The 53,233-nt window shown below is 72.7% G+C and carries 61 protein-coding genes (1 of these 61 cut by a window edge); 26 read left to right on the top strand and 35 right to left on the bottom strand.

The window, feature by feature from the left end:
• Positions 1-345: the final stretch of a PLP-dependent aspartate aminotransferase family protein gene (locus HPT28_RS13805; protein WP_219091355.1), read on the top strand. Its footprint begins 867 nt before the window's first position; the window shows 345 of its 1,212 coding nt (coding positions 868-1,212); its start codon lies off the left edge, out of view; the stop codon is at positions 343-345.
• Here HPT28_RS13805 and HPT28_RS13800 read toward each other — a convergent pair.
• The gene (locus tag HPT28_RS13800) at positions 293-1,546 is read right to left on the bottom strand and encodes a GNAT family N-acetyltransferase (protein WP_257578576.1); all 1,254 of its coding nucleotides are present in this window, start codon (positions 1,544-1,546) and stop codon (positions 293-295) included. The two genes, HPT28_RS13805 and HPT28_RS13800, sit on opposite strands and share 53 nt — an antisense overlap.
• 580 nt (positions 1,547-2,126) lie before the next feature.
• Here HPT28_RS13800 and HPT28_RS13795 point away from each other — a divergent pair.
• Positions 2,127-2,357: a chaplin gene (locus tag HPT28_RS13795; RefSeq protein WP_374226962.1), complete on the top strand. Its 231-nt coding sequence runs from the start codon at positions 2,127-2,129 to the stop codon at positions 2,355-2,357.
• A 113-nt stretch (positions 2,358-2,470) separates the two neighbouring features.
• On the opposite strand, the gene HPT28_RS13790 is transcribed toward HPT28_RS13795, so the two are convergent.
• Positions 2,471-3,220, bottom strand: a complete 750-nt coding sequence (locus tag HPT28_RS13790; RefSeq protein ID WP_219091352.1) for an SDR family oxidoreductase — start codon at positions 3,218-3,220, stop codon at positions 2,471-2,473.
• 207 nt (positions 3,221-3,427) lie between these two features.
• On the opposite strand from HPT28_RS13790, the gene HPT28_RS13785 reads away from it, so the two are divergent.
• A complete protein-coding gene (locus tag HPT28_RS13785; RefSeq protein ID WP_219091351.1) occupies positions 3,428-4,159 on the top strand; it encodes a GntR family transcriptional regulator in 732 nt (243 codons plus the stop codon).
• Positions 4,160-4,188: 29 nt separating this feature from the next.
• Here the strand turns inward: HPT28_RS13785 and HPT28_RS13780 are convergent, their stop codons facing one another.
• From HPT28_RS13780 to HPT28_RS13755, 6 genes are all read right to left on the bottom strand, one after another.
• Positions 4,189-5,337: an ROK family transcriptional regulator gene (locus tag HPT28_RS13780; protein WP_219091350.1), complete on the bottom strand. Its 1,149-nt coding sequence runs from the start codon at positions 5,335-5,337 to the stop codon at positions 4,189-4,191.
• Positions 5,338-5,433: 96 nt separating this feature from the next.
• Complete coding sequence (gene purB, locus HPT28_RS13775; protein WP_219091349.1) at positions 5,434-6,864, bottom strand: adenylosuccinate lyase; 1,431 nt, start codon at positions 6,862-6,864, stop codon at positions 5,434-5,436.
• A gap of 11 nt (positions 6,865-6,875) precedes the next feature.
• Positions 6,876-7,658 carry an SGNH/GDSL hydrolase family protein gene (locus HPT28_RS13770; RefSeq protein WP_219091348.1) on the bottom strand — a complete coding sequence of 261 codons (783 nt, stop codon included), beginning with the start codon at positions 7,656-7,658 and terminating at the stop codon, positions 6,876-6,878.
• Between the two features lie 66 nt (positions 7,659-7,724).
• Entirely contained in the window at positions 7,725-8,744 is a 1,020-nt protein-coding gene (locus HPT28_RS13765; RefSeq protein WP_219091347.1) for a hemolysin family protein, read from the bottom strand.
• Positions 8,741-10,102, bottom strand: a complete 1,362-nt coding sequence (locus HPT28_RS13760; protein WP_219091346.1) for a hemolysin family protein — start codon at positions 10,100-10,102, stop codon at positions 8,741-8,743. The genes HPT28_RS13765 and HPT28_RS13760 overlap by 4 nt, the downstream gene beginning before the upstream one ends.
• A gap of 216 nt (positions 10,103-10,318) precedes the next feature.
• The gene (locus HPT28_RS13755; protein WP_374226961.1) at positions 10,319-10,750 is read right to left on the bottom strand and encodes a GNAT family N-acetyltransferase; all 432 of its coding nucleotides are present in this window, start codon (positions 10,748-10,750) and stop codon (positions 10,319-10,321) included.
• A gap of 102 nt (positions 10,751-10,852) precedes the next feature.
• Here HPT28_RS13755 and HPT28_RS13750 point away from each other — a divergent pair, with 102 nt between their 5' ends.
• Positions 10,853-11,104 carry a toxin-antitoxin system HicB family antitoxin gene (locus tag HPT28_RS13750; protein ID WP_219091344.1) on the top strand — a complete coding sequence of 84 codons (252 nt, stop codon included), beginning with the start codon at positions 10,853-10,855 and terminating at the stop codon, positions 11,102-11,104.
• Complete coding sequence (locus tag HPT28_RS13745) at positions 11,101-11,472, top strand: fic family toxin-antitoxin system, toxin component (RefSeq protein WP_219091343.1); 372 nt, start codon at positions 11,101-11,103, stop codon at positions 11,470-11,472. The genes HPT28_RS13750 and HPT28_RS13745 overlap by 4 nt, the downstream gene beginning before the upstream one ends.
• Positions 11,473-11,528: 56 nt before the next feature.
• On the opposite strand, the gene bioD is transcribed toward HPT28_RS13745, so the two are convergent.
• The 3 genes from bioD to bioB are packed head-to-tail and all read right to left on the bottom strand — an operon-like array spanning position 11,529 to position 14,756.
• Complete coding sequence (gene bioD / locus HPT28_RS13740; RefSeq protein ID WP_219091342.1) at positions 11,529-12,239, bottom strand: dethiobiotin synthase; 711 nt, start codon at positions 12,237-12,239, stop codon at positions 11,529-11,531.
• Positions 12,236-13,549, bottom strand: coding sequence for an adenosylmethionine--8-amino-7-oxononanoate transaminase (locus HPT28_RS13735; protein WP_219091341.1), 1,314 nt, complete (start codon positions 13,547-13,549; stop codon positions 12,236-12,238). Before HPT28_RS13735 ends, bioD begins: the two co-directional genes overlap by 4 nt.
• On the bottom strand, positions 13,542-14,756 hold the full coding sequence (gene bioB, locus HPT28_RS13730; protein WP_219091340.1) for a biotin synthase BioB: 1,215 nt from the start codon (positions 14,754-14,756) through the stop codon (positions 13,542-13,544). The genes HPT28_RS13735 and bioB overlap by 8 nt, the downstream gene beginning before the upstream one ends.
• Before the next feature lie 146 nt (positions 14,757-14,902).
• Here bioB and HPT28_RS13725 point away from each other — a divergent pair, with 146 nt between their 5' ends.
• Positions 14,903-16,048 carry an 8-amino-7-oxononanoate synthase gene (locus tag HPT28_RS13725; RefSeq protein ID WP_219091339.1) on the top strand — a complete coding sequence of 382 codons (1,146 nt, stop codon included), beginning with the start codon at positions 14,903-14,905 and terminating at the stop codon, positions 16,046-16,048.
• Here HPT28_RS13725 and HPT28_RS13720 read toward each other — a convergent pair.
• Together HPT28_RS13720 and HPT28_RS13715 are read right to left on the bottom strand one after the other, a co-directional pair.
• Positions 16,003-16,551 carry a DUF6328 family protein gene (locus tag HPT28_RS13720; RefSeq protein ID WP_219091338.1) on the bottom strand — a complete coding sequence of 183 codons (549 nt, stop codon included), beginning with the start codon at positions 16,549-16,551 and terminating at the stop codon, positions 16,003-16,005. The genes HPT28_RS13725 and HPT28_RS13720 overlap by 46 nt on opposite strands.
• A gap of 249 nt (positions 16,552-16,800) precedes the next feature.
• Positions 16,801-17,832: an ABC transporter permease gene (locus tag HPT28_RS13715; RefSeq protein ID WP_257578574.1), complete on the bottom strand. Its 1,032-nt coding sequence runs from the start codon at positions 17,830-17,832 to the stop codon at positions 16,801-16,803.
• Positions 17,833-17,933: 101 nt separating this feature from the next.
• On the opposite strand from HPT28_RS13715, the gene HPT28_RS13710 reads away from it, so the two are divergent.
• Positions 17,934-18,542: a TetR/AcrR family transcriptional regulator gene (locus HPT28_RS13710; RefSeq protein ID WP_219091337.1), complete on the top strand. Its 609-nt coding sequence runs from the start codon at positions 17,934-17,936 to the stop codon at positions 18,540-18,542.
• Positions 18,543-18,580: 38 nt separating this feature from the next.
• Here the strand turns inward: HPT28_RS13710 and HPT28_RS13705 are convergent, their stop codons facing one another.
• The 4 genes from HPT28_RS13705 to HPT28_RS13690 all read right to left on the bottom strand — a co-directional run bounded on the left by HPT28_RS13705 (position 18,581) and on the right by HPT28_RS13690 (position 21,915).
• On the bottom strand, positions 18,581-18,739 hold the full coding sequence (locus tag HPT28_RS13705) for a hypothetical protein (RefSeq protein WP_219091336.1): 159 nt from the start codon (positions 18,737-18,739) through the stop codon (positions 18,581-18,583).
• 130 nt (positions 18,740-18,869) lie between these two features.
• The gene (locus HPT28_RS13700) at positions 18,870-19,832 is read right to left on the bottom strand and encodes a cytochrome c oxidase assembly protein (protein ID WP_219091335.1); all 963 of its coding nucleotides are present in this window, start codon (positions 19,830-19,832) and stop codon (positions 18,870-18,872) included.
• Positions 19,833-19,919: 87 nt separating this feature from the next.
• Positions 19,920-20,648, bottom strand: a complete 729-nt coding sequence (locus tag HPT28_RS13695; protein ID WP_219091334.1) for a type 1 glutamine amidotransferase — start codon at positions 20,646-20,648, stop codon at positions 19,920-19,922.
• A gap of 25 nt (positions 20,649-20,673) precedes the next feature.
• Entirely contained in the window at positions 20,674-21,915 is a 1,242-nt protein-coding gene (locus tag HPT28_RS13690; RefSeq protein ID WP_219091333.1) for a MurT ligase domain-containing protein, read from the bottom strand.
• A gap of 108 nt (positions 21,916-22,023) precedes the next feature.
• Here HPT28_RS13690 and def point away from each other — a divergent pair, with 108 nt between their 5' ends.
• On the top strand, positions 22,024-22,593 hold the full coding sequence (gene def / locus HPT28_RS13685; RefSeq protein ID WP_219091332.1) for a peptide deformylase: 570 nt from the start codon (positions 22,024-22,026) through the stop codon (positions 22,591-22,593).
• A 4-nt stretch (positions 22,594-22,597) separates the two neighbouring features.
• On the opposite strand, the gene HPT28_RS13680 is transcribed toward def, so the two are convergent.
• Entirely contained in the window at positions 22,598-23,245 is a 648-nt protein-coding gene (locus HPT28_RS13680; protein ID WP_219091331.1) for a TetR family transcriptional regulator, read from the bottom strand.
• A 150-nt stretch (positions 23,246-23,395) separates the two neighbouring features.
• Here HPT28_RS13680 and HPT28_RS13675 point away from each other — a divergent pair, with 150 nt between their 5' ends.
• On the top strand, positions 23,396-24,622 hold the full coding sequence (locus HPT28_RS13675) for an acyl-CoA dehydrogenase family protein (RefSeq protein WP_219091330.1): 1,227 nt from the start codon (positions 23,396-23,398) through the stop codon (positions 24,620-24,622).
• A 68-nt stretch (positions 24,623-24,690) separates the two neighbouring features.
• Here HPT28_RS13675 and HPT28_RS13670 read toward each other — a convergent pair whose 3' ends face one another.
• The 4 genes from HPT28_RS13670 to HPT28_RS13655 form a co-directional block, all read right to left on the bottom strand.
• Positions 24,691-24,951: a DUF4235 domain-containing protein gene (locus HPT28_RS13670; protein WP_308119218.1), complete on the bottom strand. Its 261-nt coding sequence runs from the start codon at positions 24,949-24,951 to the stop codon at positions 24,691-24,693.
• Positions 24,952-24,956: 5 nt separating this feature from the next.
• On the bottom strand, positions 24,957-25,241 hold the full coding sequence (locus HPT28_RS13665) for a DUF3618 domain-containing protein (protein WP_219091329.1): 285 nt from the start codon (positions 25,239-25,241) through the stop codon (positions 24,957-24,959).
• A complete protein-coding gene (locus HPT28_RS13660; RefSeq protein ID WP_219091328.1) occupies positions 25,238-25,657 on the bottom strand; it encodes a phage holin family protein in 420 nt (139 codons plus the stop codon). Before HPT28_RS13660 ends, HPT28_RS13665 begins: the two co-directional genes overlap by 4 nt.
• A 119-nt stretch (positions 25,658-25,776) precedes the next feature.
• Complete coding sequence (locus tag HPT28_RS13655) at positions 25,777-26,688, bottom strand: Rieske (2Fe-2S) protein (protein ID WP_257578582.1); 912 nt, start codon at positions 26,686-26,688, stop codon at positions 25,777-25,779.
• A gap of 128 nt (positions 26,689-26,816) precedes the next feature.
• Here HPT28_RS13655 and HPT28_RS13650 point away from each other — a divergent pair, with 128 nt between their 5' ends.
• The 5 genes from HPT28_RS13650 to HPT28_RS13630 are packed head-to-tail and all read left to right on the top strand — an operon-like array spanning position 26,817 to position 30,411.
• Entirely contained in the window at positions 26,817-27,434 is a 618-nt protein-coding gene (locus HPT28_RS13650) for a DUF4178 domain-containing protein (RefSeq protein WP_219091327.1), read from the top strand.
• Entirely contained in the window at positions 27,431-27,955 is a 525-nt protein-coding gene (locus tag HPT28_RS13645) for a DUF2617 family protein (RefSeq protein WP_219091326.1), read from the top strand. The genes HPT28_RS13650 and HPT28_RS13645 overlap by 4 nt, the downstream gene beginning before the upstream one ends.
• Positions 27,952-28,356, top strand: a complete 405-nt coding sequence (locus HPT28_RS13640) for a DUF4247 domain-containing protein (RefSeq protein ID WP_219091325.1) — start codon at positions 27,952-27,954, stop codon at positions 28,354-28,356. The genes HPT28_RS13645 and HPT28_RS13640 overlap by 4 nt, the downstream gene beginning before the upstream one ends.
• Positions 28,357-28,401: 45 nt before the next feature.
• Positions 28,402-28,839 carry a DUF350 domain-containing protein gene (locus HPT28_RS13635; protein WP_219091324.1) on the top strand — a complete coding sequence of 146 codons (438 nt, stop codon included), beginning with the start codon at positions 28,402-28,404 and terminating at the stop codon, positions 28,837-28,839.
• Positions 28,840-28,845: 6 nt separating this feature from the next.
• The gene (locus HPT28_RS13630) at positions 28,846-30,411 is read left to right on the top strand and encodes a polyamine aminopropyltransferase (protein ID WP_219091323.1); all 1,566 of its coding nucleotides are present in this window, start codon (positions 28,846-28,848) and stop codon (positions 30,409-30,411) included.
• A gap of 24 nt (positions 30,412-30,435) precedes the next feature.
• Here the strand turns inward: HPT28_RS13630 and HPT28_RS13625 are convergent, their stop codons facing one another.
• Positions 30,436-31,830, bottom strand: coding sequence for an NADP-dependent succinic semialdehyde dehydrogenase (locus tag HPT28_RS13625; protein ID WP_219091322.1), 1,395 nt, complete (start codon positions 31,828-31,830; stop codon positions 30,436-30,438).
• A 289-nt stretch (positions 31,831-32,119) separates the two neighbouring features.
• On the opposite strand from HPT28_RS13625, the gene HPT28_RS13620 reads away from it, so the two are divergent.
• Positions 32,120-32,950: an endonuclease I family protein gene (locus HPT28_RS13620; protein WP_219091321.1), complete on the top strand. Its 831-nt coding sequence runs from the start codon at positions 32,120-32,122 to the stop codon at positions 32,948-32,950.
• 81 nt (positions 32,951-33,031) lie between these two features.
• On the opposite strand, the gene HPT28_RS13615 is transcribed toward HPT28_RS13620, so the two are convergent.
• Together HPT28_RS13615 and HPT28_RS13610 are read right to left on the bottom strand one after the other, a co-directional pair.
• Positions 33,032-33,529, bottom strand: coding sequence for an NUDIX hydrolase (locus HPT28_RS13615; protein WP_219091320.1), 498 nt, complete (start codon positions 33,527-33,529; stop codon positions 33,032-33,034).
• 55 nt (positions 33,530-33,584) lie between these two features.
• Positions 33,585-34,166, bottom strand: coding sequence for a TetR/AcrR family transcriptional regulator (locus tag HPT28_RS13610; RefSeq protein ID WP_219091319.1), 582 nt, complete (start codon positions 34,164-34,166; stop codon positions 33,585-33,587).
• Positions 34,167-34,263: 97 nt separating this feature from the next.
• Between HPT28_RS13610 and HPT28_RS13605 the strand changes: the two genes are divergently transcribed.
• Positions 34,264-34,719, top strand: a complete 456-nt coding sequence (locus tag HPT28_RS13605) for a nuclear transport factor 2 family protein (protein WP_219091318.1) — start codon at positions 34,264-34,266, stop codon at positions 34,717-34,719.
• Positions 34,720-34,769: 50 nt separating this feature from the next.
• On the opposite strand, the gene HPT28_RS13600 is transcribed toward HPT28_RS13605, so the two are convergent.
• The 3 genes from HPT28_RS13600 to HPT28_RS13590 all read right to left on the bottom strand — a co-directional run bounded on the left by HPT28_RS13600 (position 34,770) and on the right by HPT28_RS13590 (position 36,532).
• The gene (locus tag HPT28_RS13600) at positions 34,770-34,967 is read right to left on the bottom strand and encodes a ferredoxin (protein WP_219091317.1); all 198 of its coding nucleotides are present in this window, start codon (positions 34,965-34,967) and stop codon (positions 34,770-34,772) included.
• A gap of 92 nt (positions 34,968-35,059) precedes the next feature.
• Positions 35,060-35,974 (bottom strand): pyridoxamine 5'-phosphate oxidase family protein, encoded by a 915-nt coding sequence (locus HPT28_RS13595; protein ID WP_219091316.1) that lies wholly within the window; start codon positions 35,972-35,974, stop codon positions 35,060-35,062.
• 102 nt (positions 35,975-36,076) lie between these two features.
• A complete protein-coding gene (locus tag HPT28_RS13590; protein ID WP_219091315.1) occupies positions 36,077-36,532 on the bottom strand; it encodes a VOC family protein in 456 nt (151 codons plus the stop codon).
• Between the two features lie 158 nt (positions 36,533-36,690).
• On the opposite strand from HPT28_RS13590, the gene HPT28_RS13585 reads away from it, so the two are divergent.
• Positions 36,691-37,266, top strand: coding sequence for a CGNR zinc finger domain-containing protein (locus HPT28_RS13585; RefSeq protein WP_219091314.1), 576 nt, complete (start codon positions 36,691-36,693; stop codon positions 37,264-37,266).
• 59 nt (positions 37,267-37,325) lie between these two features.
• Here the strand turns inward: HPT28_RS13585 and HPT28_RS13580 are convergent, their stop codons facing one another.
• The 5 genes from HPT28_RS13580 to HPT28_RS13560 all read right to left on the bottom strand — a co-directional run bounded on the left by HPT28_RS13580 (position 37,326) and on the right by HPT28_RS13560 (position 41,882).
• The gene (locus tag HPT28_RS13580) at positions 37,326-37,790 is read right to left on the bottom strand and encodes an SRPBCC family protein (RefSeq protein ID WP_257578572.1); all 465 of its coding nucleotides are present in this window, start codon (positions 37,788-37,790) and stop codon (positions 37,326-37,328) included.
• A gap of 327 nt (positions 37,791-38,117) precedes the next feature.
• Positions 38,118-39,461 carry a DUF2254 family protein gene (locus tag HPT28_RS13575; protein WP_219091312.1) on the bottom strand — a complete coding sequence of 448 codons (1,344 nt, stop codon included), beginning with the start codon at positions 39,459-39,461 and terminating at the stop codon, positions 38,118-38,120.
• 118 nt (positions 39,462-39,579) lie between these two features.
• Entirely contained in the window at positions 39,580-39,762 is a 183-nt protein-coding gene (locus tag HPT28_RS13570) for a hypothetical protein (protein ID WP_219091311.1), read from the bottom strand.
• Between the two features lie 94 nt (positions 39,763-39,856).
• Positions 39,857-40,618 carry a metallophosphoesterase gene (locus HPT28_RS13565; RefSeq protein ID WP_219091310.1) on the bottom strand — a complete coding sequence of 254 codons (762 nt, stop codon included), beginning with the start codon at positions 40,616-40,618 and terminating at the stop codon, positions 39,857-39,859.
• Between the two features lie 610 nt (positions 40,619-41,228).
• Positions 41,229-41,882, bottom strand: coding sequence for a TetR/AcrR family transcriptional regulator (locus tag HPT28_RS13560; protein ID WP_257578571.1), 654 nt, complete (start codon positions 41,880-41,882; stop codon positions 41,229-41,231).
• Between the two features lie 440 nt (positions 41,883-42,322).
• On the opposite strand from HPT28_RS13560, the gene HPT28_RS13555 reads away from it, so the two are divergent.
• The 9 genes from HPT28_RS13555 to HPT28_RS13515 all read left to right on the top strand — a co-directional run bounded on the left by HPT28_RS13555 (position 42,323) and on the right by HPT28_RS13515 (position 50,660).
• Positions 42,323-43,006 (top strand): HAD family phosphatase, encoded by a 684-nt coding sequence (locus HPT28_RS13555; RefSeq protein WP_219091309.1) that lies wholly within the window; start codon positions 42,323-42,325, stop codon positions 43,004-43,006.
• Positions 43,007-43,059: 53 nt separating this feature from the next.
• Positions 43,060-43,944, top strand: a complete 885-nt coding sequence (locus HPT28_RS13550) for an alpha/beta fold hydrolase (RefSeq protein WP_219091308.1) — start codon at positions 43,060-43,062, stop codon at positions 43,942-43,944.
• 303 nt (positions 43,945-44,247) lie between these two features.
• Positions 44,248-45,201: a fatty acid desaturase gene (locus tag HPT28_RS13545; RefSeq protein WP_219091307.1), complete on the top strand. Its 954-nt coding sequence runs from the start codon at positions 44,248-44,250 to the stop codon at positions 45,199-45,201.
• Positions 45,202-45,213: 12 nt separating this feature from the next.
• Positions 45,214-45,471: an acyl carrier protein gene (locus HPT28_RS13540; protein WP_219091306.1), complete on the top strand. Its 258-nt coding sequence runs from the start codon at positions 45,214-45,216 to the stop codon at positions 45,469-45,471.
• A gap of 5 nt (positions 45,472-45,476) precedes the next feature.
• Positions 45,477-46,376, top strand: a complete 900-nt coding sequence (locus HPT28_RS13535) for a cyclopropane-fatty-acyl-phospholipid synthase family protein (protein ID WP_219091305.1) — start codon at positions 45,477-45,479, stop codon at positions 46,374-46,376.
• A complete protein-coding gene (locus tag HPT28_RS13530; RefSeq protein ID WP_219091304.1) occupies positions 46,373-47,647 on the top strand; it encodes a cytochrome P450 in 1,275 nt (424 codons plus the stop codon). The genes HPT28_RS13535 and HPT28_RS13530 overlap by 4 nt, the downstream gene beginning before the upstream one ends.
• On the top strand, positions 47,644-48,450 hold the full coding sequence (locus tag HPT28_RS13525) for a thioesterase II family protein (protein ID WP_219091303.1): 807 nt from the start codon (positions 47,644-47,646) through the stop codon (positions 48,448-48,450). The genes HPT28_RS13530 and HPT28_RS13525 overlap by 4 nt, the downstream gene beginning before the upstream one ends.
• Positions 48,425-50,167 (top strand): fatty acyl-AMP ligase, encoded by a 1,743-nt coding sequence (locus tag HPT28_RS13520; protein ID WP_219091302.1) that lies wholly within the window; start codon positions 48,425-48,427, stop codon positions 50,165-50,167. Before HPT28_RS13525 ends, HPT28_RS13520 begins: the two co-directional genes overlap by 26 nt.
• A gap of 46 nt (positions 50,168-50,213) precedes the next feature.
• A complete protein-coding gene (locus tag HPT28_RS13515) occupies positions 50,214-50,660 on the top strand; it encodes a PaaI family thioesterase (protein ID WP_219091301.1) in 447 nt (148 codons plus the stop codon).
• 91 nt (positions 50,661-50,751) lie between these two features.
• On the opposite strand, the gene HPT28_RS13510 is transcribed toward HPT28_RS13515, so the two are convergent.
• A complete protein-coding gene (locus HPT28_RS13510; protein ID WP_219091300.1) occupies positions 50,752-52,212 on the bottom strand; it encodes a catalase in 1,461 nt (486 codons plus the stop codon).
• Between the two features lie 310 nt (positions 52,213-52,522).
• Positions 52,523-52,651, bottom strand: a complete 129-nt coding sequence (locus HPT28_RS26885) for a hypothetical protein (protein WP_257578592.1) — start codon at positions 52,649-52,651, stop codon at positions 52,523-52,525.
• Positions 52,652-53,233 lie beyond the last annotated feature (582 nt).

Here is a 53,233-nt window from a genome sequence, read left to right as displayed (position 1 = left end):
CGGCTCGCCGCCGACCCCAGGATCACCGCCGTGCACTACCCGCGGCTGGGCGGCGCCATGGTGGCTTTCGAGGTCGCCGACGATCCGCACGAGGTGATCGCCGGGGTGCGGCTGATCACGCCGGCGGTCAGCCTCGGCAGCGTGGACACCCTCATCCAGCACCCGGGGTCGATCAGCCACCGGATCGTCGACGAGAACGACCGCACGGCGGGAGGCATCAGCGAGAAGCTGCTGCGGATGTCCGTGGGGCTGGAGGATGTCGAGGACCTGTGGCGGGACCTGGACCAAGCCCTCAGCGGCCTTCGGCAGCCGGAGCGGCGGCGACCGGAGCCAGCGGCGCGCTGATCACCATGGTGCCCTCCTCGATCTGGTAGTCCAGCGGCAGTCCGAGGCCGCGCATGGTGGCGATCATTCCGGTGTTGGCGGCGCGGGTGACGGCGTAGACGTTCTCGAACCCGGCCTCCACCGCCATGTCCACCAGGCGGCCGAGCAACTCGCCGCCGATGCCGCGGTGCTGCCAGTCGTCCTCCACGAGGAGGGCCACCTCGGCCTCGTCCCCGTCCCACAGCAGGTGGCCGAGGGCGACGAGCCGGCCCGAGGCCGTCTCCGCCGTCAGGGTGCGGCCGAACCGCGGCGACAACAGGTGCGCCAGGTAGCGGTCGGCGTCGTGCACGGGGCCGTGGTAGCGCAGCGTCAGCGTGGCTTCGGAGCAGCGGTCGTGCATGGCCCGGGCGTCTTCCAGGTCGTTCGGGTCAGCACGGCGGACCGTGATCGCGTTGCCCTCCGGCAGGGTCAGCAGATCCCGGCTGCGCGGGACGCGCTGCCCCAGCCGGGTGTCCAGCTGCACCAGCGCCCGGGCCCGGGCGAACTCGGCCGGGGTGAACGGAAGCTGGGGACGCTCCACCACGATCGTGCCGCCCGAGGCGTCCGGCAGGCGCAGCACCGTGTCCTCCAGCACCCCTTCCGGGGGCACCGGGTCGCCCATGGGCCGGCCTGTCAGGGAGACGGCGGGGATCGAGCGGATCGTGCAGCGCCCCAGCAGGGACCGCAGGGCCAGGGGTAGTTCCGCGGTGTCCAGCGCCGTCCGGGTCGCGATGGACAGCACCCGCGTCGGGACGTCGACGAGCTCGTGCGCGTCCGCCCGCTCCAGCCAGGTGTCCCGGCCCCCGCCGGCCGACGCCATCGCCACCAGGCGGGCCCTCGCCAGCTCGGCCGGGGCGCGGAGCATGAACTCGTCCACCGTCGCCGACTCGCCCAGGGGGTGGGTCTGCAGGGCGAGGATGTCCACGGCGCTGTCCGCCAGCGCCGCGCACAGCGCGGCGAGGGCCCCGGGGCGCTCGTCCACCGTCGTCCGCATCCGCCACAGCACGGTGGCCGCTTCGGCACGCGAGCCCGCGGCGGGTTCGGCCGCGACGCCCGCCCCGGTATCGGGTGGCGGTGCCCCGTGCCTGCCACGGCGTGGCCACCACGCCATGCGCCGGCGGTTCCCGCGGCCCGTGGAAGCGGGCGTGGCGGGGGCGGTGGAAACGTTCGACGGTTCAGCCATGCGTACATCCTTGGGCACAGGTGTTGCCTGGTCACGAACGGTCTGTGACCGACGGGTTAAGGATGGTTCTGTCGGTTTGGAAGCCATTTCCGCCATATCAAGCCGTTCCGAGATTGACGTTCGGGTGGCCGGTCGTGCCGCCCGACGCGGGTCGGCGCGCGGGCTGCCGCGACTCCGTCTTCCCAACGTCTCGCGCGGCCCCGATGTTCCTGCGGCACCCGGACCGGGCGGCCGTGGCGGAACGCGTGGCGGTGGCGCGGCGCGAGCGGTGACGTCGGGTACCGGCGTCCGACCCGTTTCCGGATCGTAATGCTCCGTCAGCCGGTGCGGAACAGGGCCCTCGGCCAAGCCCGTGGCCGAGGACAGGCCGCCGGGGCCGCTCGGCGGAACGCCGGGCCGATCCTCCCTCCTTCGGATGAATATCGGGCCCGGCGCAGGCTCGCAACCGGGTCCCGGAACCGGCACCACCGATCCTCGGCAGTGGTTCACCGGCCCGCGTCCCCCGCCGTCACCGGCCACCGCGGCCCCCGGGGAGCCAGCCAGCCAAGCCACAGAAGAAGGAGACCCCACCATGCGACGCATGGCGAAGACCGCGGCGATGCTCGCGGCAGCCACCGCCGTCATCCTCACCGGCGCGGGCACCGCCTCGGCCGACGCGGAAGCCGAGGGCGCGGCCGTCGGCTCCCCGGGCGTGCTCTCGGGCAACGTCGTCCAGATCCCCATCCACACGCAGCTCAACATCTGCGGCAACAGCGTGAACCTCCTCGGGGCGCTGAACCCCGCGGCCGGCAACCTCTGCGTCAACGACTGACACCGTCGAGGACGCCGGGGCACCAGACCGCCGTGCACCGGCCCGGCACCGTGCTCCGATCCCACCGCGAGGCCGGGCCCCCGACACCCTCGGGGCCCGGCCTCCGCGGCGTCTCACAGACCTCCGGCGACCCGCAGGATCGCGCCCGTGGTGTAGGAGGCCTCGGGGGACAGCAGCCAGGCCACGGCTCCCGCGACCTCCTCCGGCTGGCCCGGCCGGCGCATGGGGACCCGCTCCGGCCGCCGCCACGGCCGCTCCGGGTCGCCCATCGCGGCGTGGATGTCCGTGACGATCATCCCCGGCTGGACGGCGTTCACCCGCACCCCGTCCTCGGCCTGTTCCTTGGCCAGCCCGACCGTCAGCGCGTCGAGCGCCGCCTTGCTCGCGGCGTAGTGGACGTACTCGCCCGGCCCGCCCAACGTGGCCGCGCCTGAGGAGATGTTGACGATCGCGCCGCCGGGGCCGCCGTACCGCCGCGACATCACCGACACCGCCCGCCGCGCGCAGTACAGCGCGCCCAGCACGTTGACCTCGACGACCCGGCGCATCGCCTCGGTGGAGGTCTCGGTCACCCGGCCGAGGGGGCCGGTGACGCCGGCGTTGTTCACCAGCCCCGTGACGGGCCCGAGCCGTTCGGCCACCGTGTCGAACAGGGTGTCCACCTCCGCCTCCACCGTGGTGTCCACCCGGACCGCGACGGCCCGCCCGCCCGCCTCCCGCACGGCCGCGACCGTCTGTTCGGCCGCCTCCCGCGCGTGGACGAACCCGACCCCCACGTGGTGTCCGGAGACGGCCAGCCGCCGGGCGACGGCCGCCCCGATACCCCGGCTGCCGCCGGTGACCACGGTGACCTGCTGCGTCATGCTGCTCTCCTCGCCCGTCGGCGCCCCCGCGCCGCCCGGCCAGGACGCTATCCCACCGGTTCCGGGGCACTGGGTGACACACCACCCGGGGCCGATTGGTCTTGACCAACCTGGTGCCGCGTCCTAGTGTCACCAGGCATACGCAACAAGCTTTAAAAAAGAACCGGGTGAAAAACCGGCGCAGACGCGGCGATTGGGGAGGCCAGGGTGGGGACCACACAGGTGGAAGCGGTACCGGAACCGAAGTACTGGCACCTGAGGACGGTGCTGTCCGAGGCGCTCGACTCCGAGTTCGCCGTGGGGCAGATTCTTCCCAACGAACGGGAACTGGCAGCCCGTTACGGAGTCGCCCGGGCCACGCTCCGCCAGGCCCTGGAGCAGCTGGAGCTGGAGGGGCGCCTACAGCGGCGGCGCGGTGTGGGCACCACGGTGGCACCACCCCGCATGGGTGTGGACGTCGCGCCGGGCGCCGACGCCTGGGCGGGCCGGTCCGGCGACGCGTGGCGAACGGAGGGGTGCACGCTCACCGCGCCCCCCGCCGCCGTCGCCGCGCTGCTCGGCGAGCATGGGAGCGGCCCCTGCCACACCGTGCGCCGGGTGCGCACCGAGCACGGCCAGCCCGTGGCGACGGAGATCCTGTACGTCACGCCCGCCCTCACCGGTGAGCTTCCCGAGGAGGGCGCGGAGCGAGGCGCCGCCGTCCTGGCCGCCCTCCACGGCCGACAGGTGGAGCGCTCCGAGCGTTCGGTAGAGCTGGGTTCGGCCCGGGCGGACGACGCCCGCCGCCTCGACCGGCTCCCCGGCGCCCCTGTCCTCGTCGTCACCACCCGCTACCTCGTGCGGGGCGCGACCGTCGCGGTCACCGTGGCCACCTACCGGGCCGACACCTGCCGCCTGGTCTTCGGTGACCTCCCGGGCGGCGAGCTCCTGGCGGGCTGAGGGCCGACGCCCCGCCCGCGGGCCGGTGCCTACGCGGGCCCGGCCTGCACCGAGAACAGCTGCTCCTCGACGTGGTCGAGCGCCAGCCGCAGGGCCCCGACGGGCACGGCACTCTCACCCAGCACCGACAGCTCGACCCTCGGCGGCCGCAGGCAGTAGCGTTCCAGCTCCGCCCGCAGCGGCGCGAGGACGCCGTCGAGCCCGGCCGCCCAGCCGCCGATCACCACCAGCTCCGGATCCAGCGCCAGCACCAGCGCCGCCACGTCGTGCACCAGCCGCCGGACGAACCGGTCGACGGCCCGCCGCGCCTGCTCGTCGCCGTCCCCGGCCCGCCGGAACACCCGGGCGACCGCCGCCTCGTCCAGCGGGTGCAGCGGCTCCTCGCCCGTGGACAGCAGCCGCTCCGGCGCCGCCTCCCGGCCCAGCAGGTGCAGCGCCCCGATCTCGCCCGCCGCGCCCCCGTACCCCCGGTGCAGCCGCCCGCCGATGAGCGAGCCGGCCCCGGGGCTGAGGCCGGCCAGCACCATCACGACGTCCTCGCAGCCCTCGGCGACCCCCTGCCAGCGCTCGGCGAGCACGGCCGCGTTGGCGTCGTTCTCCACCAGCACCGGGCACCGGAACGACCGCCGCAGCCGCTCGGCCAGCGGCAGACCCGTCCAGCCCGGCAGCGCGGTGCACAGCCGCACACTGCCGTCGGACCGGACGATCCCGGGCGTTCCCACACCCACCGCGCGCAGCGTCGAGCGGGCCACCTCGCTGCGGCGCAGCAGCTCCGACACGACGGAACGGACCCGCTCCAGCCGCTCGTCGGCGTCGGAGGTCTCGTGCACCGGCCGCTCCGCGCGGCCCACGATCCCGCCGGTGAGGTCGGACAGCACCGCCGACACCCGGTGCGGGCCGATCTCCACGCCCAGCAGATGCCCCGCTTCGGCCCGGAAGCGGTAACGGCGGGCCGGCCGGCCCTGCCGGCGCGCGGTCGCGACGTCCGCGGCCTCGGTGACGAGGCCGGCGGTCACCAGGCCGTCGACGACGCCCTCGACCGTGGGCCGCGACAGCCCCGTCTCGCCGACCAGTTCGGTCAGCGTCGGAGGGCCCTCGGCGCCGCGCAGCGCGCGCAGCACGACGGCGGAGTTGATCCTGCGCAGCAGCGACGGGTCTCCGCCGGTCAGCCTGGCCACAGTCGCCTCCCCGCACCGAGCGTGTGGCCCGGATGGTATCCGCCTGCGCACGTCACGACGAAGCCGCCGCGGTGCGGCAACGGACGCGGGCCGCGGTCAGAGAATGTCCCCCGGGGTGTAGGCGGCGGCCTCAGGGTGCTTGCGCGTGATGTCCTCGATCTGCGCGACGACGGCCGCGACCTGGTCCTCGGCGGCGCCGGTGAACGCCAGACGGTCGGCCATCAGCTCCTCCAGCCCCGGCCGGTCGAGGGGGATGCGCGCGTCGGCCGCGAGCCGGTCCAGGAGCTCGTTGCGCTCCCCGCCGGCCCGCAGGGCCAGGGCGGAGGCGACGGCGTGCTCCTTGATGGCCTCGTGTGCCGTCTCGCGGCCCACACCGGCGCGGACGGCGGCCATGAGCACCTTGGTCGTCGCCAGGAACGGCAGGTAGCGGTCCAGCTCCCGGGCCACGACGGCCGGGAAGGCGCCGAACTCGTCCAGGACCGTCAGGAAGGTCTCCAGCATGCCGTCGAACGCGAAGAACGCGTCCGGCAGCGCGACCCGGCGCACCACCGAGCAGGAGACGTCGCCCTCGTTCCACTGGTCGCCGGCCAGCTCTCCGGCCATCGAGGCGTAGCCGCGCAGGATCACGGCCAGCCCGTTCACCCGCTCGCACGAGCGGGTGTTCATCTTGTGCGGCATCGCCGAGGACCCGACCTGGCCCTCCTTGAAGCCCTCCGTCACCAGCTCCTGCCCGGCCATGAGCCGGATCGTCTTGGCGAGGGAGGACGGCGCCGCGGCGAGCTGCACCAGCGCGCTGACGACGTCGTAGTCCAGCGAGCGCGGGTAGACCTGACCGACCGAGGTGAAGTTCCGTCCGAAGCCCAGGTGGACAGCGATCCGCCGCTCCAGCTCCGCCAGCTTGGCCGTGTCTCCGCCGAGCAGGTCCAGCATGTCCTGGGAGGTGCCGACCGGGCCCTTCACGCCGCGCAGCGGGTACCGGCCGAGGAGGTCCTCCAGCCGCGCGTAGGCCACCAGCAGCTCGTCGGCCGCCGTCGCGAACCGCTTGCCGAGCGTCGTGGCCTGGGCGGCCACGTTGTGCGAACGGCCCGCCATCACCAGGGCGGCGTGCTCACCGGCCAGCTTGCCGAGCCGGGCCAGCAGGGCCACGGTGCGGTCGCGCACCAGCTCCAGCGAGAGCCGGATCTGGAGCTGCTCGACGTTCTCCGTCAGGTCGCGGGACGTCATGCCCTTGTGAACCTGCTCGTGCCCGGCCAGCGCGTTGAACTCCTCGATGCGCGCCTTCACGTCGTGCCGGGTGACCTGCTCCCGGCGGGCGATCGAGATGAGGTCGACGTCCTCCAGAACGCGCTCGTAGTCGGCCAGCGCGGCCTCCGGCACGTCGACGCCCAGGTCCCGCTGAGCCCGCAGCACGGCCAGCCACAGCCGGCGCTCCAGGGTCACCTTGTACTCCGGAGACCACAGGAGCGCCAACCGCGCGGACGCGTAGCGGTTGGCGAGGACGTTCGGGATGCGCGGCTTGTCAGTCACGCTCCCGCATTCTACGGGGTGTCCTCGCAGGCCAGCGGCGTGAGGTCGGGACGCTTGGGCAGCAGCCCGTCCCCGGAGGACCGGCCGGTCAGGCGCCGTCCGATCCAGGGCGCCAAGTGCTCCCGGGCGAACCGCAGATCGGCGCGGCGCCGCAGGTGCCAGGCCGGCGGTTCCGACGGAGGCAGCGGCTCGTCCCAGTCGCACTCGGCCGGGTGACCCAGCCGCTGCCAGACGGCCTCCGCCACCCGCCGGTGCCCCTCGGCCGTCAGATGCAGCCGGTCGTCGGCCCACAGCCGGGGATCACTGAGCGAGCGGGCGGCGTACAGGTCCACCACCAGCGCGCCGTGTCGTTCGGCCAGGTCGTCGATGAAGCCGAACAGCGTCTCCATCCGCGTCCGGTAGCGTTCCAGCACCGGTCCCTGCCGCCCGGGGCTGCGCATCAGCACCAGCCGCCCGCACGCGGGGGCCAGCCGCTCCACCGACTGCTCCAGCAGCCCGCACACCCGTTCCATGTCGCACGAGGGCCGCAGGACGTCGTTCAGGCCACCGACGAGTGTGACGAGGTCGGCCTCCATCGCGGCCGCCCGGGCCACCTGGTCCTCGGCGATCTGGCCGATGAGCTTGCCCCGCACGGCCAGGTTGGCGTAGCGGAAGCCGTCGGTACGCGCGGCCAGCCGGTCCGCGAGCCGGTCCGCCCACCCCCGGTAGCCCCCGCCGGGGCCGTGATCGGACATGCCCTCGGTGAACGAGTCCCCCAGGGCGACGAAGCTGCTGATCTGCGGTGCGGTCTCCATGGCCGCGTCATCGTATCCGGCCTTCCTGACCGGCCCCGGACCCGCCTCCGCCGTGGCGGGGCCGGCTCACCGGGCCGGATGGCGGCCCATCAGCTCCCGCAGCACGCCCCCGAGGGTGACCAGTCCGACGGTGCGCCCGTCGGCCTCGACGACCACCGCCAGGTGGGTGCTCCGGCCGCGCAGGGCGGCGAGCACGTCGTCCAGCGGCGTCCCGGCTCCCACGCGGGCGATGGGCCGCAGGGCCGAGCGGGGGAAGGGCGCGTCCGGCGCCGGTGCGTCCAGCGCGTCCTTCACGTGCAGGTAGCCCAGCGTGCGCCCCGCGGCGTCGAGGACCGGGAACCGCGAGTAGCCGGAGGTCGCGCTGAGCCGCTCCAGCTCCTCGGCGGTGACGCCCATCGGGGCCGAGACCACCCGCGCGCCGGGCCGCACCACCTCCGACACCGGACGCCGGCCCAGGTCGAGGGCGTCCCGCAACCGGGCTGTGGCCCGGTCGTCCAGCAGCCCGGCCGCACCGGAGTCGGTCACGATGCGTGCCAGGTCGTCGTCGGAGAACGTCGACTCCACCTCGCTGCGCGGCTCCACGCGCAGCAGCCGCAGCAGCGCGTTGGCCAGGGCGTTGATGCCGAAGATCACCGGGCGCAGCGCCCGGGTCAGGGCCACCAGCGGAGGCCCCAGCAGCAGTGCCGTGCGCTCCGGTTCGGCGAGCGCGATGTTCTTCGGCACCATCTCGCCGAACAGCATGTGCAGATAGGTGGCCAGGGTCAGCGCGACCACGAAGGAGATCGTGTGGCTCGCCCCTTCCGGAACCCCGGCGGCGTGGAAGGCCGGGGCGAGCAGATGCTCGATGGCCGGTTCGACCACGATGCCCAGCACCAGGGTCGTCAGCGTGATGCCGAGCTGGGCCGTGGCCATCAGCTGGGCCACGTGCTCGAGCCCCCACAGCACGCGCCGGGCCCGGCGGTCGCCCGCGTGCGCACGCGGCTCGATCTGGCTGCGCCGCACCGAGATGAGCGAGAACTCGCCGCCGACGAAGAAGGCGTTCGCCGTGATCATCAGCAGGCCCACGCACAGTTGCAGGAACGTCATCCGCCGGCCTGCCCCTCGCGGTCCCCGGGCTGGTCCGGTCGGCGGCGGAGCGTGCCCGAGGGCGCCCGCAGGCGTACCCGGTCCGCCCGTCGGCCGGCCGCGTCGACCACCTCGACGCGCCAGCCCGCCACCTCGATCGCGTCACCGACGGACGGAATGTGCCCGAGCTCCGTGGCGATCAGACCCGCCAGGGTCTCGAACGGCCCCTCGGGCAGCAGGAGCCCGATCGCCTCCAGCTCGTCGGCCCGCGTCGAGCCGCCGGCCTCGTAGAGGGCGCGGCCGACGGCGTCCCGGCCGGCGGGGGCGAGCTCGGGCGCGGCCTGCGGATCGTGCTCGTCCCGCACCTCGCCCACGACCTCCTCCAGGATGTCCTCCACCGTGAGGACGCCCGCCGTGCCCCCGTACTCGTCGATGACGACGGCGAGGCTGCGCCGCTCGGAGAGCCGGTCGAGCACCCGGTCGGCGGGCAGCGACTCCGGCACCAGCAGCGGCTCGCGGGCGAGCCCCGCCACCGTCCGCCCGGGCCGCTCGGCGGCGGGCACGGCCAGGACGTCCTTGATGTGGACGACCCCCACCACGGTGTCCAGGCTCTCCCGGTAGACCGGGAAGCGGGACAGCCCGGTGGCCCGGGTGGCGGTGGCCACGTCCAGGGCCGTGGCCCGCTCCTCCAGGGCGTGCACCCGTACCCGGGGCGTCATCACGTTCTCCGCCGTGAGCTCGGCCAGTCGTAGACTGCGGACGAACAGCTCGGCGGTGTCGGCCTCCAGCACGCCCTCCTCGGCCGAGTGCCGGGCCAGTGCCACCAGTTCCTGCGGGGAACGCGCGGAGGCCAGTTCCTCGGTCGGCCGCAGGCCCATGGCGTGCAGCGTGCGGTTCGCGGTGTTGTTCAGGTGCCGGATGAACGGCCGGAACGCCGCGGAGAACGCGCGCTGCGGCGGGCCGACGCGCCGGGCCATCGCCAGCGGACGCGAGATCGCCCAGTTCTTCGGCACCAGCTCGCCGACCACCATCAGGACGACGGTCGAGACGGCCGTACCCAGGGCCAGCGCGGTGGAGGACGCGGCCCGCGGGGGCAGCCCGGCGGCCTCGACGGGGCCCCGCAGCAGGGTGGCGACCGAGGGCTCCGCGAGCATGCCGATGAGCAGGCTGGTCAGCGTGATGCCGAGCTGCGCGCCGGAGAGCTGGAAGGTCAGCGACCGGACGGCGGCCAGCGCCCCGGCCGCGCCGGGCTCGCGCTCCGCCGCGGCCCGCTCCAGCAGCCCGCGCTCCACCGTCGTCAGGGAGAACTCGGCGGCCACGAAGACGCCGCAGGCGAGCGTCAGCAGCAGTGCCACCCCGAGCAGCAGGACCTCGGTCATCGCCTCGGCCCCGACGTGTGGAACCGGCCGGCCGCACGGCGGGCTCGGCACCGCGGACCCGGAGGTTCGTCCATGGCGGGACGCCGCCCCCCTTCCTCACGGTCGTGGGCTGGTGGTCCCAGCGTACGAGCCGAAGGGGGAGCGCACCTCCTCAGCGGGCGCGGCCCAGCGGGCCGGCGGCCCGGGCGCGTGCGGCCCGGTGAGCCTCAGGGCGGCTCACAGGTGTTTGACCCAGCGGCTCCACTGCTGCTCCCGCGCGTATCCCGCCGACGTCCAGGCCTGGTGGGCCGACTCGTTGCGGTCCAGCACCATCGCGTCGCCGCGCCGGCCGCCCAGCTCGGCGAAGCGCTTCTCCGCCGCGGCCAGCAGCAGTGTGGAGATGCCCTGCCGTCGGTGGGCCGGGTGGACCGCGAGCCGGTAGAGGTGACAGCGCCAGCCGTCGAAGCCCGCGATGACGGTGCCGACGAGTTCCCCGCCCCGCTCGGCCAGGAGGAGCGCCTGCGGGTCGCGCTCGATCAGCGCGGTGACCCCGGACCGGTCGTCGCTGATGCTGACGCCCTCGGCGGCCACGCCCCAGAAGGCCAGCACCGCCTCGGCGTCCGCGATCCGGGCCGTGCGGACGCGCACCTCGTCACCGTGACTGCCCATACCTCGCATCCCAGCACTCCGCCGCCGCGATGTCGAGCCCGGCCGGTGCCGTCCCGCTCCCGCGGCCTTCCCCTACTAGTGCGAAAGCGCTAGCGTGGCGGCATGGCCAAGACACAGCTCAACGTCCGGGTGGACGAGGCGACGGCCGAGACGGCGCGTCGCCAGGCGCTGCAGCGCGGGGTGAGCGTCAACCGCTACATCGAGGAACTCGTCCAGCGGGACGCCGGGGAGGTGGGCCACACCTTCGTCGACGCCGCGGCCGACTTCATGAAGCAGTACGAGGCCGTCTTCGCCGACGAGTTCCCCGAACCTCTGGATCCGGGCCGGGAGCGGGGGAGCCGGCCGCGTACGTGAGCCTGCACATCGAACTCGCGTGGCTGCTCATCGTCGCCGAGGAACAGACGCCGGGAGATCCGCGGATCACCGACTACGGCGCCCTGGTCGCCGCCGTCAGCCGGCACGGCGCCACCGTCTTCGGCCGCCCCGTCTACGCCGACGCCGCCGACCGGGCGGCGGCCCTCCTGCAGCTCCTGCTGCACGTCCCGGCCCTGGAGCGGTACAACGCCATGTACGCCAGCGCCGTCGCCTACGCCTACCTCGTCGCCAGCGGGCTGAAGGTCACGACGTCCCCCGAACAGATACGGGACCTCGCCCGCCTGGTGAAGGACGGCACGGCCGACGTCGCCGCGATCGCCGAGGAGCTGCGCGGCTGGACCCGCTGAGCCGCCGCCTCCGCTGAGCCCGCCGCCCCGGCACCGCCGCGTGCCTCCCGGCGGCCTCAGCCGTCCCCGTGCGGGAGGCTGAACCCGCCCCCACCGAGTTCCGGCGCCAGCCAGCCGGGAGCCGCGGCCCGGAACCCGGGCCCCGTGAGCGCACCCGCCCCCTGCGGCACCAGCCCCAGCAGTGGTGCCCGGGCCGATACGGGCAGATCCGCCAGGTTGCAGTACGCCGCCAGGTCCGGTACCGCCGGCCAGGAGCCGACGACCACGCCCGGGCAGGCCAGCCCACGGGCCCGCAGCGCCTCGGCCGTGAGCGCCGTCGCGTTCAGCGTGCCCAGCCCCGCCGCCGCCACCAGGAGCACCGGAGCGTCCAGGAGCCGCGCGGCGTCGGCCAGTGTCGCTCCCGCCGCGTCGAACCGGACGAGCAGCCCGCCGGCCCCCTCCACCAGCACCAGGTCGTGTTCGGCCGCCAGCTTCCCGGCCGCCTCGGCGATCTCGGGCGGGGAGAGGTACGGCAGCCCGGCCCGCCGGGCCGCCGTCTCGGGGGCCAGCGGTTCGGGGTAGCGGGCCAGCTCGACGCCCGTCACCGCGTCCCCGGCCAGTCGCCGGACCTCGGCCACGTCCCCGGGCTCCCCGGGAGCCACCCCCGTCTGCGCGGGCTTGAGCACGGCGACGCTGCGGCCCGCGCCCACCGCGCAGGCCGCCAGCGCCGCCACGGTCACCGTCTTGCCGATCTCCGTCCCGGTGCCGGACACGAACCAGACCGTCATCGGCCACTCCCCGCGGCCGCGGCGGCGCACACCGCCGCGCAGATCCGGGACACGTCCTCGTCCCCGGTCACGTACGGCGGCATCGTGTAGACCATGTCCCTGAAGGGGCGCAACCACACGCCGTGCTCCACCGCCGCCCGGGTCGCCGCCGCCATGTCGACCTCCCGGTCGAGCTGGACGACGCCGATCGCCCCCAGCACGCGGACCTCCCGCACGCCGGGCGCCCCCGCCGCGGGCGCCAGCCCCTCGCGCAGGCCCGACTCGATGCGCGCCACCTCACCGGCCCAGTCCTGGGCCAGCAGCAGCTCCACGGAGGCGTCCGCCACGGCGGCGGCCAGCGGGTTGGCCATGAACGTCGGACCGTGCGCCAGCACCGGCACCTCGCCCTCGGAGATCCCGCGGGCCACCTCGCTCGTGCACAGCGTCGCCGCCATCGTCAGATAGCCGCCGGTCAGCGCCTTGCCCACGCACAGCACGTCCGGGCTGATCCCGGCGTGGTCCGCGGCGAAGAAGGCACCGGTCCGGCCGAAGCCGGTGGCGATCTCGTCCAAGACGAGCAGGACCCCGTGCTCGTCGCAGGCCTCACGCAGCACCCTCAGGTACTCCGGGGAGTGGAAGCGCATGCCGCCCGCGCCCTGTACCACCGGCTCGACGATCACGGCGGCCAGCTCGTCCGCGTGCTCGGCGACCATCGTGCGCAGCCGCCGGACGTACCCGTCGTCCGGCTCGGCCTCGAAGCCCGGCGGCGGCGCCGGAGCGAAGACCTGCCGCGGCAGGAGCCCCGACCACAGGTGGTGCATCCCGCCGTCCGGGTCGCACACGGACATCGGTGTCCAGGTGTCGCCGTGGTATCCGCCACGCCAGGTCAGCAGCCGCTGTTTGCGCGGCCGGCCGAGCGAACGCCAGTACTGCAGGCACATCTTGACGGCCACCTCGACCGACACGGAGCCCGAGTCGGCGAGGAAGACGTGCTCCAGGCCCTCCGGCGACACGTCGACGAGCCGCTTGGCCAGCCGGACCCCGGGCTCGTGGGTGAGCCCGCCGAACATCACGTGGCTCATGCGGTCCAGCTGCGCCCGCGCCGCCTCGTTGAGCACCGGGTGGTTGTAGCCGTGGACCGCCGACCACCACGAGGACATGCCGTCCACGAGCTCGCGGTGTCCGGCGACGGGCTCCATCAGCCGCAGGCGCACCCCGGCCGCCGACTCGACGGCCAGGGGCGCCTCGCGCCCGGGCATGGGCCCGTACGGGTGCCACACGTGCTGCCGGTCCAGCGCCAGCAGCCGGCCTTGGGGGAGCGGCTCAGGCATTGGGCGGCAGGTCGGTCCCGGCCCCCCGGCGCCGCACGGCGACCAGGTCCGTGCGCGCGACCCCGGCCTCGGCCTCCTCGCCCGCCGTGACGCCCGCGGGGACGGTCTCGGCGGCCGCGGCCTCCGGCTCGGCACCGGCGTCGCCGCAGGGGGCGCAGCCGCCACCGCCGCCCGAACCGCAGCCGCCGGCCGCGAGCGCGTCGGCCCGGTGCTCGGGCAGGGTCGTGGTGTCGGCGCCCTCCACCTCGAAGCCGGCGTCCTCGATCATCTCCAGGTCCGCCTTGCCGGCCTGGCCCTCACTGGTCAGGTAGTCGCCGAGGAAGATCGAGTTCGCCAGGTGCAGCGCGAGCGGCTGCATCGACCGCAGGTGCACCTCGCGGCCCGCGGCCAGCCGCACCTCGACGTCCGGGCAGACGAAGCGGACCATGGCGAGGATGCGCAGCACCCGCTGCGGCGTCAGGTGCCACTCCTTGGCCAGCGGCGTGCCCTCGAACGGGATCAGGAAGTTGACCGGCACGGAGTCCGGGTCGAGCTCGCGCAGGGAGAAGACCACGTCCACCAGGTCGGCGTCCGTCTCGCCCATCCCCGCGATCAGCCCCGAGCACGCGGACATGCCCGCGGCCTGGGCCTGCTGGACGGTCTCGACGCGGTCGGCGTAGGTGTGGGTCGTCGTGATGTCGGCGTAGGTGGCCTCGGAGGTGTTGAGGTTGTGGTTGTAGGCGTCCGCCCCGGCCTCGCGCAGCCGGGCGGCCTGGCCGTCGGAGAGCAGCCCCAGGCAGGCGCACACCTCGACGCCCTCGTGCTGCTCCTTGATGGCCGCGATCGTCTCCGACACCCGGTCCACGTCGCGGTCGGTCGGCCCGCGGCCACTGGCCACCAGACAGACCCGCTTGGCGCCACCGGCCAGCCCCGCCTGGGCCGCCTCCGCGGCCTGGTCGGGCTTGAGCCAGGTGTACTTGAGGATCTCGGCCTTCGAGCCCAGCCGTTGCGAGCAGTACGAGCAGTCCTCCGGGCACAGGCCCGACTTGAGGTTCACCAGGTAGTTGAGCTTCACCCGCCGCCCGAACCAGTGGCGGCGTACCTTGCCCGCCGCGGCCACCACATCGAGCAGTTCGTCATCTGAGGTCGCCAGCACCGCGAGCGCTTCCTCGCGCGTCGGCAGCTCGCGCCGCAGCCCCTTGTCCACCAGCGTGTTCAGCAGGTCCATGGCGCGCATCCTCGCTCACGGACAAGCCTCGGGCCAAGGAGAGGTGACACAAGACGGGCCGATCGGGGTGTGTGGATTACCACACGACGTACCCGCGGCCCTCCCGTTAGGTTCGGGGGAACCGACGAGCGAGGAGTATCCGGCGCATGTCCGACGACCCCTTCGCGTGGCTCGAAGCGGCCCGCGAGCAGCGCAGGAGTGCCGGGCTGGTCCGCACGCTGCGACCCCGCCCCCCGGAAGGCCGGCTCCTGGACCTGGCCGGAAACGACTACCTGGGCTTCGCCCGCGACCCCCGGGTGACCACCGCCGCGGGCGAGGCGGCGCGCCGCTGGGGCGCGGGCGCCACCGGGTCCCGGCTCGTCAGCGGCTCGACCGAGCTGCACGCCGAGCTGGAGGCCGAACTCGCCGCCTTCTGCGGCTTCGAGGCCGCGCTCGTGTTCTCCTCCGGCTACGCCGCCAACCTCGCGGCCGTCACCGCCCTCGCGCCGCCCGGAGGCCTGCTCGTCTCGGACGCCGCCAACCACGCCTCCCTCATCGACGGCTGCCGACTGGCCCGCGCCGAGACCGTCGTCGCCCCGCACGCGGACCCGCAGGCCGTCGCCAAGGTGCTCGCCGACCGCACCGGGCCGGGCCTCGCCGTCACCGACGCCGTGTTCTCGGTCGACGGGGACGCCGCTCCCCTCGCCGGGCTGCACCGGGTGTGCCGGGAGGCCGGGGCCGGTCTCCTCGTCGACGACGCGCACGGGCTCGGCGTCCTGGGCGAGGGCGGCCGCGGCACGCTCGACGCCGCCGGGCTGTCCGGGGCTCCGGGGACCGTCGCGACGCTCACCCTCTCCAAGTCCCTGGGCAGCCAGGGCGGCGCCGTCCTGGGCCCGGCCGCGGTGATCGAGCATCTGACGAACGCGGCGCGCACGTTCATCTTCGACACCGGGCTCGCACCGGCTGCGGCCGGGGCGGCACTGGCCGCGCTGCGCCTCCTGCGCGCCGAACCGCGACGGGCGCGGCGCGTGCGCGAGGTCGCCCTCGCGCTGTACGAGGGGTTCACCGCGGCGGGCCTGACCGCCAGGCGGCCGGAGGCCGCCGTCGTCTCCGTGCGGGCTCCGTCGCCCCAGGCGGCACTTCAGTGGGCCGCCGACTGCCGCGCGGCCGGGCTCGCGGTGGGCTGCTTCCGGCCCCCCTCGGTGCCGGACGGCGTCTCCCGGCTGCGGCTCACCGCCCGGGCCGACCTCAGCGACGCGCAGGTCGCTCAGGCCTTGCGCTCCGTGGTGTCCTGCGCGCCCGAGGGCGCCTGAGCCGGGTCCCGGGCCAGACCGGCCCGCGTCCGCGTGTGGGCCGACCGCACGTGCCAGGGCAGCAGGAGCCACAGGCCGACGCAGGCCAGCAGCGTGGCGCTGGCCGCGGTGAGGCCCGCGGCCCGGCCGAGCACGAAGTCGACGACCAGCAGCACGGCCCCGGTGAGCGCGAGGCCGAGTACCGCGAGACCGGCCGCCGCCAGCCGGGCGGAGACGTCCACCACGCGGCGCTTGGCCCCGCGCCGGAAGAGCCGCCGGTGGACGACGGCGGGCGCGGTGAAGAGCAGGACGGTCAGGGCGGCCAGCAGCAGCGTGGTGATGTAGGTGCCGCGCTGGAAGTCGTCGAGCTCCGGGAAGCGCGGGGTGAAGGCCAGGGTGAGCAGGAAGGCGAACAGGATCTGAACCCCGGTCTGGATCACCCGCAGCTCCTGGAGGAGCTCCCCGAAGTTGCGGTCGTCACGTTCCAGCGGTGTCTCGTTGCGGGCTCCGTGGTGCACTTCCATGTTCAACGCCTGACCGCTGAGCCCGGATGTAGTCCTCCCCTCACCCCTCCCCGTCCTCCTCGGGGCGCCCGGGCAACCTCACCAGGGCCTGGGCGGCGCGCGGGGTGCTGTCGGCGTCCCGGCCGCGGGCGGGGTTGGCGGCCGGGGGCGTCGAACGCCGGCGCTTCGGTGTCGCCGCACACCTCAGCGGCCCGGACGCCGGGGATCGGTGTCCGGGCCGCTGAGGTGTGCGGCGGGCGAGGGTGAGGCTCAGGCGGTTCGGGCCGTCTCCCGGCCCCGCTTGAGGTGGCCGCCGAGCATCATGGCCGTCAGGCCCAGCACCGCCCACACCGTCAGGACGAGGGCCGGCCCGGCCGCCCCGCCCCCGTCGAAGAAGGCCACGGAGCGCAGCAGCGAGCCGCCGGCGCCCGGCGGCAGCAGCTGGCCGGTCCAGGCGGCGGCGCCGGGCAGCAGCTCGGGGGCGGAGGTGACGCCCGAGAAGGGGTTGCCGATGAGCACGATCAGCAGGGCGGCGAGCCCGATACCCCGCGCGCCGAGCAGGGCCGCGGCGCCGGCGACCGTCGCGCCCACCGCAAGGATCGTCAGCCCCAGCACGCCGGCCTCGGCCCACCAGTTGCCCGTCAGGATGCCCAGCCAGCTGTGCTCGATCGCGGCCGCGGTGAGGCCGACCAGGGCCGCCGCGCCGGTCAGTGCGGCGGCGGCGACGGTGCCGCGCAGGCCCATGACGAAGGTGATCGCACCGGCGGCCACCCCGGCGAGGGCGAGTGGCAGGGCCCCGGCGGCGAAGCCGGTGCCGCGCGGGTCGTCCTCGGGCAGGGCGACCACGTCCGTGGTGGTGACCTCCGCTCCCGGCGGTGCCTGGGCGGCGACGGCCTGGTTCAGCAGCTGGGCGACCGCGGGGCTCGCCGCGGACGCGGTCAGGAGCTGGATGCCCTCGGGGGAGGCGACCAGGGCCCCGTAGATCTCGCGGTCCTCGATGGCCGCCTTCGCGGCCGCGGCGTCGTCGTAGCGCTGGACGTCGAACGCGTCCTCGCCCGGGCCGCCGGTCAGATTCTCCGCGATCGGCGCGCCGGCGGGGGCGACGAGGCCGATCGGCAGGTCACGCGGGGCGATCCGGCTGGCCGGCCACGCGAACGCCCACAGGGCCAGCGCCGCGATCAGCGGCGTGACGACCAGGACCGCGACGAGCCGACGGCGGTCGAAGGGGATTCCGTCGCCGGGCCGGTCGGGGGCGGCGTCCGGCGCGGCGGGGGGAGAGGTGGTGGTGTGCGCCGTGGACATCGTCGGCCTCCAAAAAGAAGGATCGTTCGTTTTGGCTGACCTCCAGCGTCTCGCCTCGGCCGCTCCTTGTCAAGAATGAACGTTCGTTTTAGCTTTGCTCCATGGCCCGCGTATCCCAGGAACACCTCGCCGCCCGCCGTCGACAGATCCTCGACGGCGCCCGCCGCTGCTTCACGCGCAACGGCTTCCACGCCACGTCCATGCAGGACGTCCTCCAGGAGACCGGCCTGTCCGCCGGAGCCGTCTACCGGTACTTCCGCAGCAAGGACGACCTGATCACGGCGATCGCCATGGAGGTGTTCGACGATGTCGGCTCGGCCTTCGCCGACGCCGCCCGCGCCGAGGACCCGGCCCTGCCCGACGTGCTGCTTCCGGCCGTCCTGTGCCGGGTGCTCGGCCGCCGCTCCGACACCACTCCCGCCCTCGCCCTCCAGGTGTGGGCCGAGACCCTGCGCAACGAGGAGCTGGCCTCCCGGATGCGCGAGGGCTACGCACGGGTGCTCTCCTCGTGGATCAAGATCGTGCACACCTACCAGGAGCGCGGCCTGATGCCGAAAGACGCCACCGCCGAGGACGTCGCCCGGGCCCTGATCGGGGCCGCTCAGGGCTTCCTCGTCCAGCAGGCGCTCTTCGGCCCGCTCGACCCCCACGTCCTGCGCACCGGCCTGCGGGGCCTGATGGCCATGGACGTTCCCGAGCCCACCCACTGATGGTCTGACGCCGCGCCGCGGGGCGCGGCGTCAGACCATCAGTGCCCGACCGCCGTCATCAGGCCCAGCGTCGCCAGCCCCAGGACCAGCCAGGCGAACCACACCCAGCCACTGCCACCCAGACCCACCGTGTACGCCGTGGCCAGCACCAACCCGCTCACCGTGGCCACCGTCATGGCCTTCGTCGCCGTTGGCATCGTGCCCCACCTCCTCGCCCGGCCCGGCCAGGGGGCCGGGTCGGCCGCAGGCTCAACCCCACCATCGTCTCGCCGGGCCCGGGCGGCCGCCACCGGCCGCGGGGTGCCGCCGTCGGCGGGGGAGGGGCGATCAGCTCCGCGAGGCGGCGCCGCGCGACTGGAGCGAGCTCAGGTAGGCGTTGTAGGCCGCCAGCTCGGCGTCCCCGTCGCGGGCGGCGGCCCGGTCCTGACGCCGGGCCTGGCGCTGGTCGGAGACGTACCACTGGTAGACGAGCGCGAGGAGCACCAGAACCGAGGGGATCTCGCTGAACGCCCAGGCGATGCCCCCGGCGGCGTGCTGGTCCCCCAGCGCCGTCACGCCCAGTGAGGGGGCCGGGTCGGCGTACGTCTTCACCATCGGCTCGCTGCCCATCATCAGGGCGATGCCGAAGAAGGCGTGGAACGGCATGCCGGCGAACAGCTCCAGCATGCGCATCAGGTACCCCGGCCGGTGCGGCCCCGGATCCACTCCCATGATCGGCCAGAAGAAGACCAGCCCGACCGCCAGGAAGTGCAGCATCATCGCGATGTGCCCGGGCCTGGAGGCCATGAGGTGGTCGAACAGCGGCGTGAAGTACAGGCCGTACAGGCTGGCGATGAACAGCGGGATGGTGAACACCGGGTGCGAGATGACGCGCACGTAGTGGCTGTGCAGCACGCGGACGAGCAGCTCGCGCGGCCCCGTGCGGCCGCGGGCCGCCGCGGGCAGGGCGCGCAGCGCCAGCGTCACCGGCGCCCCCAGCAGCAGGAGGATCGGCGAGAGCATGCTGATCACCATGTGCTGCACCATGTGCACGCTGAACAGCACCATGCCGTACTCGTTCAGCGCGGTGCACATCGTCAGCGCGATCGTCAGCACCCCGGCGGTGAACGCGACCGTCCGCCCCGTCCGCCAGGCGTCCCCGCGCCGCCGCAGCCGCAGCACACCCCAGCCGTACAGCGCCAGGGCGAGCAGGCAGCCGGTCAGGAAGAACGGCTCACCGGTGAACGCCAGACCCCGCCCCAACGTGAACGGTGCCAGATCGGTCATCCCGCCGTGGCCGCTGTGGTCCATCCCTGTAGCTCCTGATTCGCTCCGGTCGCCCGGATCAGAATAGGGCGGGCCCCGGTCACAGCCGTGACCGGGGCCCGCCCGAAGCCGTCAGGCCGGTTGGGTAGCCGCCGCGATGCGCTCGGCCCGCAGCGCCTCGTACCAGCGGTCGTCCACCGGCGGGAGGGCGTTGACGTCGAGGGCCAGCTTGACCAGCAGGTCGGCGATCTGGGGATTGCGGGCGAGGACCGGCCCGTGCATGTAGGTCCCGAAGACGGTGTCGTTCCACGCGCCCTCGGTGCCGTCCCCGGTGCCGTTGCCCCGTCCGAACCGCACCCGGGCCAGCGGCCGGGCTCCGGGCCCCACGTGGGTGACACCCTGGTGGTTCTCGAAGCCGGTGAGCTGCGGGAGCCGCAGGTTCTCGTCCATGTCGGCCAGCACGTCACCCACGCAGCGCTCGCCGGTGCCGCGCACCGAGGTGACGTCGAGCAGACCGAGACCGGCCTGCCGCTCTCCGAGGTCGTTGACGAACTCGTGCCCGATGATCTGGTATCCGGCGCACACCGAGAAGACGATGGCGCCGTTGTCCACGGCCCGCTGCAGGCCGCCGTCGCGCACCAGCCGCTCGGCCGCGAGCCGCTGTGGACGGTCCTCGCCGCCGCCGATCAGATAGATGTCGCCGGAGGTGGGGACGGGCTGGTCGGAGCGCACGTCGACGCGCTGGACGTGCAGCCCGCGCTGCCGGGCCCGGCGCTCCACCACCAGGACGTTCCCCTGATCCCCGTACGTGCTCAGCAGGTCCGGGTACACCCACACGACGCGCAGGCTGCTGTCACTCATGCTCGTACTCCTCGACTGGACCGGGTCAGTTGCCCACGGCGCGCCGCAGGTCCTGGAAGGCGGTGTAGTTGGCGATGGCCTCGATCCGGCCGGGCGGGCAGCGCCGGACGGCCTCCTCGGCGCTCTGGCACACCTGGAAGTCGACGCCCGCGACCTCCAGCCGCACGGCGAGGTCGAGCTTGCGGTCGCCGATGACGCAGATCGGGTGGCCGGCGAGCCGCCCGTAGTCGACGTCCCACAGCCAGGAGGTGTCGGTGCCGTCGGCGCCGCGGGCGTTGACGGACAGGATCACCGGCGCCGGGGGAGCGTCGATCAGGGAGAACGTCTCCAGCCAGCCGGCCGGGTTCTTGGCCAGCAGCAGCCGCACCTCGCGGCCCTGGTAGGAGACGACGTCGTAGCGCCCGGCGACGGCCGTCACCGCGAACATGCGCTCCAGGGCGGTCTGCGGCGGCACGCCGAAGGCCGCGGCCACGGCGGCCGAGGTCGTGGCGTTGGCCCGGTTGGCCCGGCCCGGCAGTTGCAGCCGGATCGGCCACGCGGAGCCGTGCGGGTCCAGCACGTGGTCGCCCGACAGCGCCCAGGTCGGCGTCGGACGGCGGAATCCGCACTCGGCGCACACCCAGTCGTCCCCGGGGCGCTGCAGCACACCGCCGCAGGAGGGACAGGACCAGGCGTCGTCCTTCCACTCCTGGCCCGCGGCCACCCACACCACGTTGGGGGAGGAGGAGGCGGCCCAGACCACCAGCGGGTCGTCGGCGTTCGCCACGATCAGCGCCTTGTTCCCGGCCAGCCCCTCGCGCCAGTGCTCGGCCAGCATCCGGGTCTCGGCCGCGCGGTCCAGCTGGTCCCGGGAGAGGTTGAGCAGGGCGATGGCCTTCGGTGTCACGTCCCGTGCGACCGCGGACAGGTACTTCTCGTCCACCTCGATGACGCCGAAGCGGGCCCGGGAGCCGCCGGCCAGGGCGGAGGTGATGCCGGCCGGCATGTTGGCGCCGAGTGCGTTGGAGACGACGTCCTCCGGCTCCGCCCGCAGGGCCTCGGCGATCAGCCGCGTCGTCGTCGTCTTGCCGTTCGTGGCGGAGACGAGGATGACGTCCAGGTGTGAGGCCAGCCGTGCGAGCAGATCGGGATCGAGTTTCAGGGCCACCCGGCCGCCGATGACTGATCCGCTGCCACGGCCCGCCGCTCGTGACACCGCCGCCGCGGCTTTGCCGGCCGTCACGGCCAGTTTGGCGCGCGGTGACAGCGGCTCCGGGTTGCCCGACATCGTCGTTGATCCTCCTTGCGCTTCGGTCATGGTGCAGCCTACCGAGATCCGGCTCGGCTCCCGAACGCACCACGGGGTCCTTCGGCGGGGCGCCGTAGGCTGACGGACATGCAACGCGGCGCCATCCCCGGCAGTTCCGGACGAATCCGCCCCCTCACCCTCTACGGTGCCGAGGTGCTGCACCAACCGTGTGCCGAGGTCACACAGTTCGGGCCGGCCCTGGCGGAGCTGGTCGAGGACATGTTCGCCTCCATGTACGCGGCCCGCGGGGTGGGACTGGCCGCGAACCAGATCGGTGAGGCGGTGCGCGTCTTCGTCTACGACTGCCCGGACGACGAGGACCGGCGGCACGTGGGGCACCTCGTCAACCCGCGGCTCGTCGAGGCCGACGGAGTGCGGGTGCGCGGGCCCGAGGGCTGCCTGTCGCTGCCCGGCCTGGAGGCCATCACGCCGCGCGCCGACCGGGTCGTGGTCGAGGGCCTGCGGGCGGACGGGAGCCCGGCCCGGGTCACGGGCACGGGCTTCTTCGCGCGCTGCCTTCAGCACGAGTGCGACCACCTGGACGGCGCCGTCTACGCCGACCGGCTCGGCGGTCTGCGGCGACGGCGCCTCCTGCGCGCGGTGCGCCGCAGCGACTGGGGCCGGGCGCTGCCGGGCGCCGGGACCCGGAGCGCCTGAGGGGTCAGAAGGGGTGGCCGCCGACCTTGTCCCCGGCGGCGGCGAGCCGTCCCCACAGCAGATCGGCCAGGTGGCGCACCAGTTGGGCGCGCGAGCAGGGCCGGTCGGACAGCCACCAGTCCCCGGCGGCGTGCATCATGCCGACGATGCCGTGCCCCCACACGCGGGCCAGCTCGACGCCGTTCGGGCCCAGGTCCACGCGGTCGGCGATGACCTGCGCCAGCTCCTCGCCGAGCCTGCGCAGGACGGGCGCCGTCTGTTGCCCGGCGGCGAAGCCCTGCTCCCCGCGCGAGTCGCTCTCGGCCGGGTGCATGAGGAAGCGGTAGACCTGCGGGCGGGCCTCGATGGCGGCCAGGTAGGTGTCCAGCGTGGCCTCGACCCGTTCCCGGCGGTCGGCGGGGGCGTCCAGCGCGGCGCGCAGCGAGTCCAGGAGGGCGTCGGTGTGCCGGACGGCGAGGGCGCGGTAGAGGCCGCCCTTGTCGCCGAAGTGCCGGTAGAGGATCGGCTTGGTGATGCCCGCCTCGGCGGCGATCGCGTTCATGGAGGCCTCCGGCCCCTCGCGCATCACCACGCGGTTGGCGGCCTCCAGCAGCTCCTCCCGTCTGCGTCCGGTGGCGGCGGCCCGCCGGTCGTCCTGGCCTCTGGTCTCCATGGCGTCACTCCCCGCCCGTGCTGTGCGCTGCCTGCGCAAAGTAACACCCGCGCAGCGGGGGGTACCGGAGAGTGGGGGAGTTGACATACCTTACCGATCAGTAACAGACTGCCGTTACTTCAAGTAACAGGCAGTGCTGGAGGGCCCGCCATGACGGAGTTCGCGTTCGACCTCAACGACGACCAGAAGGCCGTGAAGGAGTGGATTCACGGCTTCGCCGCCGACGTCATGCGCCCGGCCGCCGCCGAGTGGGACGAGCGCGAGGAAACCCCCTGGCCGATCATCCAGGAAGCCGCCAAGATCGGACTCTACTCCCTCGACTTCTACGCCCAGCAGTTCTTCGACCCCACCGGCCTCGGCATCCCCATGGCCATGGAGGAGCTGTTCTGGGGTGACGCCGGCATAGCCCTGTCCATCGTCGGCACCGGCCTCGCCGCCGTCGGGGTGCTCACCAACGGAACCGAAGAGCAGATCGGCACCTGGATCCCCCAGATGTACGGCGACGCCGACGACGTCAAGGTCGCCGCCTTCTGCTCCTCCGAGCCCGACGCCGGCTCCGACGTGGCCTCCATGCGCACCCGCGCCGTCTACGACGAGGCCAGGGACGAGTGGGTCCTCAACGGCACCAAGACCTGGGCGACCAACGGCGGCATCGCGAGCGTGCACGTCGTCGTCGCCGTCGTCGACCCGGAGCTCGGGTCCAAGGGCCACGCCTCCTTCATCATCCCGCCCGGCACTCCCGGTCTCTCCCAGGGGCAGAAGTTCCAGAAGCACGGCATCCGGGCCTCCCACACCGCCGAGGTCGTACTCGAGGACGTCCGCGTCCCCGGCAGCTGCCTGCTCGGCGGCAAGGAGAAGCTCGACGAGCGGCTCGCCCGGGCCCGCGAGCGCGCCAAGAACGGGGGAGAGAGGGTGAAGAACGCCGCCATGGCCACCTTCGAGGCCTCCCGCCCGGCCGTCGGCGCCATGGCTGTGGGCACCGCCCGCGCCGCCTACGAGGTCGCCCTCGACTACGCCAGGACCCGGGAGCAGTTCGGCCGTCCGATCATCGACAACCAGGGCGTCGCCTTCCAGCTCGCCGACATGCGCACCCAGATCGACGCGGCCCGGCTCCTGGTATGGCGCGCCTCGTGGATGGCCACCACCGGAAAGCCCTTCGAGGCGGCCGAGGGCTCGATGTCCAAGCTGTACGCGAGCGAGGTCGCCAAGACGGTCACGGCCCAGGCCATCCAGATCCTCGGCGGCAACGGCTACACCCGCGAGTACCCCGTCGAGCGCATGCACCGCGACGCCGCGATCTACACCATCTTCGAGGGCACCAGCGAGATCCAGCGCCTGGTGATCTCCCGGACGGTCTCCGGCGCGTCCATCCGCTGACACCGCGGCGGCCGTCGCGCACGCCGGACGGCCCTGAGGACCCCGGGCTCGCGCGGAGCCCGGGGCCCTCAGGCGGCGCGCCGCGCCTTCACCCGCCGCGCCCCCAGCGCACCGCCGCGCTGCATGGCCGCCTTCACCAGCGCCAGCAGCGCCCCGTGCAGGGCCGCGGCCAGCAGCACCTCCCGCCAGCTCCGCTCGACGTCCCGCGCGTCGGGAGCCTCGTCCTCGCCGGCCACGGCCCGCCACACCCGCTTGAACACCGCACCCGTCACGGCGCCGCCGACCACCGTCACAGCCAGGCCGCCCACGCGGCTCACGACCTTGGACACCCCGCTCACCTCCGCCCGGACAGCCTGCGCAGCACCCACGCGGCCGTCAGCAGGCCCACCACACCGGCCGCGGCGAGCGGAAGGACCGCGCGCCGGCCGCCCTCCCGCGCCACCGAAGCCGCGTGCCGGGCCTGGACGCGGGCGTCCGTCGCCCGGCGCCGCGCCCGCGCCCGCACATCGGTCTTCGCCACCAGGGCCGCGACGGTGTCACCCAGCTCCGCCCGCGTGTCCTTGACCTGCTCCCGCAGCACCCGCGGATCCCGCGCCGCCGCCTCCGTGTGCCGGCTCATCGGTGCATCCTCCCCCGGATCTCGGCGATATCGGCCTTCACGCTGCCCAGCGCCTGCTGCGGCGTCGGGGGAGTGGCGCTGCGCAGTTCCCTCTTCCCCACCACCGCCAGTACCCCCGTGACCAGGAGCAGCGCACCGCCGATGATCAACGCGGACGCCCACACCGGCAGCACCAGCGCCAGCGCCGCGACGGCACCGGCGACCAAGGCCTGCAGCGCCAGGAAACCCGTCAGTGCGGCCCCGCCGAACATGCCGCCGCCGATGCCCGCGCGCTTGCCCTTCTGCACCAGCTCCGCCTGGGCCAGCCGCATCTCACGGCGCACCAGTTCCGAGAGCTGGGCGGAGGCACGCTCCACCAGCTCACCCACCGATGCCTCGTGCGCGTCGACCGGCCGGCGGCGCACAGATCCGATCATGCCGTCACCTCGCTTTCTCCTTGGCCGCACCCGGTTCCCCCGGACGCGGGTGATTACGCCCGCCTCCGCGGACAGGACGCCCACGCGCCCCGGGAAGCACCCGAACGGCCGTCAGTCCGTCAGTCACGCCGCCGGGCGTGCACCACGCCGTCCTCGACCCGCGTCTCGAAAGCCGGCTGCGCCGACGTCGCCGGGCCGTGGACGTTCCAGCCGTCCGACAGCCGGAACAGGCTGCCGTGCCAGGGGCACTTCACGCAGCCGTCCGTCAGATGGCCCTGGGACAGCGGGCCACCCAGGTGGCTGCACTGCTCGACCAGCGCGTACACCCGGTCGTCGGCCCGGCGCACCACGACCACCGGCACCGCCTCGACGCTGCGCCGCACCAGCACGTCCACCGGGAACTCCTCCAGCCGGCCCAGCTCGTACCACTGCGAGCCGATCCGCGCCGCCATCCCCTCGGCGTGGTTGGCGCCCACGGCCTGCCGGTAGGCCAGATGAGCGCCCAGCGCCCCGCCCGCCGAGATCAGGGACAGCCCGGCGAAACCCAGCAGCCGCCCCTTCACGTGCCGGCCCCGCATCCGCATCACGAGCGAGCCGGCGTACAGCCCGACGGCGCCGATGTTGCAGGCGGCGTGAACCAACCCCACACGCTGCTGCCCGGGCCGCAGCTCCGCCCAGTCCACCCAGCCCGCCACCGCGGCCGGTCCGGCCCCCGCGAGCCCCAGCGCCACCAGCGCCCCGGCGCCGCGCCGCTGACCGGGCACCAGGTCCAGTGCCGCCGCGGACAGCCACGAACCGACCGGCACCTGGACCATCAGCGGATGCACCGGGTGGCCGAGCCACTTCCCGTGCAGCGCGTCCCGGCCGCGCCCCAGCGGCAGGCTCTTCACCCACGACCGGATCCGGGTCGCGGTGCTGTCCAGGGCGGACAAGCGCTCCACCGCGTCGAGCGCCGCCATCGTCCGTCCCGGCCCCGGGGGCGACGGCTCCTGCCGTGTGGCCCGCGTGCCGCCGTCGTCCGTGTATCGCATTGACATGGGCCGCCGGGTTCCCCGCACCGGCGGCCGCAAAACGGGGCCGGTACACCGCCCGATTGCCGTCCCGGGCGCTGTGACATACTCGGCCGCGCTCGTCGCAGTGCCAAATCTCGGGGGTTGTCGTGAAGCTGCTGCTGGCGGTGCTCGCTGTCGTGATCCTCGCGATCGTGATCGCTGTGCTGCTGCGCAGGCGGCGCACGGCGACGGCCACGACGGCACCGGCACCCCGGGATCCGTTCGCCCCCGAGGACAGCGCCGCCGGAGACCCCCGCACGCTCAAGGCCGGCGACATGGTCGAGTATCTCGGCGAACGCCTGTTCGTACGCGGCTCCCTGCGGCTCACCGAGGGCGGGTACACCTGGTCCGAGCACTTCCTCGACCCCATGGAGGTCACCGGCGAGGGGCGCCGCTGGCTCTCCGTCGAAGAGGATCCGACGCTCGAGGTCGTCCTGTGGACGGAACGCGCCGACGCCGACCTCACCCCGAGCCGCGCCACCGTCACCGTCGAGGGCGTCACCTACCACCGCACCGAGCACGGCACCGCCTCCTACCGCTCCGAGGGCACCACGGGCCTCGGTGCCACCGGCCGCATGGAGTACGCCGACTACGACGGCCCCCGCGGGCGCAGCCTCGCCTTCGAACGGTTCCTCGGCGACCAGGGGCGCGGCACCTGGGAGTGCTCCCTCGGCGAGCGCGTGCCCGAGGGCACCCTGACGATCTACCCCGGCAGCGGCGCGTGAGCGACATAGCCCTCGCCGCCCCCTACCTCGACACCGACGCGGACCAGCTCTCCTTCGCCCTCGACCTCCCCGCCCGCGAGGCCCTCGCCGTCTCCGAGGTGACGGCCGGCGCCCTCACCGTCCAACTCCGGCTCCTCGGCGCCTCCCACCAGGTCTTCGCGGGCCCGGTGCGGGAGACCGTCGCCTGCCTGCCCGACGCGGCCGGCGGGCTGCCCGCGACGGTGACGCACACCTTCGACGCCTGGCACTACCACTTCACCGCCCGCGTCCTCGACTTCTCCGCGCACCCCCACGCCGCACCCGACTCCTTTGAGGCGGGCTTCACGGCCTGCGTGGCCCGGCTGCGCGACCGGCTCTCCGGGCGCCCGCAGGCCCTGTGCGGCGTCTTCCCCGGGTCCCCGGACGCCGTCACCGCGCTGACCGTCGAGGAGGGGGACTCGGGCGTGGGCTGGAGGACCTGGCACACCTACCCGCAGAGCCGCCGGATCGTGGCGACGCACACCTGGCTGGAGGCCCGATGAAACCCGCCCGACTCGCCTGCGCGGCGCTCACCGCGACGCTGCTGCTCGCCGGCTGCTCGGACGACAACAACGCCAACGAAGTCCCCCGCAGCTGGATCGCGAAGGAGTACAGCCGCGACGGCTTCGACTACCGCGACCCCAGCGACCGTCCGGCCGAGGTGGCCGGCGAGATCGACTCCCACCGCGAGGCCTTCGGCCGCCTCAACACGGGAGGCAGGTACTACCTGCGCTACCGCGACGACATCGTCGCCGTCTTCCCCCTCCGGGACGGCAGCCGCATAGAGATCGAGGACTACCGCGACGGTCACCGCCGCTGGCACGGCGACGTCGGCCACGCGTGGCCCTCGCCCGGCAGCAGCGGCAACGACTTCCGCGGCGGCGGCCCCGGCTCCGGCAAGTAGACCCCAGCCCCAACCGTCCTCGACACGTCCCCGAAAGGCACCCCCGTGGCAGAGATCTTCGAGTCGGCAGGCTACGCCCTGCTCTACGGACTGGTCGGCTTCGTCGTCATGGCCTGCGGCTTCGTCGCCCTCGACATCGTCACCCCCGGCAAGCTCGTCCACGTCGTGTGGACCGAACGCAACCGCGGCGCCGCGGTCCTGCTCGGCGGCCAGACCCTCGCCATCGGCCTCATCATCGCCGACGCCATCCGCTCCAGCGAATCCGAACAGGGCCTGGCCGACGGCCTGTTCAGCACCCTCCTCTACGGGCTCGCCGGCGTGCTCGTCATGACCCTCGTCGCGGTCGTCGTCAGCCTCATGACGCCCGGCAGGATGGGCCACGCCGTCCTCGACGACGACGGGGACCGGCCCCACCCCGCCGCCTGGGTACAGGCGGCCATGTACATCGGCACGGCCTTCATGGTCGGCGCCGCACTGTCCTGAGGCCGTATGAGCACCACTCGCCCCGCCGCGCCCACGGCGCGACTGCCACGGTTCCTGCTGCTGCTCGCCGTCTTCCTGTGCGCCGCCTGCGGCCTCGTCTACGAACTGGCCCTGACCGCACTCGGCAGCTACCTCATCGGCAACTCGGTGCTGCAGACCTCCGTGGTCCTGTCCGTCATGGTCTTCGCGATGGGGGTGGGATCCCTGGCCGCCAAGCCCCTACGGCACCGAGCCGTAGGGGCCTTCGCGCTCGTGGAGGGCACCCTCGCCCTCGTCGGCGGGCTCTCCGTCCTGGCGCTCTACGCCGCGTTCGCCTGGCTGCAGATCTACACCCCGGCCATGGTGGTCATCGCCTTCGTCGTCGGTGTGCTGATCGGTGCCGAAATCCCGCTGCTCATGACGATGCTGCAACGAATCCGCCGTCAGGAGGCCGGCGGCGCGGTCGCGGACATGTTCGCCGTCGACTACATCGGGGCCCTCGTCGGAGGGCTGTGCTTCCCGTTCCTGCTGCTTCCGACGTTCGGCCAGCTCAGGGGCGCGCTCGTGGTGGGCGCCGTCAACGCCGTCGCCGGGGTCATCGTCGTCCTGTGGATCTTCCGGCGGCAGACCCGCCGCGTCGTGCGCACCGCACTCCTCGTGGGCGTGGCGGCCGTCCTCGCCGTCCTGGGCGGCGCCTACGCCCTGGCCGACCAGATCGAGGTCAGCGCCCGCCAGCAGCTCTACCGCGACCCGATCATCCACGCCGAGACCACGCCCTACCAGGAGATCGTCGTCACCCGCTCGCCGGCCTTCACGGGCGAGCCCGATCTCCGGCTCTTCCTCAACGGAGACCTGCAGTTCTCCTCCGTCGACGAGTACCGCTACCACGAGGCGCTCGTCCACCCGGCCCTGACCGAGGAGCACGACTCGGTGCTCGTCCTCGGCGGTGGGGACGGGCTCGCCCTGCGCGAGATCCTGCGCTACGACGACGTCGCCGAGGTCACCCTCGTCGACCTGGACCCGGCCATGACCGAGCTCGCCCGCTCCCTCACCCCGTTGCGGGAACTCAACGGCGAGGCCCTCGACGACCCCCGCGTCACGGTCGTCAACCGGGACGCCTTCAACTGGCTGCGCGACGCCGGACAGCGGTACGACGCCGTCGTCATCGACTTCCCCGACCCCGACACCGCGGCCCTGGCCAAGCTCTACTCGGTGGAGTTCTACCACCTCCTCGGCCGGGCCCTGGCCCCCGAGGCCCGCATCGTCGTCCAGGGCGGGTCGCCCTTCTTCGCGCCCAAGAGCTACTGGTCCATCGCCACCACGCTGCGCGAGGCGGGCTACACCACGACCCCTTACCAGATCGACGTCCCCAGCTTCGGCAACTGGGGCTTCCTCCTGGCCACCCGTGGCGAGGGCGAGCCCCCGGCGCTGCGTCTGCCCGAGGACGCACCGCCGCTGCGCTTCCTGGACGACGCCGTGCTGGAGGCCGCCGCCGTCTTCCCGGTGGACCGCCGGCCACAGAACGTGCGGGCCAGCACCCTCATGGACCCGGCGATCCTGGAGTACGCCCGCCACGAGTGGCAGGCCTACTGATCCCGCGTCCGGCGCCGCCCGGCCTCACCGGGCGCCATACCAGACCGTGGTGGCGTTGCAGAACTCGCGCAGGCCGTGCCCGGCCAGCTCGCGCCCGTAGCCGGACCGCTTCGTGCCGCCGAAGGGCATCCCCGGGTGCGAGGCCGTCATCCCGTTGAAGTAGACGCCGCCCGCCTCCAGGTCCGCCACCAGCCGCTCCTGCTCGGCCTCGTCCCGCGTCCAGGCGTTCGAACTCAGGCCGAACGTGGTGTCGTTGGCCACCGTGATCGCCTGGTCCAGCCCGGAGACCCGGTACAGGGTCGCCACCGGGCCGAAGGCCTCCTCCCGGTGGATGCGCATCGTGGACGTGATGTCGGCCAGCACGGTCGGCTCGTAGTACCAGCCGGACGCCAAGTGCGCGGGCCGCCGCCCGCCGCACAGCGTGCGCGCGCCCAGCGAGACGGCGTCATCGACGAGCTCCTCCAGGTCCGCACGGCCCTGCTCGCTGGCCAGCGGCCCGACGTCGGTGCCCTCGGCCAGCGGATCGCCCACCGTGAGCGCGGCCATCTCCTCGGTGAAGCGGGCGGCGAAGTCGTCGTAGACGTCGCTGTGGACGATGAACCGCTTGGCCGCGATGCAGGACTGACCGGTGTTCTGCACCCGCGCGGTCACCGCGGTGCTCACCGCGCCGTCCAGATCGGCCGAGGGGAGTACGAGGAACGGGTCGCTGCCGCCCAGCTCCAGGACGGTCTTCATGATCTCGTCGCCGGCGATGGACGCCACGGACCGCCCGGCCGGCTCGCTGCCGGTCAGCGTCGCCGCCGCGATCCTCGGGTCGCGCAGCACGCCCTCGATGCGGCGGGCACCGATGAGCAGGGTCTGGAAGCACCCGTCGGGATACCCCGCTCGCCGGAAGACGTCCTCCAGGTAGAGGGCGGTCTGCGGAACGTTGGACGCGTGCTTCAGCAGCCCCACGTTCCCCGCCATCAGCGCGGGCGCGGCGAACCGCACCACCTGCCACAGCGGGAAGTTCCACGGCATGACGGCGAGCACCGGGCCCAGCGGCCGGTACCGGACGAAGACCCGGGAGGCGCCGGAGTCCTCGACGTCGGCGGGGCGCGGCTCCTCGTCGGCGAGCTCGTCCTCCGCGTGCCGCGCGTACCAACGCATCGCCTTCACGCACTTCGCCGCCTCGGCGCGCGCTGCGCCCAGGGGCTTGCCCATCTCCATGGTGATCATGCGGGCCGCCGAGTCCTGCTCCGCCTCCAGCACCTCGGCGGCCCGCTCCAGCAGGGCGGCCCGTTCGCCGAAGCCGGTGCGCCGGTGGACGCCGAAGGCCGCGGCGGCCTTGGCGAGACGCTCCTCGACCTCCTCGTCACTCAGCTCGTCGAACGTCCTGAGCGTCTCGCCGGTGGCCGGATTCACGGTGGCGATGCCCATGGCCACTGCCTCCTCGATACGGTGACGTCCCGGGGTCCGCCCCGGCTGCCCACCCGCGTACCCACTCTCGTCCCGACCGTGCACGGCCGCGCGTCCGTGCTGGACGGAGGCGTGCCGGGTGAGGGCGCCGTCACCTCGCGTCGCCGCGCTATGGGCACCCAACCGCTACAGGACGTTCACGTTCCGGAGCCGAGGCCCATGCCACCCTCGTGTGACCGGTTCACGTCAATCTGTCGTGCTGTGGTGCCCTGAGGCCACCGGCACGCGGACGTCTGGAAGGGACTCACCCATGCCCGTCCTCCACACGGCGCGGCGGCGGTTCGGCGCCGCCCTGATCGCCGGGGCAGCACTCACCGCCGTGGCCCTCGGCTCACACGCCACCGCCACCCCCACCCCCGCTCCGTCCACGTCCTCGGCGGCGTCGTACGAAGCCCCCGCGGGCTACTACGACGCCGCCGAGGGCAAGAGCGGACAGCAGTTGAGGCAGGCGCTGCACGACATCGTCGACGACCACGACACGCTGTCCTACAGCGAGGTCTGGGGCGCCCTGCGCGAGACCGACGAGGACCCCTCCGACTCCTCCAGCGTCATCCTGCTCTACTCGGGCGACTCCAGGAGCGAGTACGACAACGGCGGCGACGTGGACGACTGGAACCGCGAGCACGTGTGGGCCAAGTCCCATGGCGACTTCGGCACCTCACGCGGCCCGGGAACCGACCTCCACCACCTGCGGCCCACCGACGTGAGCGTCAACAGCGCACGGGGCAACAAGGACTTCGACCACGGCGGCAGCCCGGTCCACCAGGCCCCCGAGAGCTACACCGACCACGACTCCTTCGAGCCCCGGGACGCGGTCAAGGGCGACGTCGCCCGGATGATCTTCTACATGGCCGTCCGCTACGAGGGCGACGACTCCTTCGCGGACCTGGAGCTCAACGACCGGGTCGGCAACGGCTCCGCCCCGTACATGGGCCGCCTCTCCGTCCTCAAGCAGTGGCACGAGCAGGACCCGCCGGACACCTTCGAACAGCGCCGCAACGAGGTCGTCTACGAGCGCTACCAGCACAACCGCAACCCGTTCATCGACCGCCCCGAGTGGGTCGGGAGTATCTGGCCGTAACGATTCAGCGCGGCGCGAGCCGCCGCCCCGGGCCCCTCGCGGGCCGGGGCGGCCGGCCTCGCGGACGCGCCTCGCACGCCGCTACGAGGGGTCGTGTGTCCCGTTCCGCACGTACCCGAGCTCGACCGCCCGGCAGGCCCCGTCCGCCGCCTCGGCCTGGGCCAGCAGCAGGGGCAACTGCGGCGGCCACAGCGGCTCCGGCGCGCGTCGCAGCTCCGCGGGCGACCACCAGCGCCAGGCCAGGATGCCGTCCTGCGCGTGTGCCGCGGCCACCCCCTCCGCGGGGTCCCGTCGTGGGCCCCGGGCGAGGTAGATGTGCTCGTGCTGCCGCACCGGCACGCCCGAGCGGGTGTAGTCGTGCTCCCATGTGCACAGCAGCGGCCCGGGCTCGACATCCCGCCAGCCGGTCTCCTCCGTCAGCTCCCGTCGCGCGCCCTCCCGGAGCGTCTCGCCGGCGTCGAGCCCGCCGCCCGGCATCGCCCAGTGGACGCCGACCTCCTCGTTGTCGTACCGGAACATGAACACCGCGCCGTCCGGATCCAGGACCGCGATGCGCGCCGCGCGCCGGGGAATTCGCATGCCGTCAGCCTAGGCGGCGTCTGGGGCGACAGCTCTGGAAGGCGAGGTGGTGCGGTCAGCCGTCGGCCTCCGCCGGGGGCGCGGTCGCCAGGAGGGCCTCGGCCGCGCGTCGGGCGTGACCGGCGGCCGCCGGGTCACCGCTGATCGCCGCCGTGGTGATCGCGCCGTCCAGCAACAGCAGCAACTGCTGAGCCAGTGCCGGCGCGTCGCCGCGTCCCAGGTCGCGGGTGAGGCCGGTCAGATACGCCCCGACGGCCCGCTTGTGGTCCCGGACGGCGCGTACCACGCCGTCGGACACGGCTCCCGCCTCGCCGAAGGCGTTGATGAAGGCGCAGCCCCGGAACCCGTCGTCGGCGAACCACCCGGCCAGCCAGTCGAAGACCGCGAGCACCCGGCCGTGCGGGGTCGCCCCGTGCTCGTCGACGTAAGACGACAGGGCCTCCCGCCAGCGCGCGTCGCGTCGTCGCAGGTAGGCCTCGACGAGATCGGCCTTGGCGGGGAAGCACCGGTAGAGCCGTTTGAGCGAGAGCCCGGAGGCCGTGCGCAGCGCGTCCATCCCCACCGCCTGGATGCCGTGCGCGTAGAACAGCCGCTCGGCCGTGTCGAGCAGCTGAGTACGGGCTTCCTCGTCGTTCACACCATCTCCCACTACCGCAGAGAACGATCGTTCCCTATGCTAGTCGCCCAGTGGGAGAACGATCGTTCTCTGTCTGTTCTCATGAGAGGAACCCGCCATGGCACGTCCCCCCTTTCCGCCCTTCGACGCGGAGGCGGCGCGCAGGAAGGTCCAGGCGGCGGAGGACGCGTGGAACACGCGCGACCCCGAACGCGTGGCGCTCGCCTACACCGAGGACTCGGTCTGGCGCAATCGGGACCGGTTTCTCACGGGCCGGGAGGAGATCGCGGCCTTCCTGCGCGACAAGTGGGCCCGCGAACACGACTACGCCCTGCGCAAGGACCTGTGGGGCTTTCACGAGAACCGCATCGCGGTGCGCTTCCAGTACGAGTGCCGCGACGCCGACGGCCAGTGGTGGCGCAGCTACGGCAACGAGATGTGGGAGTTCGCGGAGGACGGGCTGATGCGCCGTCGGGAGGCGAGCATCAACGACGTCGCGATCAGCGCGGCCGAACGCCGCCTGTTCGGGCCGCGCCCCGCGACGGAGCACGGAGCCCCGCTGCCCCTGCGGTGAGCGGTGGGAGCCGCGGGCGAGGCGCGGCCCGCGGCTCCCACCGACCTCGGTCACGGCTGGTCGTCGATGAGCGTGATGGCACGCAGTGGGCAGGCGGCGGCCGCGTGCTCGACATCGTCGTAGAGCTCCGCCGCGGGTGCGGCTTCGTAGACGAGGCGCTCCTCGTCGTCGAAGGCGAAGACCTCGGGTGCGGCGAAGACGCACTGTCCGTGGTTGTCGCAGAGGTCCATGTCCACGGTGATTCGCATGCTGTGCTCCGTTGCTGTCAGAGAGGGAAGAGGGCGGCCCGGCCCCAGGGGCCCGGCCCCCGCCCGGTCTGGCCTGGGCGGGGCGCCGCGGCTCAGGCGACGGGAGGGTTGAAGCGTGAGTAGTCGGGTGTGGTCCAGCGCAGCGGCGAGGCCGCGGAGATCTCCCGGACGTCCTCGACGCGGAACTCGACGAGCCGCTGCGCGCCGGGGACCTCGGCCGCCTCCTCGGCGTCCCATACGACGTGCGCGGTGCCCGACAGGTGCAGGACGGCGCCGGTCTCCCAGTCGGGGAAGAGCAATCCCGCGGCGGGATTGAGCTCAAGGTTGCCGAGGGTGAGGAACATCGCGTTGCCGGTGTAGTCGGGCCAGCGGAGCAGCGTGGGGGAGAGCACCTGGACGAAACCCGGGTTGCCGCCCCGGTGGGAGGCGTCGGCCTCGCCCGCCTCGGATGCTGTCGCCACGAAGAACGTGTCCGCGCGAGCCACCGCCGCCTGCTGGACGGCGCTCAGCTCGCACCCGCGGAGGACACGGCGGTCCGGGCCGGGGGCACGCCGCTGAGGCCGGCGCTTCTGGAGGTACTTGGGGCAGTTGGAGATGACCTGGTCGAACTCTACGCGCAGACCGTCCCCGGCGCGGTGGACGCGGCCGTTCATCCGCATCCGGCGCCGGGTGGCGGGCTCGATGGCGATCAGGCCCACCCTGGCCGGACGGTGTGGGGCCGCCTCGGCCAGGGTGCCCGCCAGGGGGTCGTCGGGGTGGGGGAGGGCGTCGATGAGCAGCGTGTGCGGGTCGGGCACGCTCAGAAAGCCCGGATCCGCGGTCAGTTGGGTGGCCCAGATGCTGCCGTGGGGATCGGCGCCGCCGAGCACGATCATCGGTTGCCCGGCCAGGAACTCCCGCGCCACGGGCGGGACCGCCCGGCCGATGGCGCGGCCCGAGCGCCGTGCCTGCTCGGCGAGTCCGGCGCGCTCCTGCACTGCGATCTCGCCCCGGTGGTATGCGGTCACGTTCTCGTCCTTTCGACGGCCGGGAGTGGGCGGGTGGCCGCGCCCGCTCGGCGCGGCCACCCGCGTCGGCCACCGCTCGTGGCCGTGCTGGTACGGCGCGGCTCAGAAGAAGCCGCAGGTGGGTGCGCCGGACGTCGGAGCGTCGGCCGGGTCGGCCCCGGACGGCGCGTAGACCTCCAGCCGGGTTCCGTCGGGGTCGGTGAAGAAGATGCCGCCGGACGAGGCCTGTTCGCCGTGCGGGACGACTCCGTCGTAGGAGAACTCGGCTCCCAGGTGCCGCAGGGCCGCCTCGGTGGCCCTGACCTCGTCGATGGTGTCGACCTGGAAGGAGAGGTGGTGCAGGCCGGGCCGGTCGGTGGCGAAGGCCCCCTCGCTCTGCTGCCAGAGCGTCACGAGGAGCTGGGCGTCGCGCCCCAGGAACGCCCAGCGGCGGCCCTCTTCCTTGCCCTCCGCCAGGACCGCGAAATCGAAGACCTCGCGGTAGAAGGCGAGGGAGCGGTCCATGTCGGTGACGTTCAGCCCGACGTGCCCGGTCTGCAGGTTCTTGGCCTTGCTCATCGTCGATCACATGCCTTCGTCAGGGCTGCGAGCCTCCTCGCAACCGGTAAAACTGACTTTAACGGTTAGGTGTCGACGGTGCAACCAGTGATCAAGGCTTGGCCGGTTACTGTGGAGGGGTGTTCCCTTGGCCGCCGCACAGGAAGGACTCACCCGCCGTGCCGGCACAGCCCGAAGCCGACCCCCGTCCGCTCACCGGCGAACCCCTCGCCATCGACCTGCTCAACACCCGCTGGATCGACGGCGCGGGCCGTCACGACCTGCTGGAAACCCCGGACGGACTGGAGATCTGGCTCGCGGCGCGTCCGGTACGCGAGGCCCTGGGCGGGTCGAGGGTGCCCCCCGGCCAGGGCACCCTCGACCGCGTCCTCCAGGCCCGTGCCGCCCTGGACCAGGTCATCGCCAGTCCCGCCCGCCCCGCCCCGGCCGCCGTCGCGGCCCTCAACGCCGTCCTCGATCACGGCTGGGTACGCCACCGCATGGGCGAGGACGGCGGCCCGGCCGCCGAGGTCGAGGTGGACGAGCCGTCCTGGCTGCCCGCCTGGGCCGCGGCCCGCGACTACCTGCGGCTGCTCGCCGAACGCCCGCACCGCATCCGGCCCTGCGGAAACCCGGAGTGCATCCTGCACTTCTACGACGTCTCCAAGAACGGCACCCGCCGCTGGTGCTCCATGGCCGGGTGCGGCAACCGGGCCAAGGCGCAGCGCCACTACACCCGCCATCGCCGCGCGTGAGCACGCCCGCGAGCCGGGCCGGCTCTCGGTGTGGGCACCCGCGCAACGCCGCGGGGGAGTTACCCCTCCGCGGCCCGCTTGAGCCGCTGCAGGGTCCTGCGCATGCCCTGGCGGTTGACGTCGGCCCGTGTGTGGGCGGGCGTCCCGGTGAAGACGAGACCGAGAAGCCCGGTGACGCGGCCACCGCGTCCGGTGCGCAGGTCCTCCCAGGTCTCGGTGACCCGCGTGCCCTCACCCTCGGGCGCGAACCGGTAGGTCCAGCGGGCCACGGGCAGACCGAAGACGCTCACGTCGAAGGCGAACCGCTCCGAAGGCGATGCCTGGGTGACGCGACACCGGGTGAACCAGACGAAGAGGCCCTTGCGGTTCAGGCCCAGGAAGCTCCGGCCGGTGACGGCCGGGCCCTTCGGACCCAGGACCGCCCAGCACTCCGGGCTGTGCCGGGTCATGGCCCGCATGTCGGAGACCGTCCGGTACAGCTCCACCTGCGGGGCCCTCACGAGGATGTCCTCCTCGACTGTCATCTGGCGGTCCATCATCAGCCTCCCGGCCCCGAGATCGAACACTCAGAAGTATGCGGCAGGCGAGTACCGATATCCCAACCACCCATGCTCCAAGGAGCGTTGCCCAAGACGCAGGGCTCCGGACCGGGCGGGCGCGAACACCGAACGGCCGACGCCGCTCCGGGAAAGCGCCACGGCCGTCGTCCGCCGTCCGGTCGGGGAGGACGGCGGTGGAGAACTCGAAGTCGTCGCCCTCCTGCTCACCCGGCGCCGAGAAAGCGCAGACGACCAGGCCCTCGGAGGTGGCCGGATCGGCGTCGGGGCACGGGGCCCAAACCCCCGGGTCCGCTACGCCTCGATACGTCGGCCCCGGCCGTCCTGGGTGTCCCCGGCCGCCGTGCCCAGGCCCTGGGAGTCCGGCAGCCCGGCCAGCCGCCGGTCCAGGTCCCGGGGCCAGTCCGCGGCGACGTCGGCGTCCATCGTCTCCAGCCGGGAGCGCAGGGGGTCGATCTGCTCGGGGGTGCAGACCTCGGCGACGGTCGCGTACAGCGCCCGCAGCCGCCGCTGCACCTGCATCGAGGAACTGCCGAAGTGCCTGATCTCGTCGGTGGCGATGCAGACGTAGTCGGTCCAGGAGCGGGACCGGTGCTGGAACGCGGCGGTCGTGCCGACGGATGGCCGGGCGGCGAGGCGGGGCGCGATCCGCACCAGCAGGTCCTCGATGTGGTCGAGGCACTGCACCGCGCGACCGGGGTCGTTGATGGACGGGGAGAGTGCCTTGAGCGCGATGTCGACGAACGCGCGCAGCGCTCCGGCCGGGTCGGTGGCCGCGCTGTACGTGGTGTCGAACAGCAGGTGGCGCATCAGTTCCCGGCGCTTCAGCGGCCTCGTACCCGGCCGCACCACGAAGAGCGGGGCCTCCCGGGCGACGAAGTCACCGGTGACCGGGATGAGCCGGATACGGGCCCCGGTGCGCCGGGCGAGCCGCTCCAGGCCCGGACCGTCGCAGGCGATGAGCACCTGGCCGCGTCCGGGCGGGGTGCCGAGCGGGATCACCTCGGGCTCGGCGTCCGTCCGGGCGGGCTCCTCGCTGGGGCCGGTGTGCTCGCCTCCGGGGTGCGTGCGGTCCACGGACCTGCTCCCCTCGTCGGCGAGAATGCGCAGGAGCTGACCGGAGTTCAGCACGGTCGTCACCCGGGCGACGAGCGCGAAGAACAGCACGGCGGACGCCACGGCCAGCAGGATCGCGAAGAGCATCGACAGGACGGGCCGGTAGTCCTCCTGGCTCACCGCGAGGCGCACCGAGATCATCAGTGCGTAGATGAAGGTCGTCATGAACGTGCCGACCGCCCAGCGCATCACGAGGTCCTGCTGGAGGATCGGCACCACGCGTACCGACAGTTGCGACGCCCCGAACTGCATGGCCATCGTGATCGCTGTGAACACCAGGCCGGTCAGGGTGATCATCCCGCCCGCGACGGCGGACAGCAGCGTGGCCATGGAGCCACTGTCCAGGTGGGGAAAGAAGCGCTCGCTGAACTCCTCCTCCACATAGGCGACCTCACGGTCGATCAGCGGGAACACCCACGACAGCAGCAGGCCCGTGCCCAGCAGCGTCAGCGGCAGCGGCCAGGTGCGGGGAGCGCGCAGCCGCTGGCGTGTCAGGTACCACTTCCAGCGACCATGAGCCATGTCCAGAATGTACCGTCATGGCCCCCGCCTGGCATGCGAGCGGTGCCGCCCGAGGGCACCGGCCACCGACGGGAGGACGGCGGGCCGGCCACCCTCACCGCGGTCCGCACGTCCCGGCTCAGGCCGGTTCCTGGTGCCGCTCGGGCGGCCCGGAGGCGACATCGACCAGCAGCCGGACCCCACCCGTGAGGACGGACGCCGGTTCCGCCCGGCAGGTGCCGCGCCGGGCGCCGAGGCTGATCCCGGCGGTGATCCCGGGGCCGAAGCCCGCGATGAGCCCCCGCGCCCGTCCTGGCGGCATCCTCCCCGAAGGGACGTTCGAGTGCGTCGAGGGCGACGCGGCTGGCGATGTTGCCGCGCTCGGTAGGCGTGGCGAGCCTGAACCGCCGCGCAGCTCACCGCCGTTCCGCGCGCCCGTCACCCGGGCCGAACGCCTCCAGCGCCTCCGCGTCGCTCGCCCGCGCCGCCAGGAAGTAGTCGGCCCACTCGGCCACCCCGGGATACGTCGAGTCCGCCACGACCTGTGCCCTGGCGGACTCGACGTCGAAGAGCGTTCTCCGCAGCTCGACCCCCGGCCCCAGCAGCGCCCAGTGTGCCCCGGTCCTGCCGTACGGCATACCGACGCTGCCGGGATTGACGACGAGACGGCCATGGGCCAGTCGGACGAACGGCATGTGGGTATGGCCGCACACGACCGTGCGCACATCGCCGTCGAGCCCGTGGAAGACCTCCGCCCAGCGTTCGAGCCCGGAGTCGACCAGGACGACCTCCTCGTCGTCCCTGGGTGTCGCGTGGCAGAAGAGCACCCGCCCCAGCCCGTCGACGGACAGCTCGAGCGAGCGCGGCAGTGCGGCAAGGAGGCTCACGTGTTCCTCGTCGAGCTGCTCGGCGGCCCACGGGGCGATGGGGTCGGGCAGCGTCGCGCGCAGCCCCCGGCGGAACTCCACCAGCTCCCGGTCGGCGTTCCCGCCGACCCACAGGGCGCGGTCCCCCAGGCCGGTCAGCATGTCGAGAACCCGCGAGGGCTGCGGACCCGCCGCGAGGTCGCCCGTCAGCACGATCCGCTCCGCGGAACGCACCTCGGGCTCGGCCAGCACGGCCTCCAGGGCCGGAAGGACACCGTGAACGTCGGACAGGACGGCGATGCGGTTCGTCATGACGCCCACGGTCACCCAGGACCGGCGGTGAGACGACCGCGTTTCGCCCCGGGCGCAACCGGCCCGGCTCCCGGGTGCCATGACGCCTCCCCCGCCGGGGGCCTGGCCTGCTCGTCCCCACCGCGGCCGGAGCCGGTCCGCTCTCCCCTGCCCGTGCTGCGGCGCCCCGCACGACCGCCCGGCACGGGCCGGGCCCGACCGCCCACCGGAGCTCTCCCTCTCCCACGGCGGTGACCTGGTGCTGATCGCCCTCGCCCCGGTCCCGGTCGGCGTCGACGTCCAGCCCCACCGTCCCCCGCACACCGTCGCGAAGCCGCTCCGCGTACCGCACCCTGTCGAGCGCGCCCGGATTTGGGCCCCGGACCCGGCCGGGCTTGCGGCCCGCCCAGCCGGGCCCGCACGGAGGCCTGCCTCAAGGCCCGCGGCGCCGGGCTGGCCCGCGAGCCGGGTGCAGGCGACTCCGGGCACGCCGCCGCCCTCGCCGCCCGGCGAGCCGAGCCCCCACTGCTCCACCGCGCCCTTCCCCAGTGCGCCGCCGGCGGGTAGTCGACGCGGACCGCCGACGCGGGCGGGAAGGCGGGCGCGTCCCGGCCCCTCGCCCGGAGCACCCTCACTGGGCCGACGTCGACGGGCCCAGCTGCAGGCTGTTCTCCCAGATCCTGTTGAGCGTCTGCACGAGCTGCTCGAACGGGAAGCCACACCCGAGGACGAAGTGCATGTAGGCCAGGCGGCTCACCATGGCACCCAGGGCGTAGGCGGTCAGCAGCGGGTCGAGCCGCAGGTCCGCCTCCCCGGCCTCCTGCAGGCTGCGGATCATCCTGGCGTTGCGGTGGGCGAAGGCCTCGTTGCGCCTGATCCGCAGATCGCGGAACTTCTCGTTGATCTGGGCCACCTGCTCGAACAACGCCATCAGGCGGGCATTGCGTTCGTATGCCTGCAGGTACTCGCGGTTGGCCGCGTCGATGAGACGGCGCGCGTCGGTGATGCCGGTACGTGCGCGGAGGCGCGGCTGCAGCATCTCGTCCTGCACCCTGGCGACGAGCGCCTCGAAGATCTCTTCCTTGCTGTTGAAGTAGGTGTAGAACGACCCCGTGGCAACGTTGGCGGCCTTGGCGATGTCCGCGGTCCGGGCGTCGAGGTAGCCGTCGCGCTCGAAGACTTCGCGGGCGGCCAGGACGAGTGCGTTACGGGTCCTGACGCCGCGCTGGCTTCGCGGAGTGATCCGGGCCCTCTGGCGCTCTTCGGCTGCGACCTGGGAAGCCAATGATCCATCCACTTCGTACGAACCGGTGCCGGGGCGCCCATGCTAACCGCGATCGTCTGACGCCGCCGTCGGCGCACCGAGTCCGCCGAACCCGCCCACCGGTTCGCCAACACGCGGCTCTACGCGGGTGTTTGGGGTGTGTCTCTTGAATATGACGTCGGACTCAACTATACAGGGTTCCGCGAGGACCAAGGTGCGAAGCCCGGCCTGTGGGGAAGTCAACTCCCCCTGCACGAGCGGCGCTTCAGTCACGGGGGGTGTCGTGGAGCTGCTCGCTGTCGCTGGCCGTGCCAAGCGCTCAGGCAACGATCCGGCACCCTGCGTTGCGTGCCCACCGGACACAGGGGATGCGTCACCGGCCGCGCCGTGCCTGGCGCCGACCGGTCCGGCAGGCCACCCAACCGCGCGTTCCCGCCCGTCGGCGAAACGGAGCTGATGGCGTGGACGAGTCGGCTGGTATCCAGGGCGGAGCGACCGAGGTGCCGCGCGGGGTGCTCACCGACTTCGGCGGCCTGCTGTCCACCGGTGTCCTGGCCTGGTTCCGTGCCTTCTCCGAACGCGTCAGTGGTGCGCCACTCCTCCTGGAACGGCTGTTCCGCGAGGGCCGAGAAGCGGGCGAACCGCTGGGGTTACACGAGTGCGGACGGATGACGGACGCCGAGTGCGACCGGCGGCTGGCGGACGGGCTCCGCGCCGAGGGCGTGACCGTCGAATCCTCGGGCCTCGTCGACGCCGTGGCCTCGGGCAGGCGGCCCGACACGACGATGCTCCAGGCCATACCCCAACTACGTACCCGGGGCGTACCCGTGGCGATCGTCTCCGACACGCTGGGCGACAACTGCTATCGGGGATACGACCTCCACGACCTCGCGGACGTCGTCGTGCTCTCCAGCGAGACGGGCAGCCGCAAACCGGGGGGCCGCATCGACCAGGTCGCCTGCGAGCGACTCGGCCATCCTCCCTCGGCCTGCCTCGTGAACGACGATCTGGAGCAGAACCCGCGCGGCGCCGCGAGGCTCGGCAGCCGTGGTCTTCGCCATGTGCGAAGGGAGGAGACCACACGCGCAGGACGGGGGATGTTCGGGACCGGGGCCCTCGGCGGCGGAGCCCGCGGGGCGCGGTGACACGCCAGCCGGCCCGGAACCCCCGGCCGAAGCCGAGGAGGACGGAGGCATCCATGCCCACCATCAAATCCAGCGGCACGACGATCTCCTACCTGGACACCGGCGCACCGGCCGGACGACCGGAGGCCCAAACGATTCTCTTCGGACACGGCCTGCTCTTCAGCGGCTGGGTCTTCCACCCGCAGATAGCCGCTCTGCGTCGACGCTACCGCTGCGTAGCCATCGACTGGCGCGGCCAGGGCGACACCCCCGCCACCCCGGGCGGCTACGACATGGACACCCTCACCGACGACGCCGTGGCCCTCATCCGCGCCCTCGGCGTCGCACCGGTGCACTGGGTGGGGCTGTCCATGGGCGGCTTCGTCGGACAGCGACTCGCGGCCCGGCACGGCGAACTGGTCCGCTCCCTGACGCTGTTGGACACCAGCGCCGGGCCTGAGCGGCGCTGGCTGGCCGGCAAGTCCAAAATGCTGGCCCTGGCCCAGCTCCTGGTCGGAATCCGGCCACTCCTGGGCACGCTCCGGCCGCTGCTGTTCGGCCCCGCCTTCCTCGCCGATCCCGCCGGCAAGGCGACGCTGGACGCGTGGGCCGCCCGGCTCCAGCGCAGCGGACGCACGGCGCTGCGCAAGGCGACCCTGGGCGTGGCCAACCGCGCCCCCGTCGACACGGAGATCACCGGAATCACCGTGCCCACCCTCGTCGTCGTGGGCGCCGACGACGAGGCCACGCCGCTGACGGAGGCACAGCGCATCGCCGAGCTCGTCGACGGTGCCCGGCTGGAGGTCGTCGCGGACTGCGGGCACACGAGCCCCCTGGAACAGCCGGAAGTGATCACCAACCTCCTGGCGGAGTTCCTCGCCGCGTCGGCCGGGCACGCCGTCCCACCGCCCGCCGAACCACTCCCGAAGGGAGAACCGAGTGCGGATCACACGCCATGAGAACGAAATGCCCTGCCGTGTTCGCCGGCGACGGAATCCGGAATTCGCCAGGCGGGGCGATGTTCCGGGCCCGTGGGCCAGCCTTCCGGAAACGGAATCACGCCCCCACGACGCGCCCTGCCGCCGCACCGAACGACGACTGACTTCGAGGGCCCTGAAGACAAAGAACGCATAGACACGGCACACGCGATTCTGCCACTGTAGTGCTCGACGATCTCTCCACTCGGAGACCTGGGGTTGAGTATGGCTGAGGAAAGCGTACGACCCGCAACAAGCCGCTCGGATTCCATACCCGGAGTCGGCATGTCCACCCCCCGCCGGAAAACGATCAGCAACGAGTACATCCACCGTCTGCAGCGTCGGCACTTCCTGCTCTTCGACATCCTCCCCATCGTGGGAACCGCCATCGCCGTCGCATTCCTCGCGGTCCATCCGTTCGGCTTGACCGAACTCGTCCTGTTCCTCGCGATGTGGCTCCTGACCGGCCTGGGAGTCACCGTCGGCTACCACCGCCTCTTCACGCACCGAACCTTCAAGGCGGCGCCCTCCGTCTCCGCCACCCTCGCGGTCTTCGGGTCGATGGCCGGACAGGGTGGCCTGCTGTCCTGGGTGGCACTGCACCGGCGGCACCACGAGTGCAGTGACCGAGAGGGAGACCCGCACTCCCCGAACCTCTCCGGCGGCGGGCTCACCGGCATGCTGCGCGGCCTGGTGCACTCCCACTTCCTGTGGATGCGCCGCCACGCGTACCCGAACATCGTCCACTACGCCCCGGACCTGCTGAAGAACCGCTCACTCGTCCGCGTCGCACGCCTCTACTACTACTGGGTGGCGCTGGGCATGCTCGCGCCCGCCCTGGTCGGGGGCATCGCCTACCAGAGCTGGACCGGCGCGGTGAGCGGCCTCCTGTGGGGCGGCCTGGTCCGGATGTTCGTCCTCGAGCACATCGTGTGGGCCATCAACTCCTTTCTCCACATTTTCGGCACCCGCCCGTACGCGTCCAGGGAGAACAGCCGAAACGGCGGAATCTTCTCCCTCGTGACGCTGGGGGAGTCCTGGCACAACAACCACCACGCATTTCCCGAATCCCCCTCGTTCGGGCTCGACTGGTATCGCCTGGACCCCGGCTACTGGCTCATCAGACTGCTCGCGCTCTTCGGCCTGGCCAGTGACCTCAAGGTCCCGTCCAAGGAGCGGATGCGGACGAAACGTGTCACCAACAACCCCGACGACGCCGCTCGCGGCGCCGCTGCGTAAGGGAGTACGCCCATGGACGCCAGCAAGGACGCCATCATCACCTGGTGCCAGGAGTATGTCGCCGGCATCGTGGAAATGCCCGTGGAAGACGTGGACCCGGCGGCGGATTTCGACCGGCTCGGGATCGACTCCGCGGTTGCCGTGTCCCTCCTCGTCGAGGTCGAGGAACGCTACGACGTCGACCTCCCGCCCGAGGCGCTGTTCGAGAACCCGAATATCAACGCCGTCGCCGAGTACCTGCATCGCCAGATCCAGCAGTCCGGGGTGTAGCGGCGGTGACCCCTGGGGAAAGCACACGCACCGCCGAAGCGGCGGCGGCCGTTCGCCACCACTACGACGTCGGAAACGACTTCTACAGCCTCTGGCTCGACCCCTCCCTCACGTATTCGTGTGCCCTCCGAGAAGGCCCCGACGACACGCTGGAAGCGGCCCAGCAACGGAAGCTCGACTTCCACCTGGACGCCATCCGAGCCCACCGGGCCAAGAGCGTCCTGGACATCGGATGCGGCTGGGGATCGGTACTCGAACGCCTCTCCCGGACCCCGTCCGTCGAACGTGCCGTGGGACTCACGCTCAGCACGCAGCAGGCCCACTACGTGACGTCTCGCGGGTATCCCGGCGTCGACGTGCGCATCGAGGACTGGCGGACGTACGAACCCGGCGCCCCCTTCGACGGCATCATCTCCATCGGCGCGTTCGAGCACTTCGCCACCCCCGCCGACTCACCAGCCGACAAGATCGACGTCTACCGGGAGTTCTTCACCCGCTGCCGCGGATGGCTGACCGACGACGGCATGCTGTCACTGCAGACGATCGCCTACGCCAACATGCGCCGCGACAGTGCCAGCGCCTTCATGCAGCAGGAGATCTTCCCCAACGCGGACCTGCCCACCCTCGCGGAGATCACGACAGCGGCCGAGGGCGTCTTCGAAGCCCAGTCCGTGAGCAACGGACGCCTCGACTACGCCTGGACCTGCGAACAGTGGGCACGCCGACTCCGCGCGAACCGCGAGACCGCCACCGCGGTCGCCGGACCCGAGACCGTAGCCCGGTACGAGCGGTACCTGAAGCTCTCCGCCCTCGGCTTCCGGATGGGAAAGATCTGTCTGCTCAGGCTGCTCCTCAGGCCCTACAGCACCACATACTTGGGCAGCCACGGGGGGCAGCGAGGATGACGCCGGACACGACCACCACGGCTGCACCGGGCACCTCCCGACCCACCCGTGCCCGCGTCCGCTTCAACCCCTTCACCGAGGCCTTCCGCCGCGACCCCTACCCCAGCTACCGGCAGCTCCGGGAAGAGCGACCCGTCCACCGAACACTGGGCATGTGGGTGATCACGCGGCACGCCGACGTCGAGGCGGTGCTACGGGACCGCAGCTTCAGCGCCGGGCTCATCCCCCAGCTCGTCAGCGACCAGGCGAGCCGCCTGGGACAGGACACCATGGGGCGCATCGAACGACTCGGCAGGAAGTCGCTCGTCTTCACCGACAACCCGGACCACGCCCGGCTGCGCGGACTGGTGAACCGGGTCTTCACCGCGCAGGAGACCGCCGCGCTCGGCTCCCGCGTCGCCGACACCGCGGATCGACTCCTGCAGCGCGCCTGGGACGACGGGGGCATGGACGCCATCGCCGACCTCGCCGCCCCCTTGCCGGTCATGGTGATGTGCGACTGGATGGCACTGCCGGAGCAGCTGCGCGAGCACGTCGCCCAATGGACCCACGACATCCGCTTCCTGCTCGAACCCGGGCTGATGAAGGCGGCGGACTTCACCCGCGTCCGCGAGGCCGTCGACACCTTCGCCAACGCTCTGGAGGAGGTCCTCGCCGAGCGCCGCGCCCGGCCGGGCGCGGACCTCATCAGCAGGCTGCTAGCCACCAGGACGGCCGGCGGCGACCGGCTGAGCGAGGAGGAACTCGTCTTCGTCTGCATCATGTGCTTCGTCGCGGGGAACGAGACCACGAAATCCCTCATCGGCAACGGCCTCCTGGCACAGCTCACCCACTCCGACCAGGCCGACCGACTCCACCGTGCGCCGCACCTGGCGGGCAACGCCGTCCACGAAGCCCTGCGCTACGACAGCCCCCTCCAGCTCACCAAGCGGCTGGCCACACGCGACGTCGAAGTCGGCACCGAGCTCATCCGGGAGGGCGACCAGGTCCTCCTCTGCCTCGGCTCCGCGAACCGCGACCCCGCGGTGTTCGACCGGCCCGACGCGTTCGACATCGACCGCGACGCCGGGCGGCACCTCGCCTTCGGCCACGGGATGCACGGCTGCCTGGGCGGCATGCTGGCCGAGCTCCAGGCCCGGATCGCCTTCGCACGCCTGTACCGGCGAGTCGAACGTCTCGAACTCCAGCCCGGGGAACTCCAGTGGCAGGACCACAGCTTCATCGTCCGCGGCCTCAAGAGCCTGCCGGTCGCGGTAAGGGGCCCCAGATGACCCTTCACCGCTCCCAGCCCAGACCCTGGCTGCGGTACGATCCCCCGCCCGGCGACGTCGGCCTGCTCTGCCTGCCCCACGCCGGCGGCGGCGCCTCCTCCTTCACCAGATGGCTCGACCTGTTCCCACGCGGCATCACACCCGTGCGGGCCCAGCTCCCCGGGCGCGAGGACGCGGCGTCCCTGCCACCGCCACGCACGGTGTCCGAGGTCGTGGCGGTCCTCCTGAACGAGACCGGCCGGCTGGCCGGCGCCCCCGTGGCCCTCTACGGCCACAGCATGGGAGCGCTCATCGGCTTCGAACTCGCGCGAGCCCTCACCGCGGCGGGCACCCCGCCGGTCCATCTGTTCGTCTCCGGCCGTCGCGCACCCCACCGGACGGCGACCAGGCCGGCCATCCACGACCTTCCCGACGAGGAGTTCATCCACGCCCTGGACGCCATGGGCGGAGCGAGCGGCGCGGCCACCCAGAGCTCCGCCTTCCGCCGCTACGCGCTGCGGCTGATCAAAGCCGACCTGCGGCTCTGCGAGGAACACGCCCACCGTCCGGGCCCGCCGCTGACCTGCCCGATCACCGTCTTCTACGGCACCGGGGACCCGGTGGTGGACCTCGGCGAAGTCGAGGCCTGGCAGTCCCAGACGACGGGCCCCTTCGCCCTGCGGACCTTCCCGGGCGACCACTTCTTCCACCAGCGCCACCGCGTGGACATGGCGGCGCACATGGCCGACGCGCTCGCGACAGCGCTCACCGGCACCGCCGCGAATGGAGAGGACAAGAATGCGGCACCGAGCATTACTTCCTGAGGTCCTGCGGAGCCGCGCCGGACGTCATCCGTCGAAGCGTGCCTACGTCTTCCTGAACGGGTACGGCGAGGAAGCCGACGAGATCACCTATGGCGGCCTGTACGCACGCGCGATGGCGGTGGCCGAGGAACTGGTCGGGCACTGCAGGCCCGGTGACCGGGCACTGCTGCTCTTTCCGCCCGGGCTCGACTTCATTGTCGCCTACTTCGCGTGCCTGTACGCTCACGTCGTCGCGGTGCCCGTCAACCCTCCGCGCAAGAGCCGGGTCCACCAAGCGACGCTCGGCATCGTGCGGGACTGCGAACCGGCCGTCGCGCTCACCGCCGGCCCGATGGCCGACACCGGTAAGCCGCTCCTGGACGCGGTCTGCGGGACGCTGCGCTGGATCCGGGTGGACGAGCCGCGGCCGCCCGCGGACCCGGGGTTCGCCCCAGAGCCTCCCACCGCCGACTCCCTGGCCTTCCTGCAGTACACGTCGGGTTCCACCTCCGCCCCGAAGGGGGTGATGGTCTCGCACGGGAACCTCGCCGCCAACCAGGAAATGATCAGGAAAGCCTTCGGCCACGACGAGAACTCCACGGTCGTCGGCTGGGCCCCGTTGTTCCACGACCAGGGCCTGATCGGCAACGTTCTGCAGCCCCTCTACGTCGGCGCGAGCAGCATCCAGATGTCACCCACGGCGTTCATCCGCTGGCCGCTGCTGTGGCCGACCGCCGTATCCCGGTACCGGGCCCACAGCAGCGGGGGCCCGAACTTCGCGTTCGACGCCTGCGTCACGGCGCTCGAATCCGCCCTCGAACGAGGCGGCGAGGAGAAAGTGTCCGGCCTCGACCTCGGCTCTTGGAAGGTCGCCTTCAACGGGGCCGAACCCATCCGGCACGACACGCTGCGCCGGTTCCACGAGAGCTTCGCGCCGTTCGGGTTCAGCCCCAAGGCCCTCTACCCGTGCTACGGACTGGCCGAGGCGACCCTGCTGGTCACCGGCAGCAAAAAGGGCCGTGGCGCACGCACCGTCCTGGTGGACGCCGAGGAGCTCGGCCGCAAGCGCTACGCCGAGGCACACGGGGGACGTGGCCGGCCGCTGACCGGCTCCGGGCTCGTCCTCGACGGGGAGGAGGTCCGCATCGTGGACCCGGACACCCGCCGTCCCTGCCGCCCACAGGAGGTCGGCGAGATCTGGGTGCACGGTGACCACGTGGCACAGGGCTACTGGAAGAACCCGACAGCGACCGCCGACACCTTCCAGGCCACCTGCGAGGGCGATCCCCGGGGGTATCTGCGCACCGGGGACCTCGGCGTGATCGTCGACGGCGAACTCTACGTCGTGGGCAGGCTGAAGGACTTGATGATCATCCGGGGGCGCAACTACTACCCGCAGGACATCGAGCAGACCGTACAGTCGGCGCACGAGGCCGTGACCCCTGGTTCCGGGGCCGCGTTCTCGGTACCGGGCGCGGGCGGCGACCAGCTCGTCGTCGTCCAGGAGGTCAAACGCGGCCACAAGCTCACCGCCGATGCCAAGGACGTCGCCGGATCCGTTCGCGCGGCGATCGTGCAGGAACACGAACTGTCCGTAAAAGACCTCGTGCTGGCCCTTCCGGGACAGCTGCGGAAGACCAGCAGTGGAAAGATCATGCGCGCCGCGGCCAGGGAAACCTATCTGGAGGGCGGCTTCACGCCTTGGGAAACCGGCACGGCGCCGGGCCGGAGCCGCTGAGCGGGTGCCCCCCACCGTCCACCGACCGAGAGAGAGTCCCCACCCCATGACTGAGTTCAAGGCGGCCAACCCGGATTTCGCGCAGGCCGTGAAGACGGCGGTGCTGACCATGCCGGCCGCGCGACATCTGGGCTTCGACTTCGGCCGGGTGGAGCCGGGGGAAGCCGAGATCATCCAGCCGTACCGCAAGGAACTGACGGAGCACAGCGGATTCTTCCAGGGCGGAGTGATCGGCTCCCTGGCGGACTTCGCCGGAGGCTCGGCGGCCGGCACGCTGCTGCCGCCCGGATGGGTGAACATGACCATCGACTACACGGTCAAGATCCTGGCCGCCGCGAAGGGCGAGCAGCTCGTCGCGCGCGGCAAGGTGGTCAGGCCGAGTACCACCATCACGGTCGCCGCCGCCGAGGTCTTCTCCGTGGAGTCCGCGGGGGAGAAGCTCTGCGGCACCGCCCTGGTGACCATGCGCAACATCAAGCTCCACAAAAGCTGACGCGGCGACCCGGCTGGGCGAGTGGCGGGCCGGCCAGTGCCTACCGCTCGCCGTCGTCGGATGGTCGGCCCCCAGCCCGGACGTGGGGACCTTAGGAACCCTGCTTGGCCCGGACGCCTTCGGCGATGCGCTTGCCCAGGTACGGGTCGATGTTCGTCCAGTACGTGAAGGCACGCTCCAGGACCGGCTCGCTCACCCCGTCGAGGAGATGGCCGACCACGTTGTCCACGAGACGGTCACGGGCCGCGTCGTCCAGGACGTCGCGCACGAGGGTGCCGGGCTGCCCCCAGTCGTCGTCCTCCGGGTGTGAGACGTAGGCCGACCGGGTGATCTCGCCGTCCGCGGTCCAGCTCGGCGGGCTCCCGTACCGCTCGGTGTCGGCGGCGGGCCCGCCCTTGGAGTTCGGAGCGTAGACCGGATCGGACGTCTTCCGGTATGCCATCGCCCCGTCCTTGGAGTACGTGTGGACGTCGACGACGGGCGCGTTCACGGGCAGCTGCTGGTAGTTGGTGCCGAGGCGGGCCCGGTGGGCGTCCGCGTACGAGAAGAGCCGCGCCAGCAGCATCCGGTCCGGACTGGGCCCGATGCCGGGGACGAAGTTGTTCGGCTGGAAGGCGGCCTGCTCGATCTCGGCGTGGTTGTCGGTGGGGTTGCGGTCCAGCGTCATGCGGCCCACCGGGAGCAGCGGATAGTCGCCATGCGGCCACACCTTGGTCAGGTCGAAGGGGTTGAACCGGTACGCCGCCGCCTCCTCATACGGCATGACCTGCACGTGCAGCGTCCACGACGGGAAGTCCCCGTCCCGGATGTGCTCGAACAGGTCCCGCATGTGGAAGTCCGAGTCGACGCCCGCCAGGTGGTCGGCTTCGGCCTGGGTGAGGAACTCGATACCCTGGTCGGTCTTGAAGTGGTACTTCACCCAGAACCGCTCGCCGGACGCGTTGATCCACATGTACGTGTGGGACGTGTACCCGTTCATGTGGCGCCAGGTGCGCGGGATGCCCCGGTCACCCATCAGCCACGTGACCTGGTGCGCGGACTCGGGCGAGAGGGTCCAGAAGTCCCACTGCATGTCATGGTCGCGGAGGTTGCTGTCGGCCCGGCGCTTCTGGGACCGGATGAAGTGCTGGAACTTCATCGGATCCTTCACGAAGAACACGGGCGTGTTGTTGCCGACCATGTCGTAGTTGCCCTCGGAGGTGTAGAACTTCACCGCGAAGCCCCGGGGGTCCCGCCAGGTGTCCGGGCTGCCGCGCTCCCCGGCCACGGTCGAGAAGCGTGTGACAAGCTCGGTGCGGGTCCCCGGCTGGAACAGCGCCGCTTTGGTGTACCGGCTGACATCGTGGGTGACCTCGAAGCGGCCGAACGCGCCGCTGCCCTTGGCGTGCGGCTGCCGTTCGGGAATCCGCTCCCGGTTGAACTGGGCCATCTGCTCGATCAGGTAGGCGTCCTGGAGCAGGATCGGTCCCCCTGCTCCCACGGTGAGCGAGTGCTCGTCGCTCTCCACCGGGGCGCCGGAGTCAGTCGTCGTCGAGGGTCGGCTCTGCGTCATCGCTCTCTGCCCTTTCGTCGCGCACGACCACCTTCCTCCTGCTCGGCGAAAGCCGCTACCTGAGGTGCGCTGATGGTGCCGGACGGGGCAGGCGGAAACGGAAGCGGGCCGCGGCAGTGCCCCGATCTTGGTGCACAGGACATCGAAGACGCGTTCGGAGCGGCCTCGACTCCCCGTGTCGACGCGCAGGTGCCATGGGAAGGGGACGCGGGGGAATCGGCGAAAGTATCGGCACCTGCGGGGGTGACCGTCCCGTCACTTTCGCCGTCGTTTCAGCGCTGGCTCTTCTTCAGGGCGGCCACGTAGGCCTTCATAAGGCGGTCGCGTACACCCGCGGAGGCAGGGACCAGCCGTCGGCGGCGGTACCCTCGGCCCGGTCCAGCAGACCTCCGACGACGGGCATCCTGTCGCGGACGGTGCCGTGGGAATCGACGGACACCCGGGGCGCCGTAGGCGTCGGCGTGCCCGGCGTGGATGGCACGGATCTCGGCGACCGCCGCCACCTCGCGGGCCTCGCGTTCGACGTGGGCCTCTACGGTGACCAGGTGCCGCTAATAGCCGGATCGAGAGCCCCTCAGGACCCGGCACAGCCGCTGGACACCGAAGTTGGCACGGTGCTGGGAGATGAAGTTCCAGCGGCGGTTCTTCACGTCACTTCCCGGGCGAAATACGCGGCTGCCCGGCGTGGGATCTCGCGTTCCAGCTGCCACTGCTTCTCCGCCCTCAGCAGCTTGGCGTTCTCGGCCCGCAGCCGGGCCAGCTCCTGCGCCGCGCTGTCGCTGTTCCCGCCTTGCGCGGTCGGCGACAGGGCGCCAGCGTCCCTTGCAAGGGCTGGAACCGAGACTTGCCCACAGCCTTCGAAGAGAGCAGATCGTAGCCACGTACCTGCGACGACGCCGCACAGCAGGACTCTTCCTTGTCGGCTTCTCCGACTGCGATCTGCGGGACTCGCAACAGCGACTGCCGTGGGCCTTGACCCCGGATCTTGGACACACGAGACACTGGATCCTGAGGATCTGAG

Origin of the sequence: Streptomyces sp. JJ38 (assembly GCF_019303475.1) — a bacterium.
GTDB lineage: Bacteria > Actinomycetota > Actinomycetes > Streptomycetales > Streptomycetaceae > Streptomyces.
The sequence above is the reverse complement of the archived record's forward strand: the minus strand, read 5'-3'. Positions and strand labels throughout refer to the sequence as shown.

Excerpts from the sequence above, each read along its gene's own strand:
- HPT28_RS13755 (WP_374226961.1), bottom strand. The coding sequence starts at position 10,750 with ATGGGCAGTCACGGTGACGAGGTGCGCGTCCGCACGGCCCGGATCGCG.
- HPT28_RS13765 (WP_219091347.1), bottom strand. The coding sequence starts at position 8,744 with ATGACGTTCCTGCAACTGTGCGTGGGCCTGCTGATGATCACGGCGAAC.
- HPT28_RS13615 (WP_219091320.1), bottom strand. The coding sequence starts at position 33,529 with ATGCGAATTCCCCGGCGCGCGGCGCGCATCGCGGTCCTGGATCCGGAC.
- HPT28_RS13580 (WP_257578572.1), bottom strand. The coding sequence starts at position 37,790 with ATGACAGTCGAGGAGGACATCCTCGTGAGGGCCCCGCAGGTGGAGCTG.
- HPT28_RS13690 (WP_219091333.1), bottom strand. The coding sequence starts at position 21,915 with ATGTCGGGCAACCCGGAGCCGCTGTCACCGCGCGCCAAACTGGCCGTG.
- HPT28_RS13530 (WP_219091304.1), top strand. The coding sequence starts at position 46,373 with ATGACGCCGGACACGACCACCACGGCTGCACCGGGCACCTCCCGACCC.
- bioD (WP_219091342.1), bottom strand. The coding sequence starts at position 12,239 with ATGACGGTCTGGTTCGTGTCCGGCACCGGGACGGAGATCGGCAAGACG.
- HPT28_RS13710 (WP_219091337.1), top strand. The coding sequence starts at position 17,934 with ATGGCCCGCGTATCCCAGGAACACCTCGCCGCCCGCCGTCGACAGATC.
- HPT28_RS13565 (WP_219091310.1), bottom strand. The coding sequence starts at position 40,618 with ATGACGAACCGCATCGCCGTCCTGTCCGACGTTCACGGTGTCCTTCCG.
- HPT28_RS13625 (WP_219091322.1), bottom strand. The coding sequence starts at position 31,830 with ATGGGCATCGCCACCGTGAATCCGGCCACCGGCGAGACGCTCAGGACG.
- HPT28_RS13515 (WP_219091301.1), top strand. The coding sequence starts at position 50,214 with ATGACTGAGTTCAAGGCGGCCAACCCGGATTTCGCGCAGGCCGTGAAG.
- HPT28_RS13720 (WP_219091338.1), bottom strand. The coding sequence starts at position 16,551 with ATGGAAGTGCACCACGGAGCCCGCAACGAGACACCGCTGGAACGTGAC.
- HPT28_RS13735 (WP_219091341.1), bottom strand. The coding sequence starts at position 13,549 with ATGCCTGAGCCGCTCCCCCAAGGCCGGCTGCTGGCGCTGGACCGGCAG.
- HPT28_RS13545 (WP_219091307.1), top strand. The coding sequence starts at position 44,248 with ATGTCCACCCCCCGCCGGAAAACGATCAGCAACGAGTACATCCACCGT.
- HPT28_RS13575 (WP_219091312.1), bottom strand. The coding sequence starts at position 39,461 with ATGGCTCATGGTCGCTGGAAGTGGTACCTGACACGCCAGCGGCTGCGC.
- HPT28_RS13715 (WP_257578574.1), bottom strand. The coding sequence starts at position 17,832 with ATGTCCACGGCGCACACCACCACCTCTCCCCCCGCCGCGCCGGACGCC.
- HPT28_RS13800 (WP_257578576.1), bottom strand. The coding sequence starts at position 1,546 with ATGGCTGAACCGTCGAACGTTTCCACCGCCCCCGCCACGCCCGCTTCC.
- def (WP_219091332.1), top strand. The coding sequence starts at position 22,024 with ATGCAACGCGGCGCCATCCCCGGCAGTTCCGGACGAATCCGCCCCCTC.
- HPT28_RS13630 (WP_219091323.1), top strand. The coding sequence starts at position 28,846 with ATGAGCACCACTCGCCCCGCCGCGCCCACGGCGCGACTGCCACGGTTC.
- HPT28_RS13525 (WP_219091303.1), top strand. The coding sequence starts at position 47,644 with ATGACCCTTCACCGCTCCCAGCCCAGACCCTGGCTGCGGTACGATCCC.
- HPT28_RS13605 (WP_219091318.1), top strand. The coding sequence starts at position 34,264 with ATGGCACGTCCCCCCTTTCCGCCCTTCGACGCGGAGGCGGCGCGCAGG.
- bioB (WP_219091340.1), bottom strand. The coding sequence starts at position 14,756 with ATGGACCTGCTGAACACGCTGGTGGACAAGGGGCTGCGGCGCGAGCTG.
- HPT28_RS13680 (WP_219091331.1), bottom strand. The coding sequence starts at position 23,245 with ATGGAGACCAGAGGCCAGGACGACCGGCGGGCCGCCGCCACCGGACGC.
- HPT28_RS13700 (WP_219091335.1), bottom strand. The coding sequence starts at position 19,832 with ATGGACCACAGCGGCCACGGCGGGATGACCGATCTGGCACCGTTCACG.
- HPT28_RS13665 (WP_219091329.1), bottom strand. The coding sequence starts at position 25,241 with ATGAGCCGGCACACGGAGGCGGCGGCGCGGGATCCGCGGGTGCTGCGG.
- HPT28_RS13640 (WP_219091325.1), top strand. The coding sequence starts at position 27,952 with ATGAAACCCGCCCGACTCGCCTGCGCGGCGCTCACCGCGACGCTGCTG.
- HPT28_RS13660 (WP_219091328.1), bottom strand. The coding sequence starts at position 25,657 with ATGATCGGATCTGTGCGCCGCCGGCCGGTCGACGCGCACGAGGCATCG.
- HPT28_RS13725 (WP_219091339.1), top strand. The coding sequence starts at position 14,903 with ATGTCCGACGACCCCTTCGCGTGGCTCGAAGCGGCCCGCGAGCAGCGC.
- HPT28_RS13600 (WP_219091317.1), bottom strand. The coding sequence starts at position 34,967 with ATGCGAATCACCGTGGACATGGACCTCTGCGACAACCACGGACAGTGC.
- HPT28_RS13590 (WP_219091315.1), bottom strand. The coding sequence starts at position 36,532 with ATGAGCAAGGCCAAGAACCTGCAGACCGGGCACGTCGGGCTGAACGTC.
- HPT28_RS13675 (WP_219091330.1), top strand. The coding sequence starts at position 23,396 with ATGACGGAGTTCGCGTTCGACCTCAACGACGACCAGAAGGCCGTGAAG.
- HPT28_RS13790 (WP_219091352.1), bottom strand. The coding sequence starts at position 3,220 with ATGACGCAGCAGGTCACCGTGGTCACCGGCGGCAGCCGGGGTATCGGG.
- HPT28_RS13510 (WP_219091300.1), bottom strand. The coding sequence starts at position 52,212 with ATGACGCAGAGCCGACCCTCGACGACGACTGACTCCGGCGCCCCGGTG.
- HPT28_RS13795 (WP_374226962.1), top strand. The coding sequence starts at position 2,127 with ATGGCGAAGACCGCGGCGATGCTCGCGGCAGCCACCGCCGTCATCCTC.
- HPT28_RS13550 (WP_219091308.1), top strand. The coding sequence starts at position 43,060 with ATGCCCACCATCAAATCCAGCGGCACGACGATCTCCTACCTGGACACC.
- HPT28_RS13750 (WP_219091344.1), top strand. The coding sequence starts at position 10,853 with ATGGCCAAGACACAGCTCAACGTCCGGGTGGACGAGGCGACGGCCGAG.
- HPT28_RS13695 (WP_219091334.1), bottom strand. The coding sequence starts at position 20,648 with ATGAGTGACAGCAGCCTGCGCGTCGTGTGGGTGTACCCGGACCTGCTG.
- HPT28_RS13770 (WP_219091348.1), bottom strand. The coding sequence starts at position 7,658 with ATGGAGACCGCACCGCAGATCAGCAGCTTCGTCGCCCTGGGGGACTCG.
- HPT28_RS13760 (WP_219091346.1), bottom strand. The coding sequence starts at position 10,102 with ATGACCGAGGTCCTGCTGCTCGGGGTGGCACTGCTGCTGACGCTCGCC.
- HPT28_RS13655 (WP_257578582.1), bottom strand. The coding sequence starts at position 26,688 with ATGCGATACACGGACGACGGCGGCACGCGGGCCACACGGCAGGAGCCG.
- HPT28_RS13620 (WP_219091321.1), top strand. The coding sequence starts at position 32,120 with ATGCCCGTCCTCCACACGGCGCGGCGGCGGTTCGGCGCCGCCCTGATC.
- HPT28_RS13540 (WP_219091306.1), top strand. The coding sequence starts at position 45,214 with ATGGACGCCAGCAAGGACGCCATCATCACCTGGTGCCAGGAGTATGTC.
- HPT28_RS13570 (WP_219091311.1), bottom strand. The coding sequence starts at position 39,762 with ATGCCGCCAGGACGGGCGCGGGGGCTCATCGCGGGCTTCGGCCCCGGG.
- HPT28_RS13705 (WP_219091336.1), bottom strand. The coding sequence starts at position 18,739 with ATGCCAACGGCGACGAAGGCCATGACGGTGGCCACGGTGAGCGGGTTG.
- HPT28_RS13520 (WP_219091302.1), top strand. The coding sequence starts at position 48,425 with ATGCGGCACCGAGCATTACTTCCTGAGGTCCTGCGGAGCCGCGCCGGA.